This is a genomic window from Pantoea sp. GD03673, assembly GCF_029844725.1.
Classification (GTDB): Bacteria; Pseudomonadota; Gammaproteobacteria; order Enterobacterales; family Enterobacteriaceae; genus Pantoea.
In genome coordinates this window covers 113,146-170,816 of the sequence record NZ_JAOCKJ010000003.1, presented here as the reverse complement: position 1 = coordinate 170,816, position 57,671 = coordinate 113,146, and the positions used below count along the sequence as shown (strand labels likewise).

The following is a 57,671-nucleotide window of genomic DNA, read 5'->3' as shown; positions in this document are numbered from 1 at the left end:
AACCTGTGAGTTCTGTATTATCTTTGAAGCCATCTACTACCCGAGGGATTTCTGATAATGAAAGGTCTGTTTACGGCATTACTCGCCAGTTCTGTTTTATTATTATCCGCCTGCTCTAAAGATGACGATAACAAAGTGAAAGTGGCCATTAATACCGGGCCGGATGAAGCAATATGGCAGGTGGTGCAGCAGGTTGCCAAAGATAAATACAAGCTTGATGTTGAAGTGCTGAATTTCAATGATTATGTGCTGCCAAACGAAGCACTGAATAACAAAGAAGTGGATGCGAACGCCTTCCAGAGCCTGCCTTATCTTGAAGCCCAGTCAAAAGAGCGCGGCTATAAGTTTGCGGTGGTAGGTAAAACATTCGTCTTCCCGATTGCTGCTTATTCGCACAAAATTAAGAACATCAGTGAACTGCAGGACGGTGCCACGGTCACTATCTCTAACGAATCGACCACGCTGGGACGCAGCCTGCTGTTACTTCAGGCGCAGGGTCTGATTAAACTCAAAGACGGTGTTGGCTATTTACCCACCTCTCTGGATATCATCGAAAACCCAAAAAATCTGAAGCTGGTTGAAGTTGATACCCCGCAGCTGACCCGCACATTAGACGATCCGAACGTCTCTTTATCCATCATCAATACCAACTTCTCGGCGCAGGCTGGATTATCTGCACACCGTGATGGTTTATTTATGGAAAGTGCCTCGTCGCCTTACGTCAATGCGCTGGTATCACGTGAAGATAATAAAGACAGCGACAAAATTCAGAAGCTGAAATCTGCACTGCAGTCACCGGAAGTTGCGGCGAAAGCCGAAGAAGTTTACAAAGGTGATGCGATTAAAGGCTGGTAAACCGCCCTTAATTGCACATTAACGATCAAAAAAGGCCGCATTGCTGTTGCGGCCTTTTCTTTTGCTGTCTGCACAGTTCTCTGCACGTCTGTCGGCCCGGTTACGTTCGGGTGTCTGCCAGAAAGACCCGACGACGTCAGGCTGCTGCACCTTTAGGCTGAGCAGCAAGATGGCCCGCCCACAGACTCGCAACCCATTTCACCCCTTTGGCGGTGAAGCGCGCCTGTGAGAAAGCGTGCTGGTTTTCACCTGTACCGGTATGCAGCGTAAAGTAGCCTGCCTGCAAATGGTAGTGCTGCGGCGTCAGCGTACCTTTGGCGCGATACATAATGTTGCGCTCCAGCAGAAACTGACGGAATTCCGTTTCTTTCACTTTCAGCATTTTGCAGAGCTGGCGAAAGCCCAGCGAGTCATCGACTTCAACAAAGCTGTCAAAGAATGCCGCCTTAGGGGCCGAGAGTGCCAGCTGCTGCTCCGCAGCCTGACGCTGTTCGAACTGCTCCGCCCACGCACGAGCTGCTTCAGCCGGGTTAGTGAAGTCAGGCAGATGTGTCGTTTTCTCACGGTCCTGCCAGCGGTCCAGCACTTCAGCAGTGAAACCCGGCGACAGACGCGCCACGGCCAGCAGTGAGTCACGCTTGCTAAGGCGATACTCCTGACGCACCTCTCCATCCCGCTCATAGTCATTCACTTTGAGTGGCTGAGAAAGACGCTGAGCCGTTTCCAGACTTTTGATTAACCGCTTCACTTCTCCGTGTGTGATGCCGGTCATCTGAGCCAGTTCACGGCTGCTCATTGTGACCGATTGTTCCAGAGATTTGAGGCTTTCAGTCGAAATCATCATGGGTTCACCCCTCACTAACGCTACCAATACCCGGCGGGCAGTCCATTTATTATACAAACACCTGTTCAAATATCCAGTATTTTATTTAAGCAATAACGTCAATGGAACCGGTTACGCAAAAAGCGGAGAAGGAAGTGATTTCAGGGCATGCCTCTCTTTCTGAGATGCGCAGGTCAGCGCGTGGCGTCCCTGTGCGGCAGCCCGTGATGCGAATTATCGCTTCTGTTATTTACATATAATCACAATGATGGACACAGACTCTTTACATTACAGTATAGTGAAGGCTGTCAGCAGGTTACTGACCTGCCATGCTCGCTATTATTGATTCGGGGTGCAGGGCCGGAATCTGGCCCGTTATCACTGAATGTCACCTATTACTGGAGTAAGTCATGCAGCCGTTGAAAGTCGCCTTTATTAAAGCTAACTGGCACAGCGAAATCGTTTCTCAGGTTCTGACCGGTTTCGAACAGGAACTGGACAGTCGCGGTGCTGCGTATGAGATCAAAACATGGGATGTTCCGGGCGCTTTTGAAATGCCGCTGCTGGCGCAACGTCTGGCGCAGACCGGCAATTACGATGCCATTGTCTGTGCTGCACTGGTGGTGGATGGCGGCATCTATCGCCATGATTTCGTCGCTCAGGCCGTTGTAAGTGGTCTGATGCAGGCGCAGCTGGCAACTAACGTGCCTGTCTTCTCTGTGTCACTTACGCCACATAATTTCCAGCCGTCGGCAGAATTCATCGACTTCTACACCCAGCACTTTGTTAAAAAAGGTCAGGAAGCGGCGCGAGCGGTCTGTCAGATCCACGCTCTTGAGCTCTGATAATCGGTCATGAAGGGTGATAACCCTTCTGCCCGCGCTGTTTAAGGAGAAAACGTTGAAGAATTTACGTCCGCCTTTACCGCCATTTACCCGGCCTGAACAGGCAATGGAAAAAGTACGGCTCGCTGAAGATGGCTGGAACAGTCGGGATGCGGAACGCGTCGCGCTGGCCTATTCAGCAGACAGCCAGTGGCGTAACCGTGACATCTTTCTGACTGGCCGGGCAGACATTGTGGCTTTCCTGCAGCAAAAATGGCAGCGGGAGCAGCAGTACCGGCTGATTAAAGAGCTGTGGAGTTTTGACCAGAACCGGATTGCGGTGCGGTTTGCCTATGAATGGCACGACGAACAGCGACAGTGGTATCGCTCTTATGGCAATGAGAACTGGGCGTTTGATGAGCAGGGTTTAATGATGCAGCGTTTCGCGAGCATTAACGACCTGAAAATCAGCGAAGAACAGCGGCTGTTTCACTGGCCACAGGGCCGTCGCCCCGATGACCATCCTTCACTGAGCGAACTCGGCTTATAACAGGCGTGTCCAGCGGAGAGCGCGGCTCTCCGCCATCATTCACTCAGCCCTGCTCGCCCTTGTTCTCAACAAAGGTCGCTTTGTTGCGGGTGACCGTATAGGCCACTTTCTTGACATCTTCAGGTGACGTGGTCACTTCTACCGGCGCAATAGTTACCCGGCCCAGACCGAACAGCGTGGGGACATAACCACCAATCTGATGCTTCCCGGCCGCAACATGCAGCAGTTTGCTTTCACCATTCGGCAACCTGCCGGCATCTTTACCATCTACAGTCAGGAACACACTGGAGCCATCATCCGCACGGGTCTTGATATGTGACACATCAATCTGCGTCGGACCAGCAGCAAATTCATCGGATGCATCGCTGGCGGCATGTTTCGCACAACCGGTCAGTACAGCAGCAACCGTCACAACGGCGAGAGTAAAACGATAACGCATTGGGCACTCTTTCTCCTGATCATTGAACCCCTTATTTTAGCGGTTTGCAGGGCGGATGTAAGGGGGGATGCAGTCAGCATGCTCTTAAAATGGGCAAAACAGCGCTGCTTTTATGAACGCTTAACGTAAAGAATCTTTACTGAATAAATACACAGTTTTTTAAGAACGCAGAGGCAAGATTTAACCTGTTGATCGCCCTGACGTTAATACGTTCGCTCAATCGAATAAGCGCAGCGTCACGCGCAGAACTTAGCGCTTTTATTGAGCGCCACCCCTGTTAATTAACGATTTTTAGGTTCATAGTGGTTGTTCATCCCCGGCTAATCCCGGCGGCCTTTCCCTCAGCAGAGGGCACGATATGCAATTTCATACTACCGATACTGTTTGTGCGATAACCGGCACCCATCCCGCGAATCTGAAGCGCTGGATGAAGCAGGGATTACTGACCTCTCAGCAGCATGCCGACGCGTGGAGTCATGCACATCTTAGCGAAATCCGTACTCTGGTTGGGTTAACGGCTACCGGTGCAACACTTGATGAGATCAGGCAGAGTCAGAAAGACGCAACGGCGGTCAGGACTCAGGGCTGGGCGGCGCGTAAAGGCGACATGCTCTGGCAGCTTGAATTTGGCTCACCCCTGTCGCTTTCACGTCAGATGCACAACATGTCCAGCAATTACAGCGGTGATGATTTCATCATTAACCTGTTGCGTCCACTGAGTGTCTGGCTCCATGCCGACCACCGTAAGGGCGCATCTCGCCGCCTCGATCGTTTTGAACAAACCGTTATGCAGCAGGCGGACAAGGTGATGCGTGTCTCATCGCGCAGTGAATCCTCTATTCCTCTGTTTCTGGAAGCGGTGAGCGTTCTCGATAAAACCGAAATCTGGCTGGAGGCGATTCGTCTTACTGCGATGGGCTTTCATGTCGCGGTTGACTCGCGTGCCACCGGACAGCCTGCCATTAAAACCGCCCTTCACCAGCATCATGTGATGTGGTGTGGTGCTGGCATCAGTCAGGTTATGCAGGACTATTTTGATCAGCAGAGTCAGGAGGGTTTTCCGGTTATGCTCAGTGGACCCGATCGTAAAGTGCTCTTTTGCCGATCGTCCTCTTCCAGCGCTGCCTGATAGCAGGCAGCTTCTCCTTTCCCCCGCTTTTCCGCGCCAGTAAATAATTTTTTCCGTTAAGAATCTCTTAAGGTAGCCCCTTATACTGGTGCCTCTATCCTGACGCATTAACGAGACTCTGATGAAAAAAACGCTACTCACCCTGACCCTGTGCCTCTCATCCCTCACGTTGACTGCTGCATACGCCGCGTCTGACCTGACCAGTTGTGCCGCCAAAAAGCAGGACATTGAGACCCGCCTCGCTTTCGCTCGCCAGCACAATAATACCCAGCAGGTTGCCGGCCTTGAGAAAGCGCTACGTGAAGTGGATCAGAACTGTACCGAAGGCAGCCTGTTAAAGGAGCGCCAGGAAAAGGTGGCAGAGAAAAAGCGTGAAGTGCTTGAGCGCGAACAGGAACTGGCGAAAGCGAAAGCAGAAGGACGCAGCGCCAGTAAAATCCAGAAGCGTGAAGATAAATTAGCGGAAGCGCGGGAAGAACTGAAAGACGCCGAACAGGCTCTGCATCAGTAATTTTCCTGGGCCAGCCTGCCGCGCTGGCCCGCTCATTCTCACCCCTTCCCCGGCTTGCTTCTAACTCCCTGATTAGCCAGCTCAATCTCCGCCCAATCCATTACTTAATGTAATCCTTTGATTACTTATTCTCATGCGCATAATGGGGGCGGCAAAGTCAACAACGTCATGATCAATTATTTAACTTTTTGAACGCCCTCAAAGAACTGAAAGATAGCGAAATTCGCGCTTCTATGCAGGCTGCACGCACGCTTAGCGCATTTTTATTCGCCTTCTCGGGGGTGTTACCACGAATCTATTCACTCTTGTTGCCCCATAATGGGGCGCTGATGCCCTTTTATGGGGCAATCACACCATCTTATTTGTTTCATAAGTGTTAGATTATGTCCGCGCTCTGTCATGCGCTCTTCGTCCACGGCTCCACACAATAACTAACTTCATTAAGAAAGGTTTTTTATGGATAAGTTATCTTATGCGTCTGAAAGCAGCACATCTGCCTGGTCCACCTACCTGCAGCAAATCGACCGGGTTGCGCCTTATCTGGGCGATCTTTCACGTTGGATAGATACTTTGCGGCATCCCAAACGTGCGCTGATTGTCGATATTCCTCTCCAGATGGATGATGGCTCGATTCGCCATTTCGAAGGCTATCGCGTTCAGCACAACCTTTCGCGCGGGCCGGGTAAAGGCGGTATTCGCTATCATCCGGATGTCGATCTTAATGAAGTCATGGCGCTCTCCGCCTGGATGACCATTAAATGTGCGGCGGTCAACCTGCCTTACGGGGGGGCCAAAGGTGGCATCCGGGTCGATCCGTTCAAGCTGTCCGAAAGTGAACTTGAGCGTCTGACCCGTCGCTACACCAGCGAAATAGGGATTATCATCGGACCCCAGAAAGATATCCCGGCACCGGACGTCGGCACCAACAGCAAAGTGATGGCCTGGATGATGGACACCTACTCCATGAACCTCGGCACCACGGTGACCGGCGTGGTGACCGGCAAACCGATCCACTTAGGCGGGTCGCTGGGCCGTGAAAAAGCCACAGGGCGTGGGGTCTTTATCACCGGCCGTGAAGTGGCACGCCGCGCCGGTATTGAAATTGAAGGCGCACGCGTGGCGGTTCAGGGTTTTGGTAATGTCGGCAGCGAAGCGGCCCGTCTGTTTGATGACGCAGGCGCACGCGTGGTGGTGATTCAGGATCACACGGCGACCCTGTTTAATGCAGGCGGCATTGATATGGCTGCCCTGACCGAATGGCAGATCGCCAACAAGCAGATCGCCGGTTTCTCGGGTGCCGAGAGCATTGATAAAGAGGCGTTCTGGACGACGGAGATGGATATTCTTATCCCGGCCGCGCTGGAAGGTCAGATTACCCGCGAGCGCGCGGAGATCCTGAGCTGTAAAATTGTGCTGGAAGGCGCAAACGGCCCGACTTACCCGGATGCGGATGACATGCTGGCAACGCGCGGCATCATTGTGGTGCCGGATGTGGTCTGTAACGCAGGCGGCGTTACCGTCAGCTACTTTGAATGGGTGCAGGACATGGCCAGCTTCTTCTGGAGTGAAGATGAGATTAATCGTCGCTCCGACAAGATTATGACGGAGGCGATGGTTCACGTCTGGGAGAAGTCGAAGGAGAAAGATTGCTCGCTGCGCACCGCGGCTTACATCGTGGCGTGTGAGCGCATCCTGATGGCGCGAAAAGATCGCGGCATCTTCCCGGGTTAATCCTTATGGCGCTGTTGTCTGCAACAGCGCCCTGTTCTACTTCATCAGCACCTGAAACTGCGGATTGAATTCATCGAAAATCGGTAACGCAGCCGCGCCCAGCGCAGCCGTATCGCTGCCGGTCATGCCGATTTTCAGCCGCATATCTAACAGATAGCGCCCCCGCACCGACTGATAAAGCGGCGGCAGGCGCGCCACCATCTGCTCCAGCAACGGCGCAGGCATCATCCCGCCAATAATCACGGCTTCAGCATCAAACACCGACTCCAGAATATTGATCGCCTGACGCAGCGGCGTTGTCACACTCTCAATCCAGGCGGTGAAACGTGCAGGCGCAGTCTGCATCAGATCTTCAGGCAGCGCCCGCATTGGATCGAGACCACAGAATTCATAAGCTGCCTGCAGCGAGACATAACGTTCCAGGCAGCCCTGATTACCGCAGTAGCAGTCACGACCGCCCGGCTCCACCACAATGTGTCCAATCTCGCCCGCATTATGGGCGTGCCCGGTATAGATGTGACCATCGGTGAAGATCCCGGCCCCCAGACCGGTGCCGATATAGAGATAGATAAAGGAGTTCAGGTGGCGCGCAACACCGTGAAAGCGTTCGCCAATAGCGGCAACGGTGGCGTCGTTTTCCAGCGTCACCGGCAGACCGCTGAGGGTGGCGAGTTCAGCCTCGATATCGACCTGCTCCCAGCCATTCAGCGTTGTTGGCCCGACGGATGAAATGCCCTCCACGCCAAACGGCCCCGGCATCACCACGCCAATTCCCAGCACCTTTTTCCACTGCGAGCCAAGGAACGTTCGCATCTCTTCCAGCACGCCAGCAATGCACGCCAGCGTCGCAGCAGGCTGAGGCTTTTGCACCAGAACGAGGCGGCGAAAATGCACTTCACCGCTCAGATCAACCAGAACCAGCAGCAGCGTCTGATGATCAAGATGAATGCCGATCGACCAGGCACTCGTGGGATTGAGCGTAACCGGAATGGAGGGCTGACCGCGACCGCTGCGGCGCGGCTGGCGGCTGGTCAGCAGTCCGGCCTGCTCCAGCTCAGCCACGATATTCGACACCGTCTGCGGCGTCAGTGCGGTCAGGCGCGCCAGTTCGGCACGGGTCAGTTCACCGTGTAGCCGAATGGCTTCAATCACTACGCGCCGGTTATGCGCCCGCGCATGTTCAAGGTTTGTACCCGAAGTTCTCATGTTGTTTTCCATTACAGCGGGACCCGACAGTATTGGTCTGCGCAAGCGTTCGGGCAAACAATATCTTTGATGCTGCACGCAAATCTCGCGCATCTGAATAGGCAATGTCGCCATTAAAGCGCAGTCTGAGTGTCAGCGTTGTTACGGCTTTGTTGCTTACCCTTTTCGTCTTGTGGCACGCCGTTTGCTTATTACTGACAGGTCAGTTCACCCGCTGACCAGAATCACGCCCCCGATTAAATCAATCAAATTGATTTAATTAACCGACAGCCTGTTCCTGCATCGTGGAGAAGACCATGTCACAGCGTTATACCCCCCAACTGAAAGCCGGTTTTGCCGCCTTACTGATGTTAAGCGCAGGGAGCGCGGTGGCGGCCAGCCAGATTAATGCCCTGTTTATGACGCAGGCAGCCTATAGCGAGAATGATATCCGTGCGATGACGCAAAACTTCCAGAAGGCGCACCCGGATGTCACCGTTAATCTGGAGTTTGTCCCTTATGAAGCCCTGCATGACAAGATCGTGGCGGCGCGTGGGGCGGGCGGCAATGGCTATGATGTGGTGCTGTTCGACGCCATCTGGCCTGCGGAATTTACCCGCTTTGACCTGCTGCAGGATGTCAGCGCACGCATCACCCCAGAGGAGAAAGAGAAGGTCTTCCCTGGCGCGATGAACACGGTGGTGTACAAAGGTAAAACGCTGGGGATGCCGTGGATCCTCGACACCAAATATCTTTATTACAACAAAGCAATGCTGGCGAAAGCGGGCATCACCACCCCGCCGCAGACCTGGCAGCAGGTCCTTGATGACGCGAAGATCATCAAGGATAAGAAGATTGTCACCTGGCCGCTGGTCTGGAGCTGGTCCCAGGCTGAGGCGCTGGTATGTGACTACACCACGCTGGTATCCGGCCTGGGGGGACAGTTTTACCAGAACGGCAAGCTTAGCTTCTCCAGCCCGGCTTCACTCAGGGCGCTGACCCTGATGAAAACCTCGCTCGATGAGGGGCTGAGTAATCCGGCTTCCCGCGAGTATCTGGAAGAGGATGTCCGCAAATCGTTTTCCAATGGCGATGCCGCGTTCGCGCTGAACTGGACCTACATGTACAACATGGCCAACGATCCTAAGCAAAGCAAAGTGGCGGGCGACGTTGGCATCATGCCTGCACCGGGCGATGCGCCGGGGAAAGTGGGTGCGGTAAATGGCTCGATGGGGCTGGGGATCACCAAAGGCAGCACGCACCCCAGTGAGGCCTGGCAGTACATTCAGTACATGACGTCACAGCCGGTACAGAATCAGTATGCGAAGCTGAGCCTGCCAATCTGGAAATCCTCTTATCAGGATGAGGCGGTAAAAAAGGATCAGGAGAGCCTGATCGCCGCAGCGGACAAATCGCTCAACGTGATGCTGTCACGTCCTGAAACCGCCGACTATTCCCGCCTGTCGAATCAGCTGCAGCAGCAGTTGCAGCAGGTCCTGCTGGGTAACATCACGGCGCAGGACGCGATGGCAACGGTGGATAAAAGCGCTGCCCGGCTGCGTTAAGGAGTCATGATGCTGAGTCTGCGTCAACGCGAACAGCGTCAGGCATGGGTGCTGCTGGCACCCATGCTGCTGGTGATGCTGCTGTTAACCGCCTGGCCCCTGCTGCGTACCATCTGGCTCAGCTTTACTGATGCTGCGCTGATTGGCAGCGGGGAAACGCCCGCCTGGATTGGCCTGGAAAACTACCTTTATGCGCTCAGCGATCCCGATTTCCGGGCGGCGATCTGGCGTACCCTCTACTTCACCCTGGTGTCCGTGACGTTTGAAGGGATCATTGGCGTACTGGTGGCGCTGCTGCTGAATCAGAAATTCGTCGGGCGTAATGTGCTGCGGGTGCTGGTGATCCTGCCGTGGGCGCTGCCGACCATCGTCAACGCCATGATGTGGCGGCTGAACTTTAATCCCGATTACGGCAGCATCAACGCCCTGCTCAGCCAGTCCGGCATCATTGACGGCTACCGCAGCTGGCTGGGATCGCCGGATGCGGCGCTCAATGCGGTGATGTTTGCGGATATCTGGAAAAACTATCCGCTGGTAACGCTGCTGGTGCTGGCGGCATTGCAGTCTATTCCTGAGGATCTGTTTGAAGCAGCGCGGCTGGATGGCGCATCTGCCTTGCGCCGTTTCCGGGCAATTACCTTCCCGGCGATTGTCGCCCCGCTGGGGGTCGCGCTGGTCTTACGCACCATTGATGCTTTTAAGATCTTCGACATCATCTACGTGATGACACGCGGTGGCCCGGTGGACAGCACAAAGACCCTGAGCTTTTTTGTTTATCAGGAGTCGTTCAGCTACCTGCGCGCTGGCAGCGGTGCTGCCTACGCGATTCTGATGACGCTGATGTGCGCCCTGCTGATTACGCTCTATCTGCTGATGTTATGGCAGCAACGCCGCCGGAGTTCCGCTTATGAAAACTAAACTGCGTCGGGTGCTGCGTTACGGCGCGGCATTACTGGTCGCCATCACTATTCTGGCTCCGATGGGCTGGCTGTTTCTGATGAGCGTCAGTTCTGCCAGCGACCTCTCCCGCGTGCCGCTGGAGTGGCTGCCGCGCCAGTGGGATTTCAGCCGCTATCGGGGGCTGGTTTCACTGGCACCGAACCAGCCGGGCAACATCTTTCTGCACGCGCTGGGCAACAGCCTGCTGGTGGCGACGGTTGCCACTGCTATTTCGCTGCTGCTGGCGATACCGGCGGCGTTCAGCTTTTCACGCTACAGCGGGCGTGATGCCTGGCTTTCCGGCGCACTGGCGATCTACATGGTGCCACCGGTCGCGTTTGTGCTGCCGCTCTACTTTCTGCTACAGCAGCTGGGCCTGCTTAACACCCGTCCCGGTCTGGTGATGGTGTACTGCTCGCTGATCCTGCCGTTTCTCACCTGGATGCTGAAGAACCAGTTTGATTCACTGCCTCGGGATATTGAACAGGCAGCACGGCTGGATGGCCTGCGCTTCTGGCAGGTTCTGCTGCGTATCACACTGCCGCTGGCGAAACCGATGCTGGGCGCAGCTGCGCTGTTTGGCTGGCTGCTGGCCTGGGATGAGTTTTTTTATGCGCTGCTGTTCACCAGCAATATCTCAGCACAGACCCTGCCGGTCGCCATCGCGGGCTTTACCGCCGGACGGGCGACCGACGACGGGCTAATCGCGGCGATTGGCATTCTGGCGTCGGTGCCGCCTCTGTTTATTGCCATCTGGTTGCAGAAGACGCTAGTCAGCGGACTCACCAGCGGCGGAAGTAAGGGATAATTATGGTCAATAGCACTGCGTCCACGCTTTATGTGGTGGGCAATATTAATGTTGATTTAATCATGAGCACGCTCAGCGACTGGCCAGAACGCGGCACAGAAGTCATGCTGCAACACAGCGAGTTACGTCCCGGCGGATCTGCGGGTAACTGCGCGCTGGCGCTGGAGGCGATGCAGGTGCCGCATCGGGCCATCGCTAATCAGGGCGATGATGGGTTCAGTCACTGGCTTGCCAGTCACTTTCCCCACAGCGCTGCCCACTGGCCGCGCTACGCCTGTGAGACCTCGCTGACGGTGGGCGTGACCCATCCCGATAACGAACGATCGTTTCTGAGTAATCACGGTCATATTACCCGGCTGACGGCGGACGATGTACTGGCCCAGCTGCCGTTGCAGGCAACGCCGGGTGACATCGTGCTGCTGTGCGGCACCTTCCTTTGTCTGGAACTTTATGAACGCTATCCGGTACTGCTGGCTGTGCTGCAGCAGCGCGGCTTTTGTGTGGCCGTGGATACGGGCTGGCCGCCTGCTGGCTGGAGTCATGAGCTACGGCTGGCGCTGGGGAGGTGGTTAGCGGACTGCGACTGGCTGCTGCTGAATGAGGTGGAAGCGCTGGGTTTCGCAGGTGCAGATCTGCTGGAGCAAAGCGGTAAACAGCTGGCCGCCCGTCTCAGTGGTCGCGGCGGCTGTGTGATCAAATGTGGCGCAGAGGGCGCACGTCTCTGGTCTGCCGCCTCGGTGCAATTTGCCGCCGCCCATCCGGTGACGGTGGTGGATACCATCGGTGCCGGTGACAGTTTTAATGCTGGTTTTCTGACGGCGCTGCTTTATCGCCAGTCATCACACACCGCGCTCCGCTGGGGTATAGAAGTGGCATCGCAGGCGATAAGCACGTCTCCGCGCCGCTATCCCAGCTGGCAACAACTCCACTTAACCACTGAGGTGCGCTGATTATGGCCAGTGTTGAACTTGTAAAGGTGGCGAAGCGCTACGGAAAACAGAGCGTGCTGCATCCGCTCGATTTAACCATTCCCGACGGCAGCTTTACCGTGCTGGTCGGCCCCTCTGGCTGCGGTAAATCCACCCTGCTGCGGCTGCTGGCCGGTCTGGATAGCGTCTCTGATGGGGCCATTATGCTGGATAAAAAGCGGATTAACGATCTCGATCCTGCTGACCGGGATATCGCCATGGTGTTTCAGAGCTACGCGCTTTATCCCCATCTGACCGTCGCGGAGAATCTGGCGTTTCACATGCAGGTCAAAAAGGTAAAGCGCGAGGAGCAGAAAAGCAAAATTGCCCGGATTGCAGGCATTCTCGGCATCGATCAGCTGTTACAGCGTTATCCCAGGGCGTTATCGGGCGGACAGCGGCAGCGTGTGGCGATGGGACGGGCCATGGTCCGCAATCCGCAGGTGTTTCTGTTCGATGAGCCGCTCTCTAACCTGGATGCGCAGTTACGCATGGAGCTGCGGGCCGAGATTAAATCGCTGCATCAGCGTTTTAAAACCACGATGGTCTATGTGACTCACGATCAGGTCGAGGCGATGACGCTGGCCGATCAGATTGTCGTGATGAAAGAGGGCGTGATTGTGCAACAGGGTGCGCCGCTGGCAATCTATGACCGTCCGGTTAACACCTTTGTTGCGCGATTTATCGGTTCACCCCCGATGAATCTGCTGGATGCCCGCTTTCAGACGCGGGACGGGTTGCCTGGCGTCTGCTGTGGCGAGCAGTGGCTGCCGTTGCCGCGCCGCTGGCACAAGGCCGCGCAGCAGCAGGCCGAAGAGCCGGTCACGCTGGGCGTCCGTCCTCACGATCTGATCAGTGATGTTAGTGGGCAACCTGCGGCGGTGAATATCGTGGAGATCACCGGCGAGTCCACCCTGTTACATCTGAACTGGCAGGGTTTCCCGCTGCATATGCAGCTGAGCGGACGCAGTGATGCCGTGCCCGGCGGCACGCTGCCGGTGACGGTTAATCCCGACAAAATGCACTTGTTTGATGCCAGCAGCGGTGTGCGGCTGACGGAGCAGTGATCGATCTTCTGTCAGCACTGAATGCAGGCGGCTGAACCGCCCGACGCGAGGGGAGCCTGCGACAAACACGCCGGTAGCCTTTTGAACAATGCAACGCGCTGGCCCGGCAACGTGTGCATCTCAGGGATGAGGTGCGTCATCGCCTGCGTTGAGCGGCCAGAGATGGCGAGCCTGCCTCTTTGCAGGGCGCGTCGGCTCCCTGTGCCGACGCGCTATCCGAAAGTGTGGGTTTAGTTTTACCAGCCCGCTTTATGCCAGATGAAACTGCTCTACCGTCTGTGACAGCTGCTGCGCCTGATCTTCCAGCGAACTGGCCGCTGCCGACATCTGCTGCACCAGTGCGGCGTTCTGTTGGGTGACGCCATCCATTTCATTGACCGCAATGGTCACCTGGCTGATGCCACGCGCCTGTTCGCCTGACGCCGTAACAATCTCACCGATAATTCCCTGCACTGAATTCACCGCGTGCATCATCTCCTGCATGGTTTTACCGGCATCGTTCACCAGCCGCACACCGTTCTCGACGCGCACGCTCGACTCTTCGATCAGTGCGCCGATCTCTTTCACCGCATTCGCACTGCGCTGGGCCAGATTACGCACTTCAGAAGCGACCACCGCAAAACCACGCCCCTGCTCACCGGCACGTGCTGCCTCTACCGCCGCGTTAAGCGCCAGAATATTGGTCTGGAAGGCGATGCTGTTGATCATGGTAGTAATGTCGCCGATCTTTTTCGAGCTGTCATCGATCTGCGCCATCGTCTGCACCACCTCGCCCACCAGCGTGGCACCGCGACTGGCAATGTGCGTCGCGTTTTCAGTCAGGCTGGTCGCCTGCTGCGCATTGTCGGCATTCAGGCGAATCGTAGCGCTGATCTGCTCCATGCTGGCTGCGGTCTGCTCCAGCGCGGCGGCCTGTTCTTCAGTGCGTGACGCCAGATTGAGGTTGCCGCTGGCAATCTCGCCTGCGCCCTGACGTACTGATGCACTGGAATCTTTAATCTGCCCGACGATCTCCCGGAGCTGGCTTTGCATCGTTTGCAGCGCAAAGAAGAGGCTGCTGCGATCGCCATTTTTCACGGCAATCGCGTTATCCAGCTTGCCCTCCGCGACGGCCAGCGCAATATGCGCCGCCTCAACCGGCTCGCCGCCAATTGGACGCAACACTTTACGGCTGAAGAGCATACCGAGAACGGTGCCGACCAGCAGAATACTGACGACCATCAGCAGCAGCGCCCACATCAGTTGCCGGTTGGCAGCAGCCATTACCTGACTGACCGGTGCCACCACGCCGAGATACCAGGGCTTGTCGCTGTTACCGATGACCACCGGCTGCCAGGTCATTAATGCGTTTTCCCCCAGAACAGCGTCAAAATGCTCGACCACCTTTGTGGTGAAATTATCGGTTTTCCCGGTCCAGGGTTTACCCGCCTCTTCTTTAACCGGTGAGGAGACAACGTTGCCCGCATTGGAGAGCAACAGCGCATAGCCGCTACCCTGCCAGGGCTTAATCTGATTCACTTTCTGCTGCAGTGAGGCCAGTGAAATGTCAGAGGTGACAATCGCTTTTAATGTGCCCTGCTCGATAATGGCGGCGGCCACAGAAGTCAGCAGCGTCGGGACGCCGTTGTAGGCATAGCTGTAGGGTTCGATCAGCGTGTCTTTTTTGGCTTTCTGTGGAACCAGATAGTAATCCCCCTCACCTGGCGTGAGGTAGGAGAGCAGCGGATGCATGACGTAGTTGCCTGACGTATCGCGATCCACAAACCAGGCGTAGCGGCCCTGAGGGGCCTGACCCGGCTGTGTGGCGAATTCAGCATCGCGTCCATCAAACGCATTCGGTTCAAAGGTGACGGACATAGAGAGGTAGTCAGGATTGTCGCGCAGCGCATACTCCATGACCTTGTCGACCACTTTGCGGTCAGTAATACCGGCGTGCGGTAAGGCAATAACACTTTGCCCAAGATGACTGGCAACATCACGTGCATGACCCAGCTCCTGCTGCACCTGCAGCGCACGGCTCTGTGCAATCTGCTGCAGATATTTTTCCGCCAGCGTCTTCTGTTCTTTAGCGGACTGCCAGCTGAGGACACCGATGGTGACGGTGAAGCCCAGCACAATGGTTAAACCGCCCATGAGCAGCATCTGCGCACGGGTACTCATTTTTTTCTTTTTTAGTAACGAACTGGACATGATTTTTCCCCTGAAATGATCCTGCTCTTTACCTCCTTGTGGTTATGTTTCTCCTGAGATCATCTATCGGCGGCGTTTTTTTGAACTTTAATCGTCGGCGTTCCGCAGATTTCCGGGGCTGGCAGTCAGTTTTTCAGGGAAGTTGATCGCCAGCGGCTTAACGGGATGCGAATGACCGGGCTTTTTTTGATCTGCGACAATACTGCCCCGCGCCTTTACTGTCAGTTTATGTCAACAGTTGCTGCAGCCCCTCATCACTGTGGAGAGAGATAAATGATCGGTAAATCAGGATTAGCCGTTGGGATGGTCGTCTGGCTGGCGTATGTTGCCTGGATCGTACACTACTATTCAGACACCTTTATGCAGTTCTCCCGCTAATAAACAGGACCTTCGGGTCCTTTTTTTTGATCTTCATTCCTTCCGGTTGGCCTGTGAGCCTTAAATTCGCTATTATCGACTCATTCTGTGAGCCGAATAGGAGCGACTGTTCGGCTCATCCACCCTTATCGTGAGCCAACTATGCACGTTAACTGGATCTGGCAACAGCCGGACTGGCCCCATTTTCAATGGCAGGATGCCGTGCTGTTACCTCGCCTGCGGCATCTGCAGCAGCAGCGCGGATTGCTGCTGGGCCGTGCCAGCCTGCAGTCAGACAGCGAGTCCCAGACGCTGGATACCCTGCTGAGTAATATCCTCTCTTCTTCAGCCATTGAAGAGGAGCGGGTTAACGTGCAATCAGTCCGCTCATCGCTGGCGCGTCGGCTCGGTGTAACGGAAGCGCAGCCCTATCCGGTCTCTGACCGCTCAGAAGGCCTGGCTGCCATGATGCTCGATGCCATCAACAACCGCAGCCAGCCCCTGACGCTGGACCGACTATTCCAGTGGCATCACTGGCTCTTTCCGGCCGATGAGTGGACCGTGCAGCGCCTGAGCGTGGGTATGCTTCGTGGCAGTGAGCCAATGCAGGTCATCTCAGGTCGCATTGATCGCCCCACGGTGCATTTTGAAGCGCCACCACGGCCCGGCCTGGAGCCGCAGCTGCTGCAGTTTATTGCGTGGTTCAATCACAGCCAGCAGGATGTAATGCTGGACCCGCTGCTGCGTGCGGCCATCTGTCATCTCTGGTTTGTCACCCTGCACCCTTTTGACGACGGTAACGGGCGCATCACCCGTGCGCTAACCGATCTGGCGCTGGCGCAGGCCGACAGTCAGAGCATTCGTCTTTACGCCATGTCACCCGCCATTCTGGCGCAGCGTGCCGGTTATTACCGCATCCTTGAGCAGACGCAGAAAGGCGGGCTGGATATTACAGACTGGCTGGTGTGGTTTCTGGATATCCTGGATGAAAGCCTGAAGCAGGCTATGTATGTCATCGATCGCACCCAGATGAAAGCACGTTTCTGGTTGCGGCATCAGGGACTGGGATTGAGCCAGGAACAGGTAAAAGTGCTGAACCGTCTGCTAGACGGCGGCGAGCAGGGTTTCGAACAGGGGATTAGCGCCGGCCAGTATCAGAAGGTGGCTAAAGTGAGTAAAGCCACTGCAACCCGTCACCTGGCCGATCTGGTGGAAAAAGGCTGTCTTTACCGGCTGGCGGGCGGCGGCAGGAGTACGCGTTATCAGGTGAGCAACCGCGAGACGGACTGAACGGGCTGCGTTATCCGATCACGATAAAAGGTACATCGCCGCCGCCGCGATGTACCACGGCGTACCGGCATCAGCCTTTGAGTGAGGCACCGTTTGTCGTAATAACCTCCTGATACCAGTAAAAGCTTTTCTTACGTCGGCGATCCAGCGTTCCTTCACCGCTGTCATCACGGTCTACATAAATAAAGCCGTAGCGCTTGGACAGTTCAGCTTTTGATGCGCTGACCAGATCGATCGGCCCCCAGCTGGTGTATCCCATGACGTCAACACCATCCTCAATGGCCTCGCGCACCTGAACCAGGTGGTCGTTAAGGTAGCTGATGCGATAGTCATCCTGCACGATGCCTGTGTCATCCGGCAGGTCTTTGGCCCCCAGTCCATTCTCAACGATAAACAGCGGCTTTTGATAACGATCCCACAGCAGATTCAGCAAGGTGCGTAAGCCCAGCGGATCAATCTGCCAGCCCCATTCAGAACTTTGCAGATGGGGATTGGGCACCATGCTCAGAATGTTACCGCGCATCTTCTCATGAAGCGCCTCATCAGCGGTGACACAGCCAGACATGTAATAGCTGAACGAGACAAAATCGACGGTCGACTTAAGTATCTGGCGATCGGCATCCGTGATATCCAGCACAATGTTGTTGTCGCGAAAGAAGCGCAACATGTAGCCAGGGTAAGCACCACGACACTGAACATCGCCGAAAAATTGCCATTTCCGGTTCTCCTGCAGCGCTTCCAGCACATCATCAGGCTTACAGCTTAGCGGATAGACCAGGCCCCCCAGCAGCATATTGCCAATCCTGGCATCAGGATTGATCTCGTGGCAGGCTTTAACCGCCAGCGCACTGGCGACCAGTTGGTGATGGATAGCCTGATAAACTTCGCCCTGACTGCTGGTTTCCAGCAAGCCCACGCCAGTCATCGGCGCATGCAGAGACATGTTGATTTCGTTAAAGGTCAGCCAGAGGCTGACTTTCTTCCTGTAACGGGTAAACACCGTACGGGCATAATGTTCAAAAAAGCCAGTCACCTCACGATTCCCCCAGCCGCCGTAATGCTTGACCAGGTGCCAGGGCATTTCATAATGTGACAGGGTCACTAGAGGCGTGATGTTATGCGCTGCCAGCTCGTCAAACAATCGGTCATAAAACGCCAGACCCGCTTCGTTCGGGTGCTGCTCGTCACCGTCTGGAAAAATACGCGTCCAGGCGATTGAGACGCGAAGACAGCTGAATCCCATCTCTGCAAATAACCTGATGTCCTCCGGGTAGCGATGGTAAAAATCGATCGCCACATCTTTAAGGCTCCGGGTGCCTGCAACGCGATCCACGACCGGGCCAAAAATGCCCTGCGGCTGCATGTCAGCGGTTGAAAGGCCCTTGCCCTCTTCACGCCATGCGCCTTCAACCTGATTAGCGGCAACCGCACCGCCCCATAAAAATGCATCCGGGAAAGGTTTCATTCTGATCTCCTTTTATCAATGAATGATGCTGAACAGCGGTGTTCCTGCAGTGACAGCGGTCCCTGCTACTGTCATCACATCAGGATATGCCTCGCTGTTGGTGATGATGATCGGTGTTGTGAGGTCATACCCGGCATCAAGAATGGCCTGACGGTCAAACTCCAGCAGCAGATCGCCGGGCTTGAACGTGTCACCCACGTTGACGTGTGACGTGAAAGGTTTGCCGTCGAGACGAACGGTATCGATGCCAACGTGAATCAGCAGCTCAATCCCGCTGTGACTCAACAGTCCAATGGCGTGTCGGGTCTGAAACAGGGAGGCAACCTCACCCGCGAAGGGGGCAATGAGTTTGTTGTCAGAGGGAATGATGGCCGCGCCCTGTCCCAGAAGGCCACTGGCGAAGGTCGCATCCGGCACCAGGTCAAGAGCCAGCACGGTGCCGGTCATCGGTGAAAGAATGTCATCTTCGCCAGGCATCACCGGGATCACGGTGTCTGCCGTGCTGATGCGGGGCATGCCCGCGACCAGCGTCATGACACAGCTCAGGAGCAGCGCCAGGAGCGTGCCGGCAATGCCGCCCCATAATGTGGCATCAACACCGCCAGGTGGGATGATCTGAGCAAGAGTAAAGATGTTGGCAAAGCCAAACGAATAAACGTGCGTGCTGCTGAAGCCGACAACGGCACCACCGATAGCGCCTGCGACACAGCCAAAGATAAAGGGACGACGCAGCGGCAGATTAACGCCATACACCGCTGGCTCAGTAATACCAAAGATCCCTGCGGTCACAGATGAACCCGCCAGCATCTTCTGACGCGCATCCCGGCTGCGCAGAAAGACACCCAGCGCCGCGCCAACCTGGCCCATAACAGCAGGCAACAGCATGGGCAGCATTGAGTCATGCCCCAGTACGGCAAGATTGTTGATCATCATTGGCACCAGACCCCAGTGCAAACCGAAAATCACACAGACCTGCCACAGCGCCCCCAGGGCCGCGCCAGCCAGCCAGGGTGCCAGCGCATAAATCCACTGATAGCCGTTCGCCAGCTGTTGGCTCAGCCACGTGGCCAGTGGGCCAATTAACAGGAAAGTCAGCGGCACGGTGATAATCAGACAGATCAGTGGCGCAAAGAAGTTTTTCATGGATGCGGGAAGCAGACGCGTGCTCTGTTTTTCCAGCCAGCAACTCACCCACGCGGCGAAAATAATGGGGATAACCGATGCGCTGTAATTGAACCAGGTGACAGGAATGCCAAGAAACGCCTCTGTGATTGCACCGGTCTGCTGGCTGGCATTGAACGCAGCAATCATCGTCGGATGGGTTAGCGCCCCGCCGATCACCAGGGTGATAAAGGGATTACCACCAAACTTTTTACCTGCGGTGTAGCCCAGCACCAGCGGGAAAAAGTAAAACAGGGCATCACTCGCCGCGAACCAGATTTTATAGGTGCCACTTTCAACAGACAGCCAGCCGCAGACGACGGCCAGCGCCAGCAAACCTTTGAGAATACCGGAGGCGGCAAGGATGCCGATAAACGGCGTGAAAATGCCGGATACACAGTCGATCAGGCGGCTGAACAGGTTGTCGGGCTTCTCATCCTCTGCTGATGCAGCGACTTCATCCACGAGTCCCGCTTCAGCACGGACGGCCTGCCAGACATCATGAACATGGTTGCCGATCACCACCTGAAACTGCCCGCCGCTTTCGACAACCATAATGACGCCCGGATTTTTTTTCAGTCCTTCAGCATCCGCGTTGTGGTTATCCTTCAGTTTAAAACGAAGCCGGGTGGCACAGTGAACCAGACTGACGATGTTCTCCCTGCCACCTATGTGGCTGAGAATATCCTGCGCCAGCGTTTGATATTCCATCTCGATTTCCTTTCACCTGATGTCCGTGGACATTTGTTGACTGAGCCAAAAACAAAAAAACCCGAGAACGGCCTCTTTTCAGAGGCCGCGCTCAGGTTTTGCCTGCATAAAGCAGTAACAATCCAGTTTATGGGACCTATTGCCCCTCTTTTCTTACCCGTTCGATATGAATGGCAAGAAACATAATCTCTTCAGCCGTCAGCTCACGCTGGTAGCGTTGTTGCAAATGCTGCGCAATCTTCACCGCGCATTTCCAGGCTTTGGGATAGTTATCTTTTACTGCGGTATGCAGTGAAACATCATCATCGTCTATTACCGTTCGCGTCAGCATCCGCTGGGCAAAAAATTTCAGATGGGTGACAAACCGCTGGTAACTCAGTGACGATTCGTTGTATTCCAGCTGCAACTGATACTTCACCAGTTGCAGAATCTCCTGCATCAGCCGGGTGACATCCATCACTTCCGGCATGTCATTATGAAGCTGCGCCGTCACCAGATGCAGCGCGATAAACCCGGCTTCATCCTCAGGCAGGTCCACGTTCAGACGTCGGGAAATGATTGCCCTGGCCTCCTGCCCCAGTTCGAACTCTTTGGGATAAAGCCGTCTGATATCCCACAGCAACACATTTTTAATCGGCAGACCTTTATTCTGCCGTTCAATGGCGAAGTAGCAGTGGTCGGTCAGGGTGATATACAGGCTCTCCTGCAATTTCCCCAAGCGCTGTGTCGCAAGAGCAATAATGCGGTCGCAGGTGGTCATCACTTCCGGCGGGATCTGGTTTAACAACTCTTCCAGCCGACGGACCAGCAGATCACTTTGCGGTGCGAACACTTTTTCAATCAGCGCGCTATTGAGACTGTCACCGACGCGTTTCTGGAAGGCCAGCCCACGTCCCATGACGACCTGCTCGCGCCCCTGCTCATCCTGAACCATCACCACGTTATTATTAAGAATCTTGGCGATTTTCATCGAAACCCCAGAAACAAAAAAACCTGACGTCCGGCAGTAGCCAGAAATCAGGTTTTGCCTGCCTAAGCAGTAACAATCCAGTTGAGGGACTCTATCAGTTTTGATTGTGACCTCAAGCTGTCAGGGCAAAAAGCGTGACAGCGATCGAGATCCGCACAGCTAAAAAAGAATGACCGTTTACGTTCAGTCACTCAGGCATCCTGCACGCGTGTGCCGGACGGTAACAGCACTGAATACCGGGTTGCAGCGCCAGCCAGAAGAACGGACGGAATGGGAGACAGAATGGCGGAAGACTAAAACGTGCCGGGATAAGACATTGCAGGCAGGACAGGCGGGGAACATCACGATAAAACGCGATGTAGCGGGTCTGAGAAAGAACGGACCAAACCGCCGTTCAGAAGCCGCAACGCCGGAACGTTCTGTTCCGGCGTTGTGGCGATTACGCGGCTTTAACGGCGCGTACTTTCTTTGCAGCAGGCTCTTCTGCACTCTCCTCTGCTACAGCTTCAGGCTTTGTCGCGCCTGCGGCCACTTCCGGCAGTTTGCTGGTGCGCAGAATGTGCTGCACCGCGTCTTTCTGCTCGGCGATCAGCAGGCCCAGCGTTTCCGCCTGAGATTCATCCAGTGCAGGTTGATGCTGTAACAGCCAGTCAGTGAAGGCTTCGGCCATATCGAGCATTTTGTCGTAGGCATCGGCCTCTTTCTTATTGGCAAACGTCATCTTCTCTTCACCCTTTCTGACTACAACAAATTTTGTTTCAACAGCCATCTTTTCGCCCTCAGGTACTGTGTATGCATACAGTATATCATGCCGGTTATGCTTTGCCAGCAGAGAATCAGGTTTCCCGGTTGCGTTCAGGCTAACCTTAACCGTGTGCAGGTTTTTTCTTTTTTCTGGCGCTTCCCTGCCGGAAATCAGGCTGACTACACCAGGAGTTCTTCAAGGAACATCGCCAGCGCCTTACGCGGATCGTCCTCTTCGGAAACGATCACCTCGATCCCCCACTGCCCCAGCACCTCTTTGGCTACCGGATTGTTGCGGTTGGTGAAGAGGTACGATTTTGGCCGGGCCGTCGCCAGGCCGGTGCGGCCCCACATCTTGGTCAGACGGTAAAACAGCAGGCGAATGTTGAAATCACTGATGCTGTAGCCCACAAACAGCACCGAGTTACCCATAACGTCGTGGGTCAGTTTGATGTCGAGCGGTGAGTCAAAATAGAGGCGTTCGAAATAGCTGCTCTCATCAAGCACGATAGAGGTGTCGTCATCGAAGTCACCGTGCAGCTTGATGATGTGACGCTTATCTTCCGTCAGAGAGACCAGGTCGGCGGCATTCGCCACCTTATAATACGGGACGCCGTGCGCGTCGTGCGCCGCTTCCAGCCAGCGATCGTAATTGGTGGTGTAGATGCGTGAAAAATTACCCTGGGTAATCATGGTATGAATTTCTGAGGACCGGACATCGATATCTGGCCGGTGCCACTCGCGATCCATCCAGCTGCGTAGCGGGCCAAGCGAACCTTTCTTTTGCTTGTAATACTCCGCCAGCGACAGGTGCGTGCCGTAGGTGTTGAAGATTTTGGGATCGTAACCCAGCTCGTTAGCAAGATGAGCAATCAGTTCATGCCACTCGGGAAGGCCAAAATTACGCGAAATACCGGCACCGGCAAACAGAATGAGTTTACCGGAATCATAGGCGCGTTTGAGTTCAGGTTTCATGCCACTCCCCGCGAGGTTTTTAAAAAGGTGGCGAAGCGATCCAGCGCGATGCGCCGCATCGAAATCTCATTCTTGAGTTCGCCCATCTCAGCAAACGTCTGCTCATAGCCCTCCGGGATAAACACGCAGTCCCACTGGAAGCCACGCGTCCCGGCAGGTTTTGCGGCGATGGTGCCGCGCAGCTCACCCGAGAACTGATACATTTTGCGACCGTCGCAGTAGCCGAGCACGGTTTTGGCCGTTACAGCCTGGCTGTCGAGCCCCTGCACCAGCGCGGTAAAGCGCTCCGCGTCCAGGCGGTTCCAGAAGATACGGGTCAGCCCGGCGGGCAGACCATTCAGGCCATCCAGATAGAGGCCGGTATGCTCCACAAACAGCGGCCGCCCAATCAGCGAAAAGGCTTTGGTCAGTTTGTCGCGCACCAGGTCGAGCTCGTTTTCAGTCTGAATTTCTTCGATGCGACGGGCGATGGGTAAGACTTCGACCCCGACAGGCTCAAGTATCTTACGCACCTCCGCCAGCTTTTGCTCATTAGCAGAAAGGAATCTGATTTTCATGGGGCTTCCAGGTCAATGACTCCGCCACGCAGTGAATTTTAACGGAAACAGGCGGGCAGGATAAATCACTTACGCTGAAGAGTGTAGCCCAATTCAGGGGCGCGCTGCGAGCAGGACGAGAGCGGTGCATGAGGCGATACAGCCTTGTTGCAACAGACAATATTCTGGCTGGCCGGTGGGGCACCGGCCAGCCAGACCCAGCAGGTTCAGTAAACAATGCCCGGTGGATTGACCGTGGAGTGAGTGATGGCTTCATCCTGTTCACCCCAGCGGGCCTGCACCTGCTGATACTGTCCCCCCGCAATGGTGCCGTCCACCGCGGCCTGCAGTGCAGGTGCCAGACCGTTGTTCTTTTTAGTGGTCACGGCGACCCAGGCGCGAAACGGCCCGCGCCCGACCAGCTTTGTCTGGCCGCGTGATGCCACTTTCCAGGCGGCCATCGAGTGCGGGCCAAAGATAGCATCAGCCCGTCCCGACAGTAGTGTCAGCGTCGCTGAGGCATCATCGGTAAGGTAGATCGGCTTAACCGCAGGTAAACCCCTGGCCCGGTTCTGCTGGTCCCAGCTCAGCAGAATGCGCTCCTGATTCGTGCCCGATGAGACGATAATCCGCTTACCGGCAATATCAGGCGGGCTGTTAATCTGAGTGATTTTACTGTCGCTTTTCACCGCAAAGGCGTGATTGTCGGCGCGATACGTGGCGAAATCGAACCGCTTCTTGCGCTCTTCGGTGACGGCAATATTAAACATCGCGACATCATAACGTCCGGCGCTGATACCCAGCGGCCAGTCCTCCCACGACGCCGGCACCAGCTTCAGCCTGAGTCCCAGGCTGTCAGCCAGTAGCCTGGCGATATCGGGATCGCTGCCGATTCGCGTGACGTTGTCAGACGCCAGCAGCGACAGCGGCGGTGAGATGGTCGCGGAAGTCGCAACCGTCAGCGTGCCGGGTTCGATAAAGTGGAAATCAGCCGGAATTTTCGCTATCGCCTGCGGATTAGCCGGGGCATGGATCGGGGTCTCGTTTTTCAGCACATCGGCTCTCTCCGCCGCTGAACAGGTCAGCACCGGGAGCAGCGTCAACGCGGCTAACGTCAGCCCCCTCATAACACACGCGCCAGGAAACGGCGGGTGCGCTCATGACGCGGATTATTGAGCACCTGAGTGGTGCTGCCCTGCTCCACAATCCGGCCATCCACCATAAAGACCACGTTGTCTGCCACTTCCCGGGCGAAGCCGATTTCGTGCGTCACAATCACCAGCGTGGTGCCGGAACGCGCCAGCTTTTTGATCACGTCGAGCACTTCGCCGACCAGCTCCGGGTCCAGCGCCGAGGTCGGCTCGTCAAACAGCATCACGCGGGGATTGAGCATCAGCGCCCGCGCAATCGCAATACGCTGCTGCTGCCCGCCCGACAGGTGACGCGGCCAGGCATCGGCTTTGTGGCGCAGACCCACAATGTCCAGGAGTTCGCCCGCCCGTACTTTCGCTTCTGACTTTGTCAGCTGACGATGGGCAACCGGCGCTTCAGTCAGGTTATCCAGCACGCTGAGGTGTGGAAACAGATTGAAGTTCTGGAACACGTAGCCGACGTTGATGCGCTGCCGCAGAATCGCCTTCTCTTTGAGTTCATACAGCTTATTGCCGCGCTGCTGATAGCCGATGTAGTCGCCGTCAATCTGAATGAATCCCTCATCGACCCGCTCCAGATGATTGATGGTGCGCAGTAGCGTGGACTTACCTGAGCCGGACGGCCCGAGGATCACCGTGACCGATCCGGGTTCCAGCGACAGCGAAACATCATCCAGCGCGGTATGTTTACCAAAACGCTTGGTGACACCGGTAATACTGATGGCACCGGTTGTATGTGAAGTGCGGTAATCAATGGCTTCGGACATGGCTGATCTCCTCGGTCGGATGAAGGGGCGTGACGCGGTTGCGCCATTGTTGCCAGCGCGAAGCGTGCGGCTCACGGTTAACGCTGCGGGCCAGCCAGCGCTCGACGTAATACTGAATCACGGACAACACGGTGGTGATAATCAGATACCAGGCGGCACCGACCATCAAAAGCGGGATCACTTCCTGATTACGGTTGTAGATCATCTGGATGGTGTAAAACAGCTCTGGCATCGCCAGCACATAAACCATCGACGTGCCTTTCGCCAGGCTGATGACCTCGTTAAATGCGGTGGGAATAATGGCGCGCAGCGCCTGCGGCAGAATGATACGGAAGGTCCGACGCGACGCAGAGAGACCGAGTGCGGAAGCGGCTTCCACCTGCCCCTGGTCAACGCCGAGGATCCCGCCACGAATAATCTCCGCACTGTAGGCCGCCTGCACCAGCGTCAGACCAATCACCGCCGCCTGAAACTGGCCCAGCACGTTAATCGTCTGAAACGCGCCCCACGACAGGCCGGTAAAGGGAATGCCGAGCGACAGGGTGTCGTAAAGATAGGCGAAGTTATAAAGAATAATCAGCACCACAATCAGCGGCAGCGAACGGAACAGCCAGATGTAGCCCCATGCCAGCGTGCTCAGCAGCCACGACGAGGAGAGTCGTGCCAGCGCCAGCAGACCGCCGAAAATGAGGCTGAAGAGCGTGCCCAGCAGGGTCAGCAGCAGCGTCTGACCCAGGCCATGCAGGATCACCGGGTCGAAGAACCAGTGGGCAAACACGCGCCACTCCCAGCGCGGATTAAAGGCCACTGACTGCACCACGCCTGCCAGAATAAACAGCGCCAGGATAGCGCCTGCGGTGCGTGCCGGATAACGTGCCGGGACCACCTGTAAATGTTGATGTTTGCTCATCGTCACTCCTTAACTCGCCTCGGCGACGTTACCGACGCCGATCACTTTGATAAAACGCAGTCGTCCGTCGTGCGGCGGCTGGCCGTAACGCTCCAGGTCGCCGCTCAGATCACACTGTGGCTGATAACCGTGACCGGTATAGAGCCGAACTGCTTCCGGCTGGCGGAAGCCGGTGGTGAGAAACAGCCGCTGATAACCCGCCTGCAGGGCACGCCGTTCCAGCTCCTGGAGTACCACCAGCGCCAGCCCCTGACGGCGCAGATCGCTGCGGGTCCAGATACGCTTGAGTTCGGCAGTCTGCGGGTCATAGGGTTTGTAAGCGCCCATAGCGATGATCTCGCCATCTCGTTCCAGCACAATGAACAGCCCCTGCGGCGGCAGATACCACGCGGTTAATTCCTGCTCTTTATGGCGGGCAAAATAGTCGCCATAACGCGCCGAATATTCGCCGAACAGGCCGCTCAGAATCGGTTGCAGCTCGGGTGCATCGGGTGAGACCTCGCGGAAAGTGGATTCACTCATGGTCAGCTCCTTAGTCGCCCAGCCCGGCGGGATTGATTTCTGAACGGTCGATGTGCTCAACGCCTTCGCCCCAGCGGTTCAGCACCTTCTGGTAGTCGCCATTGGCGATCACGCCATTCAGCGCGGTGCTGATCGGTTCCGCCAGCCCGCTGCCTTTTTTCACCGTCACCGCAATGTGTGCTGCTTTTGGCCAGCCACCATCCACACTGCCCGCCAGCCGGGTTTTACCGAGCAGCGCCGCTTTCCAGGCACCAATGACGTTAGGGCCAAACCAGGCATCGGCTCGCCCCGCCTGCAGCGCCAGCGTTTGTGCGGCATCATCTTTGGCGTAGATCGGGGTAAAGGCTTTAAGGCCTTTTGCCTGATTCTCTTTATCCCATGCCAGCAGAATGGCCTCCTGATTGGTGCCGGATCCCACAATGATCCGCAGCCCGGCAGTGTCTTCCGCGCGGGTCAGTGACGTAATCGGGCTGCGGGTGCTGACATAAAAGCCCAGTGAATCTTTGCGGTAGGTGGCGAAGTCGAACTTCTCTTTACGCGCTTTGGTCACGGTAATGTTGGAGATCGCCGCGTCATACTTGCCTGAAGCCACCCCCAGCGGCCAGCCTTCCCACGATGTCGGAACGATGTTGAGTTTCAGACCCAGGCTGTCTGCAACCAGTCGGGCAATATCCACTTCGCTGCCGAGAAGGGTTTTGTTGTCATCAGAGAACACCGTCAGCGGCGGAGAATTCAGCGCCGCCACCGCCACGGTAAAGGAACCGGGTACGACAAAGTGATGACCCGCAGGCAGTTGCGCGATGGCATCGGGATTCTTCACGGTATTAATCGGAGCTTTGTTGGCTTCCAGACTGACGCGCTGACCGTTATAGGAGACGCTGGTGCCTTCAGCCTGTACGGTGCTGCTGGCGGCCAGAATAAGCAGGGCGATAAGGTGCAATGATGTTTGCATGGCTGGTGCTCTTAGCGTGAGGTGAACTGATTAACGGGTGGTTTAAGGGCAAAGCTGTCGCGCAGGGTGCTGCCCGGATAGTCGCGGCGCGTCAGGCCGCGAGCCTGCAGAATGGGCACCACGTGGTCGACAAAACGCTCAAAGGCGTCGGGTGTACCGCCATTGATAATGAAACCGTCTGTGGCGTGGGTCTCAAACCAGAGCTGCAGACCATCCGCAACCGCTTCCGGGGTGCCGTGAAACAGCGGACGCGGAGTGGCCGCCTCCAGTGCGGCCTGCCGAAGCGTGTGGCCATGCTGCTGCGCGTTGCGTTTAATCTCGTCGGTTGTGCTACGGAAGCTGTTCTGACCGATGTCGCCGATGTCCGGGAACGGCGCATCCAGCGGGTATTGTGAAAAGTCGTGATGGTCGAAGAACCGGCCAAGGTAGTTAAGCGCATCGGCAATCGACACCAGCGCTGCCGTGGTCTGATACTGCCGTTCCACGTCCTCTGCATCTTCGCCAACGATGACGCTGACCCCCTGGAAAACATGCAGGTCCTCTGGCTGACGGCCATTGGCTTTCAGTTGCTGTTTGACATCCTGATAAAAGGCCTGCGCCTCTTCGCGGGTAGCCTGATGGGTAAAGATGGCGTCTGCATGGCGCGCCGCCAGCTTTTTACCGTCGTCGGATGCACCCGCCTGGAATATGATCGGACGGCCCTGTGGCGTACGGGCAATGTTCAGCGGCCCCTGCACCTGGAAGAAGTCACCGTGATGATCGAGCGTGTGCAGCTTTGCCGGATCGAAAAACTGCCCCGTCGCCTTGTTTCGCACAAAGGCATCCTGCTCCCATGAGTCCCACAAGCCTTTCACCACCGTCAGATACTCGTCGGCAATGCGGTAACGCAGCGCGTGTTCCGGGTGTTTCTCGCGGGAAAAGTTTTTTGCAGACCCCTCCAGCGGCGAGGTCACAACGTTCCAGCCCGCACGACCGCCGCTGAGATGATCGAGACTGGCAAACTGGCGCGCCACGGTGAACGGCTCGCTATAAGAGGTGGAAACGGTGCCAACCAGCCCCAGATGTTCCGTGACGCCCGCCAGTGCTGAAAGCAGCGTCAGCGGCTCAAAGCGATTCAGAAAGTGCGGAATCGATTTCTCATTAATAAATAATCCGTCGGCGACGAACAGAAAATCGAGCTTTCCCTGCTCCGCCTTGCGGGCGATTTTTTTGGCATAGTCCAGGCTGATGCTGGCATCTGCCTGTGCTGCCGGGTGGCGCCAGGCGGACATATTTCCCGATGCGCCATGCAGAATGGTGCCCAGCCGAAGTTGTCTTGTGGTCATGATGCTCTCTCTTTTTTAGTCGTGGCGATGCCCGACGAGGGTTTTTAAAACCCCTGTGTTTTAACGGGCTGCAGATGAATTCAGTTCAGCGGGGTGTCCCGACATCGGGCACGGAGATGTTGCAGTGCTGCGCAGGCCAGACGGGCGAAGTAGTCGGCGGCGGGAGCGATCAGCGCCTCATCCGGGTTAAAGCTGGCATGGTGCAGACCAAAATCACTGGCGCTGCCGATGCTGACAAACGCGCCCGGCACCTGTTGCAGGTAAAAGGCAAAATCTTCACCCAGCAGATGCAGTCCGGCGGACTGCACCCGATAGCCTGCCTGCTGCGCCAGGTCGCTGCTGAAAGCGGCCCAGTGCGCATCGTTGACCAGCACGGGCGGGCCGGGATGCCAGCTCAGGGTCGCCTGTGCCCCATTGGCTTCAGCAAAGTGCGCAACCAGCGTGCGGATCCGCTGTTCCAGTTCGGCACGCAGTTGTAAATCGTGAGTCCGGGCCGTGCCGCCAAACTCAACGGCACCGGGCAGTACGTTCCAGCTTTTGCCGCCGTCGATGCGGGTGATGCTCAGCACCAGGCTATCCAGCGCATTGAAACTGCGACTGGTGAGCCCCTGTAAGGCCTGGATAATCTGACTGGCGGTGACAATACTGTCGACGCCCTGCTCGGGATACGCGGCATGCGCGCCTTTGCCGGTGACGCGAATAACAAATTTGTCCGTATTGGCGTAAAACGCCCCGCTGCGGGTGGCAAACGTGCCGACAGGCAGGGAGGGTTCGTTGTGCATCCCGAAAATAGCCTGCACCTCATCCAGTACGCCCGCCTCGATGAACTGGCGTGCGCCGCGTGCAATCTCTTCAGCAGGCTGAAACAGGATGCGCACCCGACCGGGTAACCGATCCGCCTGGGCATGAAGCTGCAACGCCGCGCCCAGCATCACCGCGCTGTGCAGGTCGTGACCGCAGGCGTGCATCACGCCGGGATGCCGGGAGTGAAAACGTACCCCGCTCGCCTCATGAATGGGCAGTGCATCGATGTCGGCACGCAGTGCGATGACTGTCTCGCCGTGACCAATTTCCGCGACAAGGCCTGTCTCAAGGGGATAGTCAGGCAGCCGGATGCCCGCTGCCTGCAACCAGCCCCGCAATCTGGCTGTGGTGGCAAACTCCTGACCCGACAATTCCGGCCAGGTGTGCAGTTCGCGCCGCCATTCAATCAGTTGTGACGCATTGCTCATGATCACTCTCCACGCAGATTCAGGCGGCAACCAGATGATGGGTAGCCAGCAGTTCCAGTGACTGCAGGCGGGCAACCGGCTCGGTAATCGGTGTGTCGATGATGAACTCGTCGATATCAAAGTTGTGGTGCAGCGCGTCCAGCTGGGCATGCACCTGCGCCGCCGTGCCTTTCAGTAGCGATGGCGTGCGCGGCTCAATCTGATAATCACGGTAGCCGCCCTGACGCACATAGCGTTCTGCCTGTTCCAGACTGGCGACATTGACGCCCGGCCCCCCTTTTACCGACACATGATAATGACGCAGGCTGGAGACCAGCAGGTCCGCCCCGGCGGGTGAGTCGGCCACGACCACCTGAACGGCCACCAGTGCGCGCTGGCCGTTACTGAGGCGTGAGTAGGTTTTCAGCGCGTGCTCCAGCAACGGGCGGTCGCCATTGAGGTGAGCGGCAAAGACAAACTGCCAGCCCAGACGGGCAGCCAGCCGGGCGCTCTCTTCACTGGCACCCAGCAGAAAGCGGCTGGCCGGGCGAGATGGCAGCGGCGTCGCGGCTAAGCCTTCGTCATCGGGTTGAGCCTGAACCGGTTTGAGCCAGCTATCCAGCAGCTGCAGCTGCTCAGCAAAGCTGCCTTTTTTCGCTGCATCAACTCCCTGTTGCAGGGCATGGGTGGAAAGTGGCAGTCCGCCCGGCGCTTTGCCTATGCCGAGGTCGATGCGGCCCGGTGCCAGTGCGGCGAGCAGGTTAAAGTTTTCCGCCACTTTGTAGGGGCTGTAATGCTGCAACATCACCCCGCCCGATCCGACACGAATATGACGGGTCTGGGCAATGATCCAGGCAATCAACACTTCCGGTGAAGGGCTGGCGAGCTGCGCGGTGTTGTGATGTTCTGCCAGCCAGAAGCGGTGATAACCCCACTCCTCTGCCCGTTGCGCCAGTTGCAGCGTGCGCTGTAGTGCTGCGGACGGCGACTCGCCCTGCAACACGGGCGCTTTGTCTAACAGACTTAATCGATATGCCATTCACCTGGTCCTTGTTTATTCCGGTTGCTGACCAGTGTGCTGCGCTGTCGGTTAGGGGTAAAACATCATATTGTTTTATGCTTTCTTACATTCGTCATAATGGGGAACGCAGAAAGGAATAACAGGCTAAAAGGCGCTGAAACAGGGCGTGAGGCCGTAATAATGCCTGTCACGCTCTGAGAAACCTGATTGACAGGTGAATAAAATCGCTAAGCTGGCAAAGATTTGCAGAAATTGTTCTTACGGTTTCAGGGCCGTTGTGAGTTCTGTTTTAACGGGAAATAGCGGGTGTTGATCATCGCCACATTCACTTCACAGGGAACACCGTCATCAAGGAAAACCGTCTCATTGAGCTGTATAACCGCATCACCGGCAGCTAAATTAAGCAGGGTCAATGTCTGTGCATCGGTGAGATTCACGGCCGTTAAATGTTGATCTCTGAGCTGCACTTTCTTTCCGGTTACCTCTTCGATGTAGGCATATTTTGATACTTCCAGCTTGCTGAACTCCAGACTGTTAAACATGTTCACCGGCAGATGAATATGTTCGAGCGCCACCGGAATATCATCGAAACACATCAGGCGTAAAATTTTATAAATCTGGTCGCTGTTTTTAATACGCAGCGCCTGTGCCATATCAGCTGAAGGGACCTTAATGATGCTCACTGAAATAATTTTTCTTACACCTTTATGGCCCTTACGTTGCGCCTGAAAATCAAACGGTGAAAGCACATGATATCTGTGCGCCTGACTGCTTATCTCAGCCGACCCCACAAAAATACCTGAACCTTTTACCCGGTAAATTCTCTGCTGCTCAACCAGAATACGGGTGGCTTCACGAACCGTTGCGCGGGTAATACCGATATTTCTGGCGATTGATATTTCGGTATCCAGCTTTTCTCCGGGGCGAAGGCCATCATCCTTAATTTTATTGAGGATGTAATCAACCACCTCTTTTTGCTTTTCAGTGATGCTATCAACCATCGAAATTCTTCCCCTAAGCGTGAAGGTGAAACTTCACCAATCCGTGTCAGTACAGTTCTGCCTGACATTGCCGGATGAGTACCACTGCGGCTAGCTGAATGTGTGACCGACCTATCAAATTGGTACTGATGTTAAGCCTGCACAGCAATATTTTAACTTTTCATGTTGTGTCCGTACACGTCGAGGGACATCATCAGGGTGACTAGACATCTTTAACCTGTACAGATGTGTTGTCTGAGGTGAAATATAACCTGACGACGCCGCCTTTTTTCTTAACCGTATGAGAAACGGCGCTTTTATGAATGAGACGTCCCTTTATTTTCCTTTGCTTTACATGTGCTTCAGCTGTCAGCCGGTTCAGTTAAAAAGGAAGACAGGACGCAAATTTAAAAACTGTCTGTACATACTCAGGCAGGTTCAGCAGGAGCGAAACGATGTCACATCTGGCTAAGTGGTTAAACAACGAGAACGTCCGGTACGTTGAACGCGTTGCGGACTGGCAGGAAGCGTTAGCAGTCGCCGGGCGTCCTCTGCTCAGTTGCGGCGCAATATCGCAGGATTACATTGATGCGATTGTTCGACAAAAAGAGGAGATCGGTCCCTTTTTTGTTATCGCGCCGCAGATTGCCATGCCCCACGCACGTCCCGAGGAAGGTGCCCACAAGCTCGGCTTGTCGATTGTGCTGCTGGGCACGCCAGTGAATTTTGATTCTGAAGAGAACGATCCGGTGAAGGCGATTTTTATGTTTTCGGCACCGGACAGTAATAGCCATATCGAAATGATTTCCCAGCTGGCAGAGGTTTTGTCTGATGAAAACATCATGGCGCAGATTTTTAATGCGCGCAGTCAGGACGCGCTCATGACGATATTATCCGGCGTTTAGTCTGCCGGGTAAAACACGACTTTTAATCAACAGTGAATTTAATCAACAGTGAATGAGGTTTGATATGAAGATTATGGCAGTGTGTGGTTCAGGTCTGGGCAGCAGCTTCATGATGGAAATGAACATTAAGAAAGTGCTTAAAACAATCGGTGTTGAAGCTGAAGTTGAACATTCGGATCTTGGCTCTGTAACCCCTGACGTAGCGGATGTTTTTGTTATGGCGAAAGATATTGCCTACAGCGCAAATCTGCCGGAGCAGAAGGTCATCATCATCAATAACATCATCGACCTGAAAGAAGTGGAGCAGAAAATACGTGCGTATTTTGAGAAGAACTGACGCTAACAATTAGATAAACACCTTACCCTCGAGGTTAATATGTTTACTCAAAATCTTTTGCAGTTCGTCGTCGATGTGCTGAAAGTGCCCTCCATATTAGTCGGTCTGGTGGCATTTTTTGGCCTGATCGCTCAGAAGAAGCCGTTTCCTGATGTTATTAAGGGCACGGTAAAAACGATTCTGGGCTTTCTGGTGCTGGCAGGCGGAGCGACCGTGCTGGTCGGTTCCCTGACGCCACTGGGCGATATTTTCAAACATGCGTTTGATGTTCAGGGCATCATTCCGAATAATGAAGCGATGGTCTCTATTGCACTGGCTAAATATGGTGCGCCCACTACTATGATCATGGCCTTTGGCATGGTCGCCAATATCGTCGTCGCCAGGTTTACCCGACTCAAATATATCTACCTGTCTGGTCATGTGACGTTTTACATGGCCTGTATGATCGCGATTATTTTATCGGTCGCGGGCTTTGAAGGTATTCAGCTTATTTACACCGGGTCACTGCTGTTAGGTATTCTGATGGCCACCTTCCCGGCTATCGCCCAGCCCTATATGCGTAAGATCATCGGTGGCGACCATGTCGCGCTGGCGCATACCGGGACAATTGGCTATGTCTTATCGGGCTGGATCGGTTCTGTGGTTGGTAAAGGATCGAAATCCACTGAAGAGATGAACATGCCAAAAAACCTGAGTTTTTTGCGCGACAGTACGATCTCAATCTCCCTGACGATGATGATTATTTATCTGATTCTGTCGGTGTCTGCCGGTAAAGAGTACGTGGAATCTAACTTCAGCAACGGTCAGAATTACCTGGTTTACTCTTTCATTCAGGCCATTACCTTCGCCGCAGGCGTCTTTATTATTCTGCAGGGTGTGCGTTTAATTCTGGCTGAAATTGTCCCGGCCTTTACCGGCTTTTCAGAAAAACTGGTGCCGGAAGCCAGACCCGCGCTGGATTGCCCAATTGTCTTCCCCTATGCGCCGAATGCGGTGCTGGTTGGGTTTATCTCCAGCTTTGTCGGCGGCCTGGTGGGACTGTTTGTCCTTGGACAACTGCACTGGGTATTGATTCTGCCCGGTGTTGTTCCTCACTTCTTCTGTGGTGCGACGGCGGGCGTGTTTGGTAATGCGACCGGCGGCAAGCGCGGCGCAATTTGTGGTGCCTTCGCGCATGGCCTGTTGATCACCTTCCTGCCTGTCGCCCTGTTACCGGTCCTCGGACAGATTGGGCTGACCAACACCACCTTCTCTGATACGGATTTCGGGGTAACCGGCATCCTGCTCGGCAACATGGCTCACTTTATGGACAAGGGAACCATCACCCTGATTATCAATGGTATTTTTGGCCTGTTAGTGATTTATAACTTCACAGCCAAAAAGAAAGTGCCTGTAGAGACCCACGACGTGTAATCAGACTCGGTAACCGCAACCGGAAGGGCTGACAGCCCTTTCGGGTTGTGTACTTCTGTTCTCCCTGTCAGACCCGCTGACACCTATTCCCTTTCAGACACGCTTCCTGTCGCATCAATTCACCGCCCGCCCCTCCGATTGTTACCTCAGCGCACCGGTTAACCCTTTTCTGCGACCCATGCCCTGACTTTTCAGGCTCAGGGCCACCCAAAAAAAGGACGATTCCGATCGCAAATCGTGATCAGAATCACATTTTCAACATTAGACATACTAATAAATAAAATTTAACAACAAAACATTTGAATGATAATGATTAACATTTACACTCTCATCCGCATATAACAAAGCGTTAAACGCTGCCAAATCCACAAATAATATGCGGTATTTTATTTTTTTAAGGTGAAAACACTAATCCCCTTAATGGTCAGGGTTTTTATCTGGTTAGTTAGTTTTATGTTTACTGGAATTGTTGAGCGGACTTCCAACGCTGCTGACGTTGTGTCGGCAGTGTCACGGGTAATCACGCACAGGAACTGAACATGCTTTTACGCTCATCCACTCAGACGGCACCGGACCTGGCGCCAGCCTCTTATGCCAGCGGTGCCGAAACGGCTATTTTTAACGATCAACAACTGGCGGCCTGGTCACAGCAGACTCAGGACGTGCTGGCACTGATGACGCGCACCGTTGCAGGCGTAGAGAAGCCTTTCAGCGGGATTCTGCCCCATGAACTGGCGGCCGGGTTCAGCGATGTCGATCTCGATCGTCCGCTGGGCAACAACGATGAGGCGCTGGCAGAGCTGAGTCAGCTCTATCTTCGTGACGCGGTCTGGTTCCACCATCCTAAATACCTCGCGCACCTGAACTGCCCTGTTGTGCTGCCCTCTCTGATGGCGGAGCAGATCATGGCGGCGGTGAACAGCTCGGTTGACACCTGGGATCAGAGTGCTGGCGGCACGCTGATTGAGCAAAAGGTCATCGACTGGACGCTGGGCCGCATCGGTCTGCCAGCCGGATCGGACGGGATCTTTACCAGCGGCGGCACCCAGTCTAACCTGATGGCCATGCTGCTGGCGCGTGACAGCTGGTGTGCAGCGCATCATCCGGGGCACCTCATTAAGCATCGCGGCCTGCCTGAGACGGCGTCGAAGTGGCGGGTCTTTACCTCGAAACTCAGTCATTTCAGCATTCAGAAGTCGATGGCGATTCTGGGTCTGGGCTATGACGCGGTGATTGCGGTGGATTACGACGACCACTACCGCATGGACGCAAAATGCCTGGAAGAGGAGATCGTACGCTGCCGCAATGAAGGACTGATTCCGATTGCTGTGGTCGCCACCAGCGGCACCACCGACTTTGGCAGTATCGATCCGCTGCCGGAAATTGCCCGTCTCTGTGACGATTACGGTCTGTGGATGCACGTTGATGCCGCTTACGGCTGTGGCCTGCTGGTCTCTGAACATCATCGCTCACGCCTGAATGGCATTGAACGTGCGGATTCCGTCACCGTCGATTATCACAAATCCTTCTTCCAGACCGTCAGCTGCGGTGCCTTCTTTGTGCGCGACAGCCACAACCTGAAACATGTCACGCATCATGCCGATTATCTGAACCCGCTCAGCGCTCAGCAGGAAGGCACACCGAATCTGGTCAACAAAAGTATCCAGACCACCCGCCGTTTTGACGCCCTGAAAATGTGGCTGACACTGCGCGTGATGGGGCCAGCGGCGCTGGGTGAGGCATTCGATACCCTGATCGATCTGACACAGGCCGCGCACCAGCTTTTAACTGCGCATCCTGCGATTGAAGTGCTGCACGCGCCTGAGCTGACTACGCAGATTTTCCGCTACGTTCCGGGTAAACATACCAGCGACGCGCAACTCGACGAGATCAACGCCGCCATCCGTAAAGCGCTGTTCCGCTCCGGTAACGCGGTGATTGCTGGCACCAAAGTCGATGGGCGTCAGTACCTGAAGTTCACCCTGTTAAATCCCACCACGACCCCCGCCGACATCGAAGATGTCCTGAGCCTGATTGCGCATTATGGCCGCGAACAGGTCCGTGCCTCTGCGTTAAGCGCGGCGAACCAGGGAGCGATTTAAAATGAATAGTCCCGTTTACGATTTTATCGGTATCGGCATTGGCCCCTTTAACCTCAGTCTGGCTTGTCTGAGCGAGCCGGTTGAGGGGCTGAACGGTCTTTTCCTGGATGAGAATCCGGGCTTTGACTGGCACACCGGTATGATGCTGGAAAACGCGCATCTGCAGACGCCTTTTATGGCCGACCTGGTGACGCTCGCCGATCCGACCAGCCCGTACAGTCTGCTTAACTACATGAAGGAAAAGGGCAAGTTATACTCTTTTTATATCCGTGAAGACTTCTTCCTGATGCGCAAAGAGTATAACCAGTACTGCCAGTGGGCCAGTTCGCGGCTGTCTAATCTGCGCTGGAACAGCCATGTCGAGTATGTCAGCTATGATGAGGCCGACGGGATTTATCACCTCCAGGTGACCGACACCCGAAGTGGTGAAAAACAGCGCTATCAGGCGCGTCATCTGGTCCTCGGCACCGGGCCTAAAGCCTGGATGCCAGCGTGCAGCCAGCCGCATCAGCAGCGCCTGACGCACTCCAGCCACTATCTGGCCCGCAAAGCGGACCTGCAACAGAAGCGTTCAATCACCGTGCTGGGCAGCGGCCAGAGCGCGGCTGAAATCTATTATGACCTCCTGACCGATATCGATCGCTTTGGCTATCAGCTCAACTGGATCACCCGCGCACCGCGCTTCTATCCGCTGGAGTACACCAAGCTGACGCTGGAGATGACCTCACCGGAGTGGGTCGACTATTTCCACGCCCTGCCCGCCAGCACCCGGGATGCGCTCAATGCCCGCCACAAAAATCTCTACAAGGGGATTAACAGCAGCTTGATCAATGACATTTACGATCTGATGTATGTCAAACAGCTCGATGGGAATCTGAACGTCAACCTCTTCACCCACTCGGCGCTGACCGGGATGCGCTGGCTGCCCCAGGGGGAATTTGAGCTGACGCTGCATCAGGAGGAGCAGGATTGCACCTTCACCCGCCGCACTGAAGGACTGGTGATGGCAACCGGCTATCACTACCAGCCACCGATGTTCTTAGAAGGCATCAATGCGCGCCTGCGCTGGGACGACAAAGGCCGCTACGACGTGCAGCGCAACTATAGCATCGACTATCACAATCAGATCTTCGTGCAGAACGCCGAGCTGCATACCCACGGGTTTGTGACGCCAGACCTGGGTATGGCCTGCTACCGCAACTCCGTGCTGTTGCGTGAACTGACCGGACGTGAGGTCTATCCGATCGAACGTCAGATCGCCTTCCAGACCTTCCCGGCCACATCGGAGCACTGAGATGAATTCACCAATACTGTTCAGTGCCGACCGCCCCGCAGGCCGGTTTACCCTGAGACCCATGCTGGCGAGCGATGCGCCGTTGATCCACAGCTGGGTCACCCGTGAATACGCCCGATTCTGGGGCATGCAGCAGCAGAGCCTGGACCAGGTGGCGGCGTTCTACCGGACGCTGACCGCTGCCGATCCCCATGCGGCGCTGATTGGCTGCTGTAACGACCAGCCCGTCTGCCTGATTGAGTGCTATCGCGCAGGCGACGATGACGTCGGCAAATTTTATCCGGCTGCGCCCGATGATTACGGCATGCACATTCTGATTGCCCCGGCCAGTCAGCCGATCAAAGCCTTCAGCTGGCAGGTCTTTTCGCTGGTGATGGACTACATGTTCAGCCGCCCCGAGGTGCGCCGCGTGGTGGTGGAACCGGACGTGCGCAATGAGAAGATTCATGTGCTGAATAAACGTGCCGGATTCCGCTACCAGCACACCATCGACATGGGCCATAAAACCGCCTGGCTGGCCTTCTGCCAGCGGGAAGATTATCAACACGCGTTACAGCAGGAGTCGCAGACCATGAACACCCCTTCTTCACTGACAGACGGCTCGCACCTGACGGGCGATAACTGGGCGCAGGCGAACCGCATGCTGATCCGCAAGGCGATTGCTGAATTCGCGCATGAAAAAATCATTACGCCGCAGCAACGCAGCGACGGCAGCTATGCGCTGGCGGTGCCGGGCGGTGAAGCGACATACCATTTCCGGGCAGCCCGCCTGGCGCTGGATCACTGGGAAATCGAGGCAGATTCCCTGCGCAAGCAGGAGAATGGTCATACACTGCCGCTTGATGCGCTGAAATTTATTGTGGAGTTCAACGGCGAGATCGGGATTCCGCAGGCGCTGCTGGCCACCTACATGGAAGAGATCAGCAGCACGCTGTGCAGCAGCGTTTACAAGCTGCAGAAGAATAATCCCGACAGTCAGGCACTGGTCTCAGCTGATTTCCAGACGGTAGAAGCGGCGATGACCGAAGGCCATCCCTGCTTTGTCGCTAACAATGGACGCATCGGTTTTGACGCGCAGGATTATCTGGCGTATGCACCGGAAGCGGCCGCGCCCGTTCACCTCATCTGGGTTGCAGTTCATCGCCGCAACGCCCATTTCTCCAGCCTTAGCGAGCTGAGCTATGAGCAACTGATGCGTGATGAGCTGGGCGACACCACTGTGGAGCAGTTCAATACGCAACTGGTGAATAAAGGACTGGCAGTTGAGGACTATATCCTGATGCCCGTGCATCCGTGGCAGTGGCAGAACAAACTGCTGACCGTGTTCGCAGCAGACATTGCCAGCCACGATATTGTCTGGCTCGGCACCGGCGACGATGCTTATCAGGCACAGCAGTCCATCCGCACCTTCTTTAACCGCAGTCAGCCCACGAAGCGCTACGTCAAAACCGCGCTCTCGGTGCTGAACATGGGCTTTATGCGCGGTCTGTCGCCTTACTATATGGCGACAACACCTGCCATTAACGGCTGGCTGGAACAGCTGGTGGCAGGCGATGCGTGGCTGAAACAGTGTGATTTCCGCATCCTGCGCGAAGTCGCGTCGGTTGGCTATCACAACCGCTACTATGAACAGGCAATTAAAGGCGACTCTGCTTATAAAAAAATGTTCGCGGCGCTGTGGCGCGATAATCCTGCGGCCAGCCTGCAACCGGGCCAGCGCCTGATGACTATGGCCTCTTTCCTGCACGTCGATCACCATCAGAAGGCACTGCTGCCCGCACTGATCGCGACATCGGGATTGCCCGCTAAGCAGTGGATAGCGCGCTATCTGACCTGCTACCTCAGTCCGCTGCTGCACTGCTTCTATCAGCATGACCTGGTGTTTATGCCGCACGGTGAAAACCTGATCATGCTGCTGGAAAACAACGTGCCGGTCAGCGCCTATATGAAGGATATCGGCGAAGAGATCGCCGTGATGAACCCCGATGCGGTGCTGCCGGAAGGCGTACAGCGTCTGGCGGTAGAGGTGCCGGAAGAGCTTAAGTTGCTTTCGATCTTCACCGATGTGTTTGACTGCATCTTCCGCTTCATCAGTGCAATCCTGGATCAGTCAGGGACGCTGAGCGAGGATGAGTTCTGGCAGGCAGTAGCGCAGTGCGTGAAAGATTATCAGCAGGCACATCCGCAGCTGGCGACGAAGTTCGCACGCTATGACATGTTCGCGCCGTCGTTTACCCGCTCCTGCCTGAACCGCCTGCAGCTGGCGAATAACCAGCAGATGATCAACCTCTCTGATCCCGCTGAGAACCTTAAGTTTGCCGGTACGCTGGACAATCCGATAGCCCGCTGGCGCTAAGCGTTACACTGTCACTCAATGATTATGCGGCCACCCAGGTGGCCGCTTTTTTTAATGGTTTACTCACAGGTATCTGTAATGGCTTTTTTTCAACCGCTGACGCAACTGACCCGGCGACATCTGATCTTTCCTCTGTCGCTGGTGTTATTTGAGTTCGCCACTTATATCGCCCATGACATGATCCAGCCCGGCATGCTGCTGGTGACGCAGGAATTCAGGGTCGGGCCGGAGTGGGTCTCCACCTCACTGACCGCCTATCTGGCCGGTGGGATTATGCTGCAGTGGCTGCTGGGTCCGCTTTCTGACCGTATCGGGCGGCGTCCGGTGCTGCTCAGTGGTGTGGCCTTTTTTATGATCTCCTGCATCGCCACACACTGGGTGCAAAGCATTGAGCAGTTCGTCCTGCTGCGCTTTCTGCAGGGGATCAGCCTCTGTTTTATCGGTGCGGTAGGCTACGCTGCGGTACAGGAGGCGTTTACGGAGTCGCTCAGCATCAAAATGATGGCGCTGATGGCCAACGTCGCCCTGCTGGCCCCGCTGGCCGGGCCACTGGCGGGCGCGGCTTTTCTTACCGTGGGGGAATGGCGCACCCTGTTCTGGCTGATTGGTGCGGTTGCAGCACTCGCCCTGGCCGGGCTGTGGTACGCCATGCCAGAAACAGCGGGCAATAGTCAGACACCGCTGTCGCTGCGATCGATTATCAGCGGTTACGCAGCATTGCTGAAAGAGCGTCAGGTCATGCGCGGTTCACTGGCTATCGGACTGGTTACCGTACCCTGCATCGCATGGGTAGCATTGTCGCCCGTGATTTTGATCCACGGTGCGCAGCTCAGCCGTATCGACTATGCCCTGCTCCAGCTGCCGGTCTTTACCGCCATGATTGCGGGCAATCTGATGCTGGGGCGATTGTCGGGCCGCCTGCCAATTGAACAACCGGTGCGGCTCGGTGCCTGGCCGGTGATCGCGGGACTGACCATTGCGATAACCGCCACCGTGCTGGATCCGCATAGCTATCTGTGGCTCACCGCCGGAATGAGTCTTTACGGCTTCGGTACGGGGCTCATCAACGCCGGGCTTTATCGCATGACGCTTTTTTCCAGCAGTGCCGGAAAAGGCAGCGTGGCGGCGATGCTTGGCATGGTGAGTATCCTGATCATTGCACTGGGTATTGAAGCCGCTAAAGCCGCCTATTTCAGCTTCGGCACCGGTGGTTTCAGCACCGTTAACCTGATCTGCGGTCTGCTGTGGCTGGGACTGGTGAGTGCTTTCCTGCGTGCAGGCCAGCAGAAATTGTGTGCGGAATCCTGATTAAGCGGCTGGACGTCGTTTCGAAAATATAAACCCGCAGAGTGGCAGACTGATATTTGCCATTCTGCAAATTAAAAACACCTCTTAATTCTCCCCCTCCGCCGCATTGATTTTTTTCAGATAAGCTTTGACCAAATCGTTACTTTATCTGTGTGTTGCGTCATTCGATGATGATTCCGCCTGCTGAGGCAATTGATAACAAAGGAATTCACCATGAAGACGTTATTTTCCCTTAAACCGGACACACGGACGCTGGTTTTTTCATTACTTGCCGGGACCCTTACCTTCAATGCGGCTGCCGCGCCGGTCAAAGGCGGTACGCTGATTTATCTGGAACAACAGGCACATACTGCTCTCTATCCCCCTGCCGGTGGCTTTTACCCTAATGGCGGCATTCTTAACCAGATCACCGATAAATTAACCTGGCAGAATCCCGAAACATTACAGGTTGAACCCTGGATTGCGGAAAGCTGGACCACTAACGCGGATAAAACGGAATACACCTTTACATTACGTCCGGGCGTGACTTTCTCTGATGGCACCCCGCTGGATGCCAATGCAGTGGCGAAAAACTTTGATACCTACGGGCTGGGAAATAAAGCGCTGCGCCTGCCGGTTTCAGAAGTGATTAATAACTACGAGCGCAGCGAAGTGATCGATCCGCTGACGGTGAAGTTTTATTTTAAAAAACCCTCGCCTGGATTTTTACAGGGCACCGCCACCATTGGCTCCGGCCTGGTGTCGCTGAGTACCCTGGCGCGCAGTTTCGATCAGCTGGGCGATGCCCGTCACATCATCGGCTCCGGGCCGTTTGTGGTCAGTGATGAGAAGCTCGGTCGGGAAGTGGATCTGGTGGCGCGTAAAGACTACCAGTGGGGCCCCAAAAACATACAGCAGCAGGGTCCCGCTAACCTTGATGGGATTAAAGTGATTGTCACGCCGGAAGACAGCGTGCGCATCGGTGCGCTACTGGCGGGTCAGGCGGGCCTGATACGTCAGGTACAGGCCTATGATGAGAAGCAGGCGAAAGATCAGGACTTCCCGGTTTATGCTGCGCCGACCCGGGGGGTTAACGACAGCCTGAGCTTCCGTCCCGATAATCCGCTGGTCAGCGATATCCGGGTGCGTCAGGCGCTGCTGCATGCCACCAATGCTAAACAGGTTGTTGAGACACTTTTCTCACCTAATTACCCGCAGGCCACCTCGGTGGTGGCGACTACAGCCGCCGGTTACGTCAATCTGGCGGACAAGCTTACTTTTGATCTGGCAAAAGCCAGGGCATTGCTGGACGAGGCGGGCTGGAAACCGGGTGCCGATGGCATTCGTGAGAAAGCGGGCCAGCGACTGGCCTTAACCGTCTATGAATCCCTGCCACAGCCGCAGAACAAAGAGGTGCTGCAACTGATCGCCCAGCAGTGGCGTCAGGCAGGCGTCGTCCTTACCGTGAAAGCGGGCGATGCGGGCAGCAAAACGCTGGATAACCTCGACCCGCTTAAAACGCCGCTTAACGTCACCGAAGTTGGCCGCGCCGATCCCGACGTGATCAAAAGCAGCTTCTACCCGGCTAACCGCGACAGCCTGCTGCAGAAAGGCGGCTCCAGCACCAAAGTAAAAAACTTCCGCGACGACAAACTCAATCAGCTGCTGGTGGCCATTTCCGCCGAGGTAGACCCGGCAAAACGGCTGCAGCTGACCGGTGATGTTCAGCGCTATCTGCTGGATCAGGCCTATGTGATTCCGATTTTTGAAGAGCCACAGGTTTATGCGGGTGCGCCCTGGCTGAAAGGCGTCAGTTTTGAAGCGGTAGGTCGTCCGGCGCTTTATGGTGCCTGGCTGGAAAAACAGTAACCGGAGGTGAGAATGCGCCACTATCTGCTGCAACGCGCCGGTCTGGGACTGCTGGTCCTGTGGGCGGCTTTTACTCTGTCATTTGTGCTGTTGCAGGTGCTGCCGGGTGATGCAGTGCTAATCAGGTTTCAGAATCCGGATCTTGGTCTGAGTCCGCAGCAGATTGCTGAAATGCGTCAGGCCTACGGTGCCGACAGTCCGCTGTGGCAGCAATATCTGCATACGCTGGCGGCGCTGTTACAGGGTGACTTCGGCTATTCGGTGCAGGCGGGCGTGCCGGTCAGTGAACTGCTGACCAGCAACCTGCCCGGCACGCTGCGACTGGCCCTGTGCGGATTCCTGCTGGCAACGCTGCTGGCTTTCGTGCTGGCGACTCTTTCCGGGCTGCCCGCTCTGCGCTTCCTGCGTAATCTGCTGCAGTCCCTGCCCGCGCTGTTTATCTCTGTGCCGACCTTCTGGCTCGGCATCGCCCTGATTCAGCTCTTTTCATTTCAGCTGCGCTGGATCCCGGTCATCAATCCTTCGCCGTGGCAGGGACTGATTCTGCCCATTATCACGGTTGCCGTTCCGATCTCTGCGCCGCTGGCACAGATTCTGCTGCGCAGCATTGATGAGGTCTCAACCCGGCCTTTTGTAGCGGTGGCGCGGGCCAAAGGGGCCAGTGAGCAGTATGTCCTGTGGCGGCACATCCTGCGCAACGCCATGTTGCCAGTGCTCACCGTGGCCGGACTGCTGCTGGGGGAGCTCATTGCCGGAGCCCTGATTACCGAAACGGTATTTGGCCTGGGCGGTCTGGGTCAGCTGACGCAGCAGGCAGTGAACAATCAGGATGTCGCGGTGTTACAGGCAGTGGTGATGATCTCCGCGCTGGGTTTTGTGGTGATCAACCTGCTGGTGGATCTGCTGATGCCGCTGTTTGATCCGCGCTTACAGCTTTCACGAGGTGCCCTATGAGTCTGGTTGATTACGCAGTCGCACGGCAATCTTCGACATCCGGGAAACGGACTTTGCGGTTCGCACCGGGCCTGTGGCTGGCTGTTACAGTCATACTGCTGGCCGGACTGGCAGCGCTCTTCCCGACCCTCTTTACCCAGGCCAGCCCGACGGAAGGGATAGCGGGCGCACAGCGGCTCGCTCCACAAGCCGGACACTGGCTTGGCACCGATCAACTGGGCCGCGATCTCTTTGCCCGCATCGTTTACGGCGCGTCACATTCCCTCTCTGCCGCCATGATAGCTGTGGCCATCGGCCTGCTGGCCGGCACCGCGCTGGGCGTTCTCGCAGGAGCGACTGGCGGCAAAACGGAGTCGATAGTGATGCGCTCAGTGGACGTGCTGCTGGCGATTCCGTCGCTGCTGCTCTCCCTGAGCATGCTGATTTTACTCGGCTTCGGCACCCTCAATGCCGCACTCGCGGTGGGCATCGCCTCCATAGCCAGCTTCGCCCGGCTGGCACGGGCTGAAGTGGTGCGCATCCGCCATAGCGAGTATGTCGAAGCCGCTTACGGCAGCGGCGGCCGGTTTTTCAGCGTGCTGTGGCGTCACATTCTGCCCAATGCGCTGACGCCGGTGATCGCCTATGCCGCCCTGCAGTTTGGTCAGGCAATTCTGGCGCTCTCGACCCTGAGCTTTCTCGGCTACGGCACGCCGCCGCCAGTGCCGGAATGGGGTCTGCTAATCGCTGAAGGGCGTAATTATCTGGCTACAGCCTGGTGGCTGACCACGTTTCCTGGTGTGGTTGTAATAGCTGTGGTGCTCGCCGCCAACCGCATCAGTCAGCAACTTTCAGGAGGACGCCGATGAGCACTCAGCCGTTACTCGCAGTCAATAATCTTACGCTAAGCTACCGCAGGCATAACCAGTGGCAGCCGGTAGTCCACAATGTCAGCTTCGCGCTGCGAGCCGGGGAGATGGTGGCGCTGGTCGGGGAATCCGGTTCCGGTAAAACCACCACGGCACAGGCCATTATGGGCCTGATGGCGGAAAACGGCCGCCGCGAGGCCGGTGAAATCCGGCTGAATGGCGTGGATATCAGTCAATGGTCACAAAAGCGCGTTGATACGCTGCGCGGTGCGCGTATCAGCCTGGTGCCGCAGGATCCCGGCAACGCACTGAATCCGGTTAAAACGGTCGGTGAGCAGGTGGAGGAGATTCTGCGCCTGCATCTGAAATTATCGGCAGTGCAGCGCCAGCAGCGGGTGATTGAACTGCTTACCCGCGTCGGCCTCAGTCACCCGGCGCAGCGGGTTAAGCAGTATCCGCATCAGCTATCGGGCGGCATGAAGCAGCGGGTGCTGATTGCCATTGCCCTCGCTCTGCAGCCGGAGTTAATCATCGCGGATGAGCCAACCAGTGCGCTGGATGTCACGGTGCAGAAGCGCATTCTTGATCTGCTGGATGACCTGCGGCACGCCTCCAGCACCGCCGTGCTGTTCGTCACCCACGACCTGGCGCTGGCGGCACAGCGTGCAGACCGCATTATTGTTTTTCGCCACGGTGAGATTCAGGAATCGGGCCGCACCGACCAGATAATGAGTGCGCCAGCACACCCCTATACCCGTCAGTTACTGAACGATGCTACGCCCGGGCGACCCGCCAGAGTGACACCCGCAGCCGCACGTTTTTCGGTTCCTGCCATCCGGGTAACCGGCGTGATGAAAAGCTTTCCGCTGGGTAAACAACAGCGTTTGCAGGCGCTGAACAACGTCAGCTTTCAGGTGGCACGCGGCACAACGCATGCGCTGGTCGGTGAATCCGGCTCCGGTAAAACGACGCTGGCACGTATCGTTCTGGGCCTTGAAAGCGCCGACAGCGGCGACGTGACGCTGGATGGCATCAGGGTTAACGGTTTGCGTGGTGAAGCCTGGCGTCAGCTGCGGCGTAAAATCCAGTTTGTTTATCAGAATCCGTTTGCCTCGCTCGATCCCCGCCAGACGCTTTATTCAATTATTGAAGAGCCCCTGCTTAATTTTGAACGGCTGAGCCGCAGCCAGCGCCGTGAACGGTTAGAAGCGATAACCTCGCGGGTCGCACTGCCGCTCTCACTGTTGTCACGCCAGCCTCATGCGCTTTCAGGCGGTCAGCGGCAGCGTGTAGCCCTGGCGCGGGCGCTGATCTGCGAGCCTGACATTCTTGTGCTGGATGAAGCAACGTCAGCGCTGGATGTTACCGTTCAGGCACAAATCATCGACCTGTTGCAGCAACTCCAGACCGACCTTGGGCTGACCTACCTGTTTATCACCCATGACCTGGCGACCGTACGACAGATTGCCGACAGCGTGACGGTATTAAAGGCTGGCGAAGCCGTGGAACATGGTGACGTTGTCACGGTTTTCCGCACGCCTCAGCATCCCTACACCCGTGAACTGATTGCAGCAATGCCTCCACTTGTTACCTTAACGCACAAGGAGTCAGCATGAGCCTCCGTCTCGGCTTTTTTACCCGACTGCTGGATAAGGTTCCGGCAAAACAGCGCTATCAACTGGCCACTGAACAGATACAACATGCTGAACGCTGTGGCTTTGACACGGCCTGGGTTGCCCAGCACCACTTTCATGAGGATGAGGGCGGCCTGCCGTCACCGCTGGTCTTCCTGGCACATGCCGCCGCACAGACCCGCACCATCCGGCTCGGCACCGCCATCATCACGCTGCCGATGGAGAATGCGCTACGGGTAGCCGAAGATGCGGCAGTTCTTGATCTGCTGGCAGAGGGGCGGCTGGAAATCGGACTGGGATCGGGCGGCACACCTGATTCATTTTTACCGTTTGGCCTGACGTTTGCCGAACGCGGCGCGGCCTTTGCAGACAATCTGCATACGCTGCTTAGCGCCTGGCGCGGTGATTCGCTGGGGCATCCCGATAATCATCTTTATCCCGCCGCGCCGCAGCTGGCCGGACGCGTGTGGATCGCCACCTTTTCGGTTGAAGGGGCAATCCGTGCTGCCCAGGGCGGTCACGGCCTGATGCTGTCGCGCACTCAGCCACGGCCACCCGGTCAGGCTGATCTGCCGCTCGATGCGCTACAGAATCCGCTGATCGACGCCTATCTTGCGGCACTCCCTGCGGGGGTGGCTCCACGTATACTCGCCTCCCGCACGGCATTCGTGGCCGATTCTGATCACTATGCGCGTCAGGTCGCTGAACCGGGCATTCGCAGGCAGGCCGCTCAGTACCGTGGTGAGTTACGCGGAGAAAGCTTTAATGACCTGCTGGCGCAGTTTGATGCCCATGTCGGCGGCGTTGAGCAGGTCGCGCACTCGCTGGCGCAGGACAGCGTGCTGTCACGCGTCACCGACCTCTCTTTCCAGGTGCATTCCACAGAGCCAGGCCATGCCGACACGCTGCGGTCAATTGAACTTATCGCCAGGCATCTGGCCCCCGCGCTTCGTGCCACCGGCCAATCCGACAGGAGAATGTCATGAGTCAACCTGACGATTTAATCGCCGCACTGGCGGATATCGACCCCGATTCCGACCTGGCACACGCACGGCAGACACGTCACGCCGCCACACGTCATACGCAGGGCAGCTACACCCTTTTATTTAACCAGGGGGATGACGACTTTCCGCTGGCAGAGCGCCGCCTGCTGGCTGCTAACGTCGCAGGCTGGCATGCGCAGCCGGGGCTGCAGGCACACTATCAGCCGCAGCAGACACTGCCCGATGGTGACAGGATCGTTGCCGCGCTGGATTTCGCCCATCGTCTCACCTTCGAGCCGGTTACCGCTTTACCGGCGCATACTGAGATCCTGAAACAGGCGGGCTGGAGCCTGCGCGGCATTGTCACACTGGCGCAGCTGGTGGCGTTCGTCAGTTTTCAGAGCCGGTTACTCACGGGCCTGCGCAGCCTGCAGGGCGAGGAGGCATCAGGTGCGCTGCCGCCGGGTGTAGCCGGTGCCTGGCATACGGAATTAAGGACCGCCAGCGGCAATACGGCGCTGACCGCGTTTACACAACAGGAGCTCGGCTGGGAGCCGTGGCTTCCCGCAAAACCATTGGCTGAATTCAGCGAGGAGGAGCAGGCGACGCTGGAGACATTCGGCCACACCCGATCCGACTACTTCCGTCTGCTGGCGCGTAACCTGCCGTTGCTGACGCAGCGTACCCTGACCGACAAGGGCATTTTCTACACCCCCGGCGGCTTGCCGCGTGCCGAGCGCGAACTGGCCGCGACCGTGGTGAGCAAGGTCAACGGCTGCATTTATTGCGCCTCGGTACACGCCCGTAAAGCCAGCCAGCTTTCTAAGGAGGAGGAAGCCATACAGAAACTGCTGAACGTCGCTCCCGGTGCGGTACTTGCCCACGGACATTCCCCGCGCTGGCAGGCGATCATCACGTTTTCGGCTGCGCTGTCGGTGACGCCAGCTAAGCCGACGCAGTCGCAGATCGCTGCACTGCGCGAACAGGGGCTGGATACCCTCGCCCTGCTCGACCTGATCCAGTCCACCGCCTTCTTTGCCTGGGCCAATCGCCTGATGCTGACGCTGGGCGAGCCTTTTCTGCCGGAACAACAGGGATAACCATGACATTGCCTTTAACCGAACAACTGGTGCAGTGGCGTCGCGAACTGCATCAGCATCCTGAACTTTCAAACCATGAATTTGCCACCACTGAACGCCTTTCCCGCTGGCTGGAAGAAGCCGGTATCCGGCTGTTGCCACTGGGGCTGAAAACCGGCGTGGTGGCTGAAATCGGTCACGGCGAAGCAACGATCGCCCTGCGTGCAGACATTGATGCGTTACCCATTGATGAAATCACCGATCGCCCGTGGCGATCACAGCAGCCGGGCGTAATGCACGCCTGCGGCCACGACGTTCACAGCGCGGTGATGCTCGGCGTTGCCCTGCAGCTTAAACAGCAGGAAGCCACGCTGCCAGGCCGGGTGCGGATTCTGTTTCAGCCCGCGGAAGAGACCTTTAATGGCGCACGGCAGCTGATGGATGCCGGTGCGCTGGAAGGCGTACAGGCGATATTCGGCCTGCACAATGCACCCGACCTGCCGCTGGGCACGCTGCGAAGCCGGGCGGGCGCGTTTTACGCCAACGTCGATCGCTTTGTAATACGCGTCGAAGGTAAAGGCGCACATGCTGCACGACCCCAGGAGGGCATCGATTCGATTGTGATTGCCAGCCATATTGTGACCGCCCTGCAGACCCTGCCGAGCCGGGTGTTCAGCTCGCTGGAGACGGTGGTGCTGAGCGTGACGCGCTTTACCGCCGGGAACACCTGGAACGTCTTACCGCAAAGCGTTGAGCTGGAAGGCACCGTGCGCACCCACAACAGCGAGATCCGGGCGCAGATTCCGCACCGCATCCAGTCGCTGATTCAGGGGATTGCTGCCGCATTCGGCGCGACCGCTGAGCTGGAGTGGACCGAGGGGCCGCCTGCGCTGATTAACACGCCAGGCTGGGTGGATGTGGCTCTGGAAGTCGCACAACAGAGCGGCTATCTCGCGGAGCATGCTGAGTCGCCGCAGATGGGCGGAGAAGATTTTGCATTTTATCTGCAACAGGTGCCGGGCGCGTTTGTCAGCATTGGCAGCGCCAGCGAATTTGGCCTGCATCACGCCGCCTTCGACCCGGATGAAGCGCTGATTGGCCCGGCAGTAGACTACTTCACGCAGCTGGTACCACGCGCGTTACAGATTGTGGCGGCGCAATGACAAAAAAAAGGCGTGCAGCTATGTCTGTTCCGGTTCCGCAACCGATTCTTGATCACGCGGTGATCAACGTCGCCGACCAGCTCGACCGCGCCAGCGCACGCTTCCGGCGGCTCGGCTTTCAGCTCACGGAGCGGGGTCATCATTCGCTGGGATCGAGTAACCACCTGGCCGTCTTTGGCGAAAATTATCTGGAGCTGCTGGGTTATGAGCCCGGCAACGAAGGCCAGCGTGCCGATCTCTGGCAGTCGCCGCTGGGATTGAGCGGTCTGGTGTGGAAAAGCGGCGATGCCGATAGCGAGTTTCAGCATCTGGAACGTCAGGATCTGGATGGCGATCCACCCGCCTCTTTTCACCGTCCTGTCGATCTGCCCGACGGTACGGTAACTGAAGCCCGTTTTCGTACCGTTCGACTGCGTCCTTCGCTGATACCCAATGGCCGCAGCTTTTTTTGCCAGCATCTGACGCCTGAGGCGGTATGGCAGCCTGCCTGGCAGCGCCATCCCAATGGCGTGCGGAACATCAGCGAATTTGTCATTGTGGCGCAGGATCCGGCGAACTCGGCTCAGGTCTATAGTCGCCTCTTTGGTGCCGCAAAAGTGCTCGCCTGTCCTGAAGGCGCGTTTGTTCTGCGTGCCGGTGCCGCCACGGTACGATTTGCGTCGGCGGCATTTGCGCTGCACCGGTTCGGCCCGCTCCCCGACGACTACGATGGCCGCGCCCGGATGGTGGCGCTGGGGTTTGAGACAGAGGATCTCGCTCAGGTAAGACGCGCACTGCTGGCGGGGAATATTGCGTTTCAGGATCAGAATGAGGCGATTGTGGTGGCGTCGGGTGACGGGTTTAATGTGGCACTGCGCTTTACCTGAGTCCGGGTTCAGGGTGTGAGAAAAAAACGCCTCAGTTGAGGCGTTTGTTTACAGACTGCATCCCGAGGCAGATCAGAAGGTGTAACTGGCGGTCACGGAGACGTTACGTGGTTCGCCGTAGACAACGGAGCTGGCAACGTTAGTGTCATACTCTTTGTCGAACAGGTTGTTGAGGTTGCCCTGCAGCGACAGATTCTTGTTCACCTGATAGCGGGCAAAAAGATCGACCAGCGCATAGCTACCCTGACGGGCACGCCAGGTGCCGTTGCCTTCCGGGCCTCCGACGTCGTTCCAGATATGGGTCTGCCAGTTCACGCCGCCGCCCAGCGTAAGCTGCTGCAGCGCTGGCAGGCGATAGCTGCTGAAGAGGTTAAAGCTGGTCTGCGGTAACTGGGGATTAAAGGTGCTGCCATCCCGGTTTTCAGCAATGTAACGCGTGCCGCCAAACGTCATCTGCCAGTTGTCGGTCAGTGCGCCATTCACCTCAAACTCTACGCCACGACTCACTACGCCTTTACGGCCAATGTAGGCCACATCCCCTGACCCCTGAATTGTTTGGGTGGTGGCTTCTCCGACGTTATCCAGCTCGGTGCGGAATACCGATATCGAGGTGGTTAAGCGGCTGTCCATCCAGTCAGATTTCAGCCCGGCCTCGTAGTTTTTGCCGATAACCGGTGACAGGTAGGCACCCGTCACATCGCGATAATCCTGTGGCTGGAACACCGAGGTATAGCTGGCATAAGCAGACCAGTTTTCAGCGAAATCATAAATCAGCCCGCCGTAAGGTGTGGTGTTGTTTTGCTCCACCTCATTACCCGGCGTTTCACGATTCCAGTTGGTGTAACGTGCGCCAGGAATCAGGTGTAATTGACGCCCACCATCAGCTCATGCTGACGACCCAGCAGTTCATACGGACCGCTGCCAAAGGCATTAACGACATCCACTTTGCGTTTATCGGTGTTGTAGCTTTATGGGTAGCAAGTAAGTAAATGATAATTAATGGTTATTAAAATCAGGGATGATTATCTTGCAACTTTCATGCAATTTTTTAAACGCTCTATATCAATTAGTTGCTGTCAGTTTTGCAGAACGCATTTTGCTTACTTTATAGACATAAAAAAAGTTTGAACTTTTCTTAAATGTTAATGGCAATAACAATCATTTGCATTTAGTATGCTTGCGCTTACTGAAATTTACCAAAGTTGCCGAAAAGATTCAGCAATGCTTGGGTGAATAATTGAGTCAAGAATATTAAACAAATGAAGAGGTTATGGCATGTCTTTCACCCGGGTTAGTTCAGAATCTGATAGTAGCGGCAAGTCTCAATCAACCAGAAACACCAAATTTGCATTTTCAGTGGTAGCGCTGATGGTAAGTAATGCATTGTTTTGCAGCGTCGCACATGCTGCTGAGCTTTCTGACAACAAAAACTTATCTTCTGACCAGACTCTGACTGTAACTGCAGATGAAGCCGTTGCTCCAGCGACATCAGCTGAACAGTCCTACACTGTTCCAGCGACTCGTGCTGGAACTAAACTGAACTTAACCCAGCGTGATATCCCGCAATCAGTCAGCACACTTACTGAGCAGCGCATTAAAGACCAGAACCTTCAGAACATTGGCGATGCTTTAGCGAACGTTACAGGCATATCAGCTTCACAAAATGACTCCGAACGTGTTGACTTCTACTCACGTGGTTTTTACATCAATAATTACACCTATGATGATATTCCTTCGACTCAAACTGGCGCGTGGAACTTTGGTGAAACTGATGGTGATTCTGCAATTTATGAGCGCATTGATGTCGTACGCGGCTCTACGGGTTTAATGACCGGTACGGGTAACCCGGGTGCTGCCATAAACATGATTCGTAAGAAAGCTGATAGTAAAACTTTTACAGGCAACCTTTCGACAAGTTATGGCACCTGGGATAATCAGCGCTATGTTGCAGACCTGTCAGGGCCACTTAATGACGCCGGTACGCTACGCGGTCGTGTGGTGACGGGTTACCAGGATCAAGACAGCTGGGTTGATCGTTACCATAAACGTAAAAAGTTCCTGTATGCCACAGTAGCGGCAGACCTTACCGAGAGCACTACACTGGACCTGGGCTACGACTATCAGTCACGTAATACAGATGGACCAACCTGGGGCGGCCTGCCAACCTGGTATAGCAACGGAAGCAAAATTCATTACGATCGAAGCGATAATCCTTCTGCCGACTGGACGCACTATAATATTCTGTCCCGCAAGGTCTTTGCTAACCTGACAACTAATTTCGACAATGGCTGGCAAACACGTATTAATGGCACTCATAGTGAATCAGACTTTGATAGTAAACTACTGTATGTCTACGGATACCCTGATCAGCAAACGGGTATACTGAACAGTGCAGGATATGGATATGCAGGTTGGTACAAAGGTGTTCGCACTCAAACAGCTATAGACGCTTATGCCACCGGTCCATTTGAGCTATTAGGACGACAACATCAATTGGTTGCTGGCGTGGATTATAGCCGTCAACGTAATAAGTATATCTATTCCTCTGAAATACTGTCACCAGCACAGGTTGGAAACTGGAATGAATGGTCAGGGAACATTGATGAACCTCAATGGCCAGCCTGGGCATTGTCTTCAGAAGACACTATACGCCAGAAATCTGCATATACAGCAGCTCGTTTTTCTCTTGCAGATCCACTTTCCCTTATTGTTGGGGCTCGCTATACCCAGTATAGCGCGAATGGCACGTCTTCAAATATGGATAAGAATAACATTACTCCATATGGCGGCCTTGTTTATGATATTAACGAAACCTATTCTGCCTTTGCGAGCTACACATCAATTTTCCAGCCTCAAACTTACCGTGATCAGCAAGGCAATTACCTGAAACCTGTTACCGGAAGAGATTATGAAACTGGCATCAAGGGTGATTGGGATGATGGTCAAATCACTTCCAGTCTTTCTGTATTCCGTATCGAGCAGGAGAATCTTGGCCAGATACAAAGTAATACCTACGTTAATAATAGTAGTGAGAATGCGTACAGATCCTCCAAAGGCGTTGTAAGTCGCGGCGTTGATTTTGAGATAAATGGTGCTGTCACTGAAAATTTGAAGATGACCTTTGGTGCGACTCGCTATGTTGCTAAAGACGCTTCTGGAGAACGTTCAAATCCATATATGCCACAAACCAGCTTGAAGCTATTCACAAGCTATAATCTTCCAGTCCTTCGCGAGTTGACTGTAGGGGGAGGCATCAACTGGCAAAACCGGACCTACAAGGAAGCTACTAACGCCTCAGGTGAGACCGAGCGCGTTTATCAAGGAAGTTACCCTATCGCAAACCTTTTTGCGCGTTATCAGGTTAACAAAAATCTTTCGGTACAGGGTAATGTCAAAAATATATTTGACCGAGAATACAATACTGATCCGTCAGGTGGTGTTGCATTTAACGAGCCACGAAATTATTCAGTCAGTCTGAATTATAATTTCTGATTTCAAGAATTGACCTCTAGCCCGGATAATATCCGGGCTTTTTTTGCCTGCTGCTTAGCTCTGAATAAAGCACTATAAGCCCACCTCGTCGTCTGAAAAGAGAGGCGCGATTGAGTCTTTACCCGGTCGCCGGGCTTTTATCCGCCCAGACCGTCAAGGTCTTTGAGCCTGGCACCCATAGCTTTGACAATCTCAGATTGATCATCGATTAATTTCTGTTGCGAATGACATACTGTCAGGAGTAGACCAAGCTGTTCCAACGGATCAAGGGATTTCATGCCATCAGAGTTCGTGATTACACCTTCCGGCAGCAGCTCTTCAAATTCCTGAGCAATCACCCCGTATTTATGAGAAGAACCAACCTGTTTTCCCTCTGCAATAACCATCTCACCTGTAATGGGATCGGGCGATTGATAAGTGAATATTTTATCTTTAAATTTATATGCTACTGGGCGTATCTTGCGAATGATCTCCAGTGCAAGCTTCTCATCTGCTTCTTCAATTCCTTCTTTCAGCGTTTTATCTGAATCAAAAAAATTAATACCTTTAGCTGCACCATCTACCTTCACTTCAAGGTAAGTGCTGCTTACTGCTGAGAAGGCTCTCACACGGTTATTTACTGAAACTGAGCCGTTGGCCGCATAGAATAAACCATCTGCAGTGAACTGGAAGTTCGCGTTTTCAACATTATTCGCTGAGTTTACAATGCGAATATTAAACCCGCCTACTCCACTTCCTCTGTTAACAACAATGGAACCTTTACCACTTCCATTGTCTTCATTCCAGACAAGATGTGTGCCTTGCTGCCCCATATTCACGCCGTTAGACGTTGCGGAGACACCGTTTTTCGCAACGATGGTTGTACCAGTCAGGCCACCAGTTAGCGTTCCGCCCGATAGCGGTAGTGCACCAAGATTGCTTAACGCAGTTGTTTTATTAGAAACATCATTGAGGTTCTGACTTTTATCCATTTTTCCTGAAACAGAGCCCACAATGCTGTTCCATGATGGCCCGCTGTACTGGCTGCCATCAGGCAGCGTAACCGAAATATTTCCGCTGCCACTGTAAACCTGCTGCCAGTTCGCTTTGTCGAGATTAAGACCGCGAATGGCCTTAGCTACATCAGCCGCTACCTGCGCAGTGATACCGACCAGTGCAGCATTAGGAACAGCCGTCCACGCAACGCCTGAAGCTGTTGGGCCGTTATATGCTGTAGTGAGTGTTACGCTGTTTGCTGAATTAACCGACTGGACTCCGAGCGTATAGGTAACGCCTCCCACTAAAGCAACAAGGAAATCGTTCGCCTTCAGCTCGGTTGTGAAGCTGGTGCCAGAGCCTGTCACAGTCGTTGAGTTGTTAGTTAATGCAATAGTGCCTGCTGGCATGGTGATCTCCGGGCAAAAAAAATCGGCGCTGTGGCCGGATTGAGATGTTGTTTGAAAATTTATTTATCGTATTTGATGGTGATTTTTCGACCGTTTAGGGGCTATTTTTTTCGAAAGGCATTTCTTATATTGCATTTATAGAAATTCTTTCAAAAAACCTTCCGGGACTGATTTTACAATCATTAAATTTTTATCTCGTCCTTACTGGTTAAAGTCTAACCCAACGATAACCTCGCCAGACTTTCCGGGTTGCCATGCTCTTATAGGGTAACTAGCTGCATAACAATAAGAAGATGACAAAATCAAAAACGAAAACTCAATAACAATCCTTTTCACTTGAATTTCTTTATGATTAATTTAATTCATTGCCGCTTAAAACTAGCGAATTTTATTGAATTCTTTTGTTTTTTAAGTGTATTTTAATCATAAATGGTGCAGTCGATGTAGGGAGGTGCGTAACCACTTCCTTTCGTGGAATTTACCGGAATTATAGAGGAGCCGCGCCCCATTTCATTTGAACGAACAACGGTGTTATCTCCGTTCCAGTAGCATCCAGTGGAGTGAATTATGATCTGCGTAAAAATATTTCCCCCTACAGTTTGCGAGTAGACTACCGCTCCACACCGTGCAGGAATGATCGCTTTTTTCCCTGCTATAGTTTCGTTTAGGTAACCAGCCGTTCCGGCTCTTCCAGTTGGAATAACAATGTTGATACCACGCAATACTTTCGTTTCGTTTGTCAGAATGCATCGCCCATTTTCGTCATAAATTGCTATCCCCCATACTGGAACTGGTTGAGCAACTGCGCCGAATACATAAATTGTACCGCTTACAGTGCCACTCCTGGATGCCCCAACAACAAGGCCATGCGTCCCAGTAACTATCTGTTGATAGCCCCACCCATCGGGCTGGTCGAATCTCACAAAATACAGATATGGGACTTCTCCGGTAGAATCCAGGCTAATCCGCTGTCCGTTTCCTGAATTAACCTTGGCATCCACAGAAAAAGTCTGTCGCCTGATTAGCGCGAACGGAATGGTGTCCTGTACATAGAAGGGGGTTCCGTCTTCCC

The 57,671-nt window shown here is 55.3% G+C and carries 49 protein-coding genes and 1 pseudogene (1 of these 50 running past the window's edge); 28 read left to right on the top strand and 22 right to left on the bottom strand.

Annotation, left to right across the window (positions count from 1 at the left end; translation table 11 throughout):
• The first annotated feature begins 57 nt into the window (after positions 1-57).
• Positions 58-855: a MetQ/NlpA family lipoprotein gene (locus N5J69_RS06725; protein WP_279769009.1), complete on the top strand. Its 798-nt coding sequence runs from the start codon at positions 58-60 to the stop codon at positions 853-855.
• A gap of 136 nt (positions 856-991) precedes the next feature.
• On the opposite strand, the gene N5J69_RS06720 is transcribed toward N5J69_RS06725, so the two are convergent.
• Positions 992-1,699, bottom strand: coding sequence for a phage antirepressor KilAC domain-containing protein (locus N5J69_RS06720; RefSeq protein WP_279769007.1), 708 nt, complete (start codon positions 1,697-1,699; stop codon positions 992-994).
• 389 nt (positions 1,700-2,088) lie between these two features.
• Here N5J69_RS06720 and N5J69_RS06715 point away from each other — a divergent pair, with 389 nt between their 5' ends.
• Both N5J69_RS06715 and N5J69_RS06710 read left to right on the top strand, forming a co-directional pair.
• Positions 2,089-2,523, top strand: coding sequence for a 6,7-dimethyl-8-ribityllumazine synthase (locus tag N5J69_RS06715; protein ID WP_279769003.1), 435 nt, complete (start codon positions 2,089-2,091; stop codon positions 2,521-2,523).
• A 55-nt stretch (positions 2,524-2,578) separates the two neighbouring features.
• Positions 2,579-3,052, top strand: a complete 474-nt coding sequence (locus N5J69_RS06710) for a nuclear transport factor 2 family protein (protein ID WP_279769001.1) — start codon at positions 2,579-2,581, stop codon at positions 3,050-3,052.
• Between the two features lie 43 nt (positions 3,053-3,095).
• Here the strand turns inward: N5J69_RS06710 and N5J69_RS06705 are convergent, their stop codons facing one another.
• Complete coding sequence (locus tag N5J69_RS06705) at positions 3,096-3,491, bottom strand: hypothetical protein (RefSeq protein WP_279768999.1); 396 nt, start codon at positions 3,489-3,491, stop codon at positions 3,096-3,098.
• A gap of 358 nt (positions 3,492-3,849) precedes the next feature.
• Between N5J69_RS06705 and N5J69_RS06700 the strand changes: the two genes are divergently transcribed.
• From N5J69_RS06700 to N5J69_RS06690, 3 genes are all read left to right on the top strand, one after another.
• On the top strand, positions 3,850-4,620 hold the full coding sequence (locus N5J69_RS06700; protein WP_279768998.1) for a MerR family transcriptional regulator: 771 nt from the start codon (positions 3,850-3,852) through the stop codon (positions 4,618-4,620).
• A gap of 121 nt (positions 4,621-4,741) precedes the next feature.
• Entirely contained in the window at positions 4,742-5,131 is a 390-nt protein-coding gene (locus N5J69_RS06695) for a DUF1090 domain-containing protein (protein WP_279768996.1), read from the top strand.
• Between the two features lie 456 nt (positions 5,132-5,587).
• Positions 5,588-6,862 carry a Glu/Leu/Phe/Val dehydrogenase gene (locus N5J69_RS06690; RefSeq protein ID WP_279768995.1) on the top strand — a complete coding sequence of 425 codons (1,275 nt, stop codon included), beginning with the start codon at positions 5,588-5,590 and terminating at the stop codon, positions 6,860-6,862.
• 36 nt (positions 6,863-6,898) lie between these two features.
• Here N5J69_RS06690 and N5J69_RS06685 read toward each other — a convergent pair whose 3' ends face one another.
• On the bottom strand, positions 6,899-8,068 hold the full coding sequence (locus N5J69_RS06685; protein WP_279768994.1) for an ROK family transcriptional regulator: 1,170 nt from the start codon (positions 8,066-8,068) through the stop codon (positions 6,899-6,901).
• Positions 8,069-8,364: 296 nt separating this feature from the next.
• Between N5J69_RS06685 and N5J69_RS06680 the strand changes: the two genes are divergently transcribed.
• From N5J69_RS06680 to ugpC, 5 genes are read left to right on the top strand one after another with little or no spacing between them, the layout of a single operon-like run.
• A complete protein-coding gene (locus N5J69_RS06680) occupies positions 8,365-9,612 on the top strand; it encodes an extracellular solute-binding protein (protein WP_279768993.1) in 1,248 nt (415 codons plus the stop codon).
• A gap of 9 nt (positions 9,613-9,621) precedes the next feature.
• Positions 9,622-10,530 (top strand): sugar ABC transporter permease, encoded by a 909-nt coding sequence (locus N5J69_RS06675; RefSeq protein ID WP_279768992.1) that lies wholly within the window; start codon positions 9,622-9,624, stop codon positions 10,528-10,530.
• Positions 10,520-11,359 (top strand): carbohydrate ABC transporter permease, encoded by an 840-nt coding sequence (locus N5J69_RS06670; RefSeq protein ID WP_279768991.1) that lies wholly within the window; start codon positions 10,520-10,522, stop codon positions 11,357-11,359. The genes N5J69_RS06675 and N5J69_RS06670 overlap by 11 nt, the downstream gene beginning before the upstream one ends.
• Positions 11,360-11,361: 2 nt before the next feature.
• Entirely contained in the window at positions 11,362-12,309 is a 948-nt protein-coding gene (locus N5J69_RS06665) for a carbohydrate kinase family protein (RefSeq protein WP_279768989.1), read from the top strand.
• Positions 12,310-12,311: 2 nt separating this feature from the next.
• Positions 12,312-13,394 (top strand): sn-glycerol-3-phosphate ABC transporter ATP-binding protein UgpC, encoded by a 1,083-nt coding sequence (gene ugpC / locus N5J69_RS06660; protein WP_279768988.1) that lies wholly within the window; start codon positions 12,312-12,314, stop codon positions 13,392-13,394.
• A 249-nt stretch (positions 13,395-13,643) separates the two neighbouring features.
• Here ugpC and N5J69_RS06655 read toward each other — a convergent pair whose 3' ends face one another.
• Positions 13,644-15,584 carry a methyl-accepting chemotaxis protein gene (locus N5J69_RS06655; protein WP_279768987.1) on the bottom strand — a complete coding sequence of 647 codons (1,941 nt, stop codon included), beginning with the start codon at positions 15,582-15,584 and terminating at the stop codon, positions 13,644-13,646.
• A 519-nt stretch (positions 15,585-16,103) separates the two neighbouring features.
• Between N5J69_RS06655 and N5J69_RS06650 the strand changes: the two genes are divergently transcribed.
• A complete protein-coding gene (locus N5J69_RS06650) occupies positions 16,104-17,231 on the top strand; it encodes a Fic family protein (RefSeq protein WP_279768986.1) in 1,128 nt (375 codons plus the stop codon).
• Between the two features lie 70 nt (positions 17,232-17,301).
• On the opposite strand, the gene ascB is transcribed toward N5J69_RS06650, so the two are convergent.
• The 15 genes from ascB to N5J69_RS06575 all read right to left on the bottom strand — a co-directional run bounded on the left by ascB (position 17,302) and on the right by N5J69_RS06575 (position 32,653).
• Positions 17,302-18,696, bottom strand: coding sequence for a 6-phospho-beta-glucosidase (gene ascB, locus N5J69_RS06645; RefSeq protein WP_279768984.1), 1,395 nt, complete (start codon positions 18,694-18,696; stop codon positions 17,302-17,304).
• A gap of 15 nt (positions 18,697-18,711) precedes the next feature.
• Positions 18,712-20,568 carry a PTS beta-glucoside transporter subunit IIABC gene (bglF, locus tag N5J69_RS06640; protein WP_279768982.1) on the bottom strand — a complete coding sequence of 619 codons (1,857 nt, stop codon included), beginning with the start codon at positions 20,566-20,568 and terminating at the stop codon, positions 18,712-18,714.
• A 136-nt stretch (positions 20,569-20,704) separates the two neighbouring features.
• Positions 20,705-21,538: a transcriptional antiterminator BglG gene (bglG, locus tag N5J69_RS06635; RefSeq protein ID WP_279768980.1), complete on the bottom strand. Its 834-nt coding sequence runs from the start codon at positions 21,536-21,538 to the stop codon at positions 20,705-20,707.
• Positions 21,539-21,977: 439 nt separating this feature from the next.
• A complete protein-coding gene (locus N5J69_RS06630) occupies positions 21,978-22,307 on the bottom strand; it encodes a YebG family protein (protein WP_279768979.1) in 330 nt (109 codons plus the stop codon).
• 155 nt (positions 22,308-22,462) lie between these two features.
• A complete protein-coding gene (locus N5J69_RS06625; RefSeq protein WP_003855101.1) occupies positions 22,463-23,257 on the bottom strand; it encodes an SIR2 family protein in 795 nt (264 codons plus the stop codon).
• The gene (locus tag N5J69_RS06620) at positions 23,254-23,814 is read right to left on the bottom strand and encodes a non-canonical purine NTP pyrophosphatase (protein ID WP_033735745.1); all 561 of its coding nucleotides are present in this window, start codon (positions 23,812-23,814) and stop codon (positions 23,254-23,256) included. The genes N5J69_RS06625 and N5J69_RS06620 overlap by 4 nt, the downstream gene beginning before the upstream one ends.
• A gap of 206 nt (positions 23,815-24,020) precedes the next feature.
• Entirely contained in the window at positions 24,021-24,920 is a 900-nt protein-coding gene (locus tag N5J69_RS06615) for an ABC transporter substrate-binding protein (protein ID WP_279768975.1), read from the bottom strand.
• Positions 24,917-25,711 carry an amino acid ABC transporter ATP-binding protein gene (locus tag N5J69_RS06610; RefSeq protein ID WP_279768973.1) on the bottom strand — a complete coding sequence of 265 codons (795 nt, stop codon included), beginning with the start codon at positions 25,709-25,711 and terminating at the stop codon, positions 24,917-24,919. The genes N5J69_RS06615 and N5J69_RS06610 overlap by 4 nt, the downstream gene beginning before the upstream one ends.
• Entirely contained in the window at positions 25,695-26,621 is a 927-nt protein-coding gene (locus N5J69_RS06605; protein ID WP_279768971.1) for an amino acid ABC transporter permease, read from the bottom strand. The genes N5J69_RS06610 and N5J69_RS06605 overlap by 17 nt, the downstream gene beginning before the upstream one ends.
• A gap of 9 nt (positions 26,622-26,630) precedes the next feature.
• The gene (locus N5J69_RS06600) at positions 26,631-27,143 is read right to left on the bottom strand and encodes a GNAT family N-acetyltransferase (protein ID WP_279768969.1); all 513 of its coding nucleotides are present in this window, start codon (positions 27,141-27,143) and stop codon (positions 26,631-26,633) included.
• Positions 27,144-27,153: 10 nt separating this feature from the next.
• Positions 27,154-28,095 (bottom strand): ABC transporter substrate-binding protein, encoded by a 942-nt coding sequence (locus N5J69_RS06595; RefSeq protein WP_279768967.1) that lies wholly within the window; start codon positions 28,093-28,095, stop codon positions 27,154-27,156.
• A gap of 11 nt (positions 28,096-28,106) precedes the next feature.
• A complete protein-coding gene (locus tag N5J69_RS06590; protein WP_279768965.1) occupies positions 28,107-29,420 on the bottom strand; it encodes an LLM class flavin-dependent oxidoreductase in 1,314 nt (437 codons plus the stop codon).
• An 80-nt stretch (positions 29,421-29,500) separates the two neighbouring features.
• Positions 29,501-30,652, bottom strand: a complete 1,152-nt coding sequence (locus tag N5J69_RS06585) for an amidohydrolase (RefSeq protein ID WP_279768963.1) — start codon at positions 30,650-30,652, stop codon at positions 29,501-29,503.
• Between the two features lie 19 nt (positions 30,653-30,671).
• Positions 30,672-31,670, bottom strand: coding sequence for an MsnO8 family LLM class oxidoreductase (locus tag N5J69_RS06580; RefSeq protein ID WP_279768961.1), 999 nt, complete (start codon positions 31,668-31,670; stop codon positions 30,672-30,674).
• Positions 31,671-31,918: 248 nt separating this feature from the next.
• Positions 31,919-32,653, bottom strand: coding sequence for a GntR family transcriptional regulator (locus N5J69_RS06575; RefSeq protein ID WP_279768959.1), 735 nt, complete (start codon positions 32,651-32,653; stop codon positions 31,919-31,921).
• 434 nt (positions 32,654-33,087) lie between these two features.
• Here N5J69_RS06575 and N5J69_RS06570 point away from each other — a divergent pair, with 434 nt between their 5' ends.
• The 15 genes from N5J69_RS06570 to N5J69_RS06500 all read left to right on the top strand — a co-directional run bounded on the left by N5J69_RS06570 (position 33,088) and on the right by N5J69_RS06500 (position 51,722).
• Positions 33,088-33,537: a PTS sugar transporter subunit IIA gene (locus N5J69_RS06570; protein WP_279768955.1), complete on the top strand. Its 450-nt coding sequence runs from the start codon at positions 33,088-33,090 to the stop codon at positions 33,535-33,537.
• Positions 33,538-33,601: 64 nt separating this feature from the next.
• Positions 33,602-33,874 carry a PTS sugar transporter subunit IIB gene (locus tag N5J69_RS06565; protein ID WP_279768953.1) on the top strand — a complete coding sequence of 91 codons (273 nt, stop codon included), beginning with the start codon at positions 33,602-33,604 and terminating at the stop codon, positions 33,872-33,874.
• A gap of 39 nt (positions 33,875-33,913) precedes the next feature.
• Entirely contained in the window at positions 33,914-35,287 is a 1,374-nt protein-coding gene (locus N5J69_RS06560) for a PTS ascorbate transporter subunit IIC (protein ID WP_279768952.1), read from the top strand.
• A 539-nt stretch (positions 35,288-35,826) separates the two neighbouring features.
• Positions 35,827-37,389 carry an aspartate aminotransferase family protein gene (locus N5J69_RS06555; RefSeq protein WP_279768951.1) on the top strand — a complete coding sequence of 521 codons (1,563 nt, stop codon included), beginning with the start codon at positions 35,827-35,829 and terminating at the stop codon, positions 37,387-37,389.
• Between the two features lies 1 nt (position 37,390).
• The gene (locus N5J69_RS06550; RefSeq protein WP_279768950.1) at positions 37,391-38,683 is read left to right on the top strand and encodes a lysine N(6)-hydroxylase/L-ornithine N(5)-oxygenase family protein; all 1,293 of its coding nucleotides are present in this window, start codon (positions 37,391-37,393) and stop codon (positions 38,681-38,683) included.
• A 1-nt stretch (position 38,684) separates the two neighbouring features.
• Positions 38,685-41,039, top strand: coding sequence for a GNAT family N-acetyltransferase (locus tag N5J69_RS06545; protein WP_279768949.1), 2,355 nt, complete (start codon positions 38,685-38,687; stop codon positions 41,037-41,039).
• A 78-nt stretch (positions 41,040-41,117) separates the two neighbouring features.
• Positions 41,118-42,347 (top strand): MFS transporter, encoded by a 1,230-nt coding sequence (locus N5J69_RS06540; RefSeq protein WP_279768948.1) that lies wholly within the window; start codon positions 41,118-41,120, stop codon positions 42,345-42,347.
• A gap of 213 nt (positions 42,348-42,560) precedes the next feature.
• Positions 42,561-44,195: a TIGR04028 family ABC transporter substrate-binding protein gene (locus tag N5J69_RS06535; protein ID WP_279768947.1), complete on the top strand. Its 1,635-nt coding sequence runs from the start codon at positions 42,561-42,563 to the stop codon at positions 44,193-44,195.
• A gap of 12 nt (positions 44,196-44,207) precedes the next feature.
• Positions 44,208-45,149 (top strand): ABC transporter permease, encoded by a 942-nt coding sequence (locus N5J69_RS06530; RefSeq protein ID WP_279768946.1) that lies wholly within the window; start codon positions 44,208-44,210, stop codon positions 45,147-45,149.
• On the top strand, positions 45,146-45,997 hold the full coding sequence (locus N5J69_RS06525) for an ABC transporter permease (RefSeq protein ID WP_279768945.1): 852 nt from the start codon (positions 45,146-45,148) through the stop codon (positions 45,995-45,997). Before N5J69_RS06530 ends, N5J69_RS06525 begins: the two co-directional genes overlap by 4 nt.
• Positions 45,994-47,613 (top strand): ABC transporter ATP-binding protein, encoded by a 1,620-nt coding sequence (locus tag N5J69_RS06520; RefSeq protein WP_279768943.1) that lies wholly within the window; start codon positions 45,994-45,996, stop codon positions 47,611-47,613. Before N5J69_RS06525 ends, N5J69_RS06520 begins: the two co-directional genes overlap by 4 nt.
• Positions 47,610-48,617, top strand: a complete 1,008-nt coding sequence (locus N5J69_RS06515; protein WP_279768940.1) for a putative FMN-dependent luciferase-like monooxygenase — start codon at positions 47,610-47,612, stop codon at positions 48,615-48,617. The genes N5J69_RS06520 and N5J69_RS06515 overlap by 4 nt, the downstream gene beginning before the upstream one ends.
• Positions 48,614-49,714, top strand: a complete 1,101-nt coding sequence (locus tag N5J69_RS06510) for an alkylhydroperoxidase domain protein (RefSeq protein WP_279768937.1) — start codon at positions 48,614-48,616, stop codon at positions 49,712-49,714. Before N5J69_RS06515 ends, N5J69_RS06510 begins: the two co-directional genes overlap by 4 nt.
• Positions 49,715-49,716: 2 nt before the next feature.
• Positions 49,717-50,856 carry an amidohydrolase gene (locus tag N5J69_RS06505; protein WP_279768935.1) on the top strand — a complete coding sequence of 380 codons (1,140 nt, stop codon included), beginning with the start codon at positions 49,717-49,719 and terminating at the stop codon, positions 50,854-50,856.
• 20 nt (positions 50,857-50,876) lie between these two features.
• Positions 50,877-51,722: a VOC family protein gene (locus N5J69_RS06500; protein WP_279768933.1), complete on the top strand. Its 846-nt coding sequence runs from the start codon at positions 50,877-50,879 to the stop codon at positions 51,720-51,722.
• A 72-nt stretch (positions 51,723-51,794) separates the two neighbouring features.
• Here the strand turns inward: N5J69_RS06500 and N5J69_RS06495 are convergent.
• A pseudogene (locus tag N5J69_RS06495) lies at positions 51,795-52,687 on the bottom strand (TonB-dependent receptor); the annotation flags it as partial.
• A gap of 310 nt (positions 52,688-52,997) precedes the next feature.
• Between N5J69_RS06495 and fhuE the strand changes: the two are divergent.
• Positions 52,998-55,214: a ferric-rhodotorulic acid/ferric-coprogen receptor FhuE gene (gene fhuE / locus N5J69_RS06490; RefSeq protein ID WP_279768932.1), complete on the top strand. Its 2,217-nt coding sequence runs from the start codon at positions 52,998-53,000 to the stop codon at positions 55,212-55,214.
• A gap of 137 nt (positions 55,215-55,351) precedes the next feature.
• On the opposite strand, the gene N5J69_RS06485 is transcribed toward fhuE, so the two are convergent.
• Positions 55,352-56,599 carry a tail fiber domain-containing protein gene (locus N5J69_RS06485; RefSeq protein ID WP_279768929.1) on the bottom strand — a complete coding sequence of 416 codons (1,248 nt, stop codon included), beginning with the start codon at positions 56,597-56,599 and terminating at the stop codon, positions 55,352-55,354.
• Between the two features lie 419 nt (positions 56,600-57,018).
• Positions 57,019-57,671 carry the 3' portion of a hypothetical protein gene (locus N5J69_RS06480; RefSeq protein ID WP_279768927.1) on the bottom strand. Its footprint extends 25 nt past the window's final position, so the window shows 653 of its 678 coding nt (coding positions 26-678); the start codon falls outside the window, past its right edge; its stop codon occupies positions 57,019-57,021.

Bases quoted from the DNA above. Each gene is read 5' to 3' on its own strand.
- N5J69_RS06675 (WP_279768992.1), top strand. From the start codon at position 9,622: ATGCTGAGTCTGCGTCAACGCGAACAGCGTCAGGCATGGGTGCTGCTG.
- N5J69_RS06535 (WP_279768947.1), top strand. From the start codon at position 42,561: ATGAAGACGTTATTTTCCCTTAAACCGGACACACGGACGCTGGTTTTT.
- N5J69_RS06505 (WP_279768935.1), top strand. From the start codon at position 49,717: ATGACATTGCCTTTAACCGAACAACTGGTGCAGTGGCGTCGCGAACTG.
- N5J69_RS06575 (WP_279768959.1), bottom strand. From the start codon at position 32,653: ATGGTTGATAGCATCACTGAAAAGCAAAAAGAGGTGGTTGATTACATC.
- N5J69_RS06585 (WP_279768963.1), bottom strand. From the start codon at position 30,652: ATGAGCAATGCGTCACAACTGATTGAATGGCGGCGCGAACTGCACACC.
- N5J69_RS06485 (WP_279768929.1), bottom strand. From the start codon at position 56,599: ATGCCAGCAGGCACTATTGCATTAACTAACAACTCAACGACTGTGACA.
- N5J69_RS06530 (WP_279768946.1), top strand. From the start codon at position 44,208: ATGCGCCACTATCTGCTGCAACGCGCCGGTCTGGGACTGCTGGTCCTG.
- N5J69_RS06520 (WP_279768943.1), top strand. From the start codon at position 45,994: ATGAGCACTCAGCCGTTACTCGCAGTCAATAATCTTACGCTAAGCTAC.
- N5J69_RS06565 (WP_279768953.1), top strand. From the start codon at position 33,602: ATGAAGATTATGGCAGTGTGTGGTTCAGGTCTGGGCAGCAGCTTCATG.
- N5J69_RS06590 (WP_279768965.1), bottom strand. From the start codon at position 29,420: ATGACCACAAGACAACTTCGGCTGGGCACCATTCTGCATGGCGCATCG.
- N5J69_RS06665 (WP_279768989.1), top strand. From the start codon at position 11,362: ATGGTCAATAGCACTGCGTCCACGCTTTATGTGGTGGGCAATATTAAT.
- N5J69_RS06580 (WP_279768961.1), bottom strand. From the start codon at position 31,670: ATGGCATATCGATTAAGTCTGTTAGACAAAGCGCCCGTGTTGCAGGGC.
- N5J69_RS06725 (WP_279769009.1), top strand. From the start codon at position 58: ATGAAAGGTCTGTTTACGGCATTACTCGCCAGTTCTGTTTTATTATTA.
- N5J69_RS06625 (WP_003855101.1), bottom strand. From the start codon at position 23,257: ATGAAACCTGAACTCAAACGCGCCTATGATTCCGGTAAACTCATTCTG.
- N5J69_RS06680 (WP_279768993.1), top strand. From the start codon at position 8,365: ATGTCACAGCGTTATACCCCCCAACTGAAAGCCGGTTTTGCCGCCTTA.
- N5J69_RS06570 (WP_279768955.1), top strand. From the start codon at position 33,088: ATGTCACATCTGGCTAAGTGGTTAAACAACGAGAACGTCCGGTACGTT.
- ascB (WP_279768984.1), bottom strand. From the start codon at position 18,696: ATGAAACCTTTCCCGGATGCATTTTTATGGGGCGGTGCGGTTGCCGCT.
- N5J69_RS06555 (WP_279768951.1), top strand. From the start codon at position 35,827: ATGCTTTTACGCTCATCCACTCAGACGGCACCGGACCTGGCGCCAGCC.
- bglF (WP_279768982.1), bottom strand. From the start codon at position 20,568: ATGGAATATCAAACGCTGGCGCAGGATATTCTCAGCCACATAGGTGGC.
- N5J69_RS06705 (WP_279768999.1), bottom strand. From the start codon at position 3,491: ATGCGTTATCGTTTTACTCTCGCCGTTGTGACGGTTGCTGCTGTACTG.
- fhuE (WP_279768932.1), top strand. From the start codon at position 52,998: ATGTCTTTCACCCGGGTTAGTTCAGAATCTGATAGTAGCGGCAAGTCT.
- N5J69_RS06700 (WP_279768998.1), top strand. From the start codon at position 3,850: ATGCAATTTCATACTACCGATACTGTTTGTGCGATAACCGGCACCCAT.
- bglG (WP_279768980.1), bottom strand. From the start codon at position 21,538: ATGAAAATCGCCAAGATTCTTAATAATAACGTGGTGATGGTTCAGGAT.
- ugpC (WP_279768988.1), top strand. From the start codon at position 12,312: ATGGCCAGTGTTGAACTTGTAAAGGTGGCGAAGCGCTACGGAAAACAG.
- N5J69_RS06545 (WP_279768949.1), top strand. From the start codon at position 38,685: ATGAATTCACCAATACTGTTCAGTGCCGACCGCCCCGCAGGCCGGTTT.
- N5J69_RS06630 (WP_279768979.1), bottom strand. From the start codon at position 22,307: ATGGCTGTTGAAACAAAATTTGTTGTAGTCAGAAAGGGTGAAGAGAAG.
- N5J69_RS06610 (WP_279768973.1), bottom strand. From the start codon at position 25,711: ATGTCCGAAGCCATTGATTACCGCACTTCACATACAACCGGTGCCATC.
- N5J69_RS06510 (WP_279768937.1), top strand. From the start codon at position 48,614: ATGAGTCAACCTGACGATTTAATCGCCGCACTGGCGGATATCGACCCC.
- N5J69_RS06620 (WP_033735745.1), bottom strand. From the start codon at position 23,814: ATGAAAATCAGATTCCTTTCTGCTAATGAGCAAAAGCTGGCGGAGGTG.
- N5J69_RS06695 (WP_279768996.1), top strand. From the start codon at position 4,742: ATGAAAAAAACGCTACTCACCCTGACCCTGTGCCTCTCATCCCTCACG.
- N5J69_RS06690 (WP_279768995.1), top strand. From the start codon at position 5,588: ATGGATAAGTTATCTTATGCGTCTGAAAGCAGCACATCTGCCTGGTCC.
- N5J69_RS06550 (WP_279768950.1), top strand. From the start codon at position 37,391: ATGAATAGTCCCGTTTACGATTTTATCGGTATCGGCATTGGCCCCTTT.
- N5J69_RS06515 (WP_279768940.1), top strand. From the start codon at position 47,610: ATGAGCCTCCGTCTCGGCTTTTTTACCCGACTGCTGGATAAGGTTCCG.
- N5J69_RS06560 (WP_279768952.1), top strand. From the start codon at position 33,914: ATGTTTACTCAAAATCTTTTGCAGTTCGTCGTCGATGTGCTGAAAGTG.
- N5J69_RS06670 (WP_279768991.1), top strand. From the start codon at position 10,520: ATGAAAACTAAACTGCGTCGGGTGCTGCGTTACGGCGCGGCATTACTG.
- N5J69_RS06615 (WP_279768975.1), bottom strand. From the start codon at position 24,920: ATGAGGGGGCTGACGTTAGCCGCGTTGACGCTGCTCCCGGTGCTGACC.
- N5J69_RS06655 (WP_279768987.1), bottom strand. From the start codon at position 15,584: ATGTCCAGTTCGTTACTAAAAAAGAAAAAAATGAGTACCCGTGCGCAG.
- N5J69_RS06605 (WP_279768971.1), bottom strand. From the start codon at position 26,621: ATGAGCAAACATCAACATTTACAGGTGGTCCCGGCACGTTATCCGGCA.
- N5J69_RS06540 (WP_279768948.1), top strand. From the start codon at position 41,118: ATGGCTTTTTTTCAACCGCTGACGCAACTGACCCGGCGACATCTGATC.
- N5J69_RS06500 (WP_279768933.1), top strand. From the start codon at position 50,877: ATGTCTGTTCCGGTTCCGCAACCGATTCTTGATCACGCGGTGATCAAC.
- N5J69_RS06720 (WP_279769007.1), bottom strand. From the start codon at position 1,699: ATGATGATTTCGACTGAAAGCCTCAAATCTCTGGAACAATCGGTCACA.
- N5J69_RS06685 (WP_279768994.1), bottom strand. From the start codon at position 8,068: ATGAGAACTTCGGGTACAAACCTTGAACATGCGCGGGCGCATAACCGG.
- N5J69_RS06525 (WP_279768945.1), top strand. From the start codon at position 45,146: ATGAGTCTGGTTGATTACGCAGTCGCACGGCAATCTTCGACATCCGGG.
- N5J69_RS06595 (WP_279768967.1), bottom strand. From the start codon at position 28,095: ATGCAAACATCATTGCACCTTATCGCCCTGCTTATTCTGGCCGCCAGC.
- N5J69_RS06715 (WP_279769003.1), top strand. From the start codon at position 2,089: ATGCAGCCGTTGAAAGTCGCCTTTATTAAAGCTAACTGGCACAGCGAA.
- N5J69_RS06650 (WP_279768986.1), top strand. From the start codon at position 16,104: ATGCACGTTAACTGGATCTGGCAACAGCCGGACTGGCCCCATTTTCAA.
- N5J69_RS06600 (WP_279768969.1), bottom strand. From the start codon at position 27,143: ATGAGTGAATCCACTTTCCGCGAGGTCTCACCCGATGCACCCGAGCTG.